Origin of the sequence: Mycobacterium palustre (assembly GCF_002101785.1) — a bacterium.
GTDB classification, from domain to species: domain Bacteria; phylum Actinomycetota; class Actinomycetes; order Mycobacteriales; family Mycobacteriaceae; genus Mycobacterium; species Mycobacterium palustre.
In genome coordinates this window covers 57,672-115,023 of record NZ_LQPJ01000127.1, presented here as the reverse complement: position 1 = coordinate 115,023, position 57,352 = coordinate 57,672, and the positions used below count along the sequence as shown (strand labels likewise).

The following is a 57,352-nucleotide window of genomic DNA, read 5'->3' as shown; positions in this document are numbered from 1 at the left end:
CCGCCGGAAACACAGCGCTGCAAAGCTATTTCGACGAAATGTTTTTGGGCCGCGGCGACGTCGCGGCGCTGCTGAAGCAGGCCCAGGCGGCGGCCAACGCCGCCGCTCAGCGCTGATCAGCCGAAACTACCGGGTTTCTTCGCGCTCCTGCGCGGTGTTCAGGGCGCTGTGGTGGCGGCCCCACACGAGGTAGAAAATCAGCGCCAGCACGATCCATCCGCTGAACGCGATCCAGGTGTACCAGCGCAGGCTGAACAGGATGTAGCCGCACGCCAGCATCGAAAGCGCCGGCGTGACAGGGTAACCCGGGACCTTGAACGCCCGCGGCAGGTCGGGCTGGCGCACTCGCAGAATGATCACGCCGACCGACACGACGATGAACGCGGTGAGCGTGCCGATGGACACCATGTCCGCGAGCTTGTCGAGCGGTATCACGGCGGCCAACGCGCCGACGGCGACCGCGACGATCACGGTGTTGTTCACCGGGGTCGCCGTGTTCGCGCTGACCGCGGCGAACCACGACGGCATCAGGCCGTCGCGCCCCATGGCGAACAGGATGCGGGTCTGGCCGTACATGGTGATCAGCGTGACGGTGAAGATCGAGATCACCGCGCCCGCACACAAGATCGTGCCGGCCCAGCTGCCGCGCATGACGTGGTCGAGGATGGTGGCCAACCCCGCCTCCTGCTGCCCGGCGAACTCTTGCCACGGTTGGGTGCCCAGCGCCGACAGCGCGACGAGCACGTAGACGCCGGTGACGATCACCAGCGCCGCGATCAGCGCGCGCGGCATCGTCTTTTGGGGGTCCTTCACCTCGTCGCCGGCCGTCGACACCGCGTCCAGGCCGATGAACGAGAAGAACACGGTGCCCGCCGCCGAGCCGATGCCCGCCACGCCGAACGGGGCGAAGTCCTTCAAGTGGCCGGTGTCGAAGGCGGTGAACGCGATGATCACGAACATGGTCAGCACGCACAGCTTGAGCAGCACCATGGCCGCGTTGACCCGCGCCGATTCGCCGGCGCCGCGGATAAGCAGCGCCGCGCACATCGCGATCAGGACGACGGCCGGCAGGTTCACATAGCCCGGCTGCGAGTCCCACGGCGCCGCCGATAAGGAGTGCGGCAGCTGGAACCCGAACACGTTGCCCAGCAGCTTGTTGACGTAGCCGCTCCACCCCACCGCGACCGCGGCGGTGGCCACGCCGTACTCGAGCAGCAGGCACGCGGCTACGCAGATGGCGACCGCCTCGCCCAGCGTGGTGTACGCGTAGGAGTACGACGACCCCGAAATCGGCACGGCCGAGGCCAATTCGGCGTAGCAGATGGCCGCGAGCCCGGCGGCGATGCCGGCGATGACGAAGGAAACGATCACCCCCGGGCCGGCTTCCGGCACCGCCTGCGACAGCACGAAGAAGATGCCGGTGCCGATCGTCGAGCCGACCCCGAACATGGTCAGCTCAAACGTGCCGATGCTGCGTTTCAGGTGTCCGGCGGCCCCGTGCGCGACGGGTGCGCCGACGACCGGGCGGCGCCGCAGCATCTGGTCGATCAGGCCGATCGAGGTGGTTGGCAAGCGCGCCCCCTTTTGCTGGATCAGCTGATTATGCGGCCTCCCGCAAGACCCGCGCGAACTGGTCGGTAGCCCAGTCGATCTCCGGCGCGGTGATCACCAGCGGCGGCGCGAAGCGCAGCGTCGACCCGTGGGTGTCTTTGACCAGCACGCCGCGGGTGGCCAGCCGCCGGCTGATCTCCTTGCCGGTCCCCAGCGCCGGGTCGATGTCGACGCCGGCCCACAGGCCGAGGCCGCGCAGCGCCACCACGCCGGCACCGACGAGCTCTGCCAGGCGACGATGCAGCTGAGCGCCGAGTTCGGCCGCGCGGGCCTGGAACTCGCCGCGGGCCAACATGGCGACCACCGTGGTGCCGATCGCCGCGGCCAGCGGGTTGCCGCCGAAGGTCGACCCGTGTTCGCCGGGGTGCAGCACACCCAAGACCTCGCTGTCGGCCACCACCGCCGACAGCGGGACCACGCCGCCGCCCAGCGCCTTGCCCAGCAGGTAGACGTCGGGCACGACGCCCCAGTGGTCGCAGGCGAACGTGTAGCCGGTGCGGGCCAGGCCCGACTGGATCTCGTCGACGATCAACAGCGCGTTGCGCTGGGTGCACAGCGCGCGGGCGGCCGGCAGGTAGTCGTCGGGCGGGACGACGATGCCGGCCTCGCCCTGGATCGGCTCCAGCAGGACGGCCACGGTGTCGTCGTCGATCGCGCGGTCCAGCGCCGCGGCGTCGCCGAACGGCACGGAACGGAATCCCGGGGTGAACGGGCCGAAGCCGTCGCGGGCGGCCGGGTCCGAGGAGAAGCTGACGATGCTGATGGTGCGGCCATGAAAGTTGTTGTCGGCCACGACGATGTTGGCCCGCCCAGGCGGAACGCCCTTGACGTCGGCGCCCCACTTGCGGGCGACCTTCAGGCCGCTCTCCACGGCTTCGGCGCCCGAGTTCATCGGCAGCACCATGTCTTTGCCGCACAGCCGCGCCAGGGCGGCGCAGAACGGGCCGAGCTTGTCCGCATGAAAGGCCCGGCTGACCAGCGTGAGGGTGTCGAGCTGCGCGTGGGCCGCGGCGGTGATCTCGGGGTTGCGATGACCGAAGTTGACCGCGGAGTACGCGGCCAGGCAATCCAGGTAACGCCGACCGTCGACATCGGTGATCCAGGCGCCCTCGGCGCTGGCAGCCACGACCGGTAGCGGCGAATAGTTGTGCGCGACATGCCTTTCCGCCAAAGCGATGGCCTCGTCGGTGACCGTTTCCCGGGCGTCGAGGAGCGTCATGGGAACACCTCCAATGTGCAGCACTTGACGGAACCGCCGCCCTTGAGCAGCTCGGACAGGTCGACACCGACGGGCCGGAAGCCGGCGTCGAGCAACTGCGCCGCGAATCCCGTTGCGGCAGCGGGCATCACCACGTGCAGGCCGTCGGAGACGGCGTTGAGCCCGAACACGTAGGCGTCGGCGCTTCCGACCACAATGGCGTCGGGAAACAGCGCGTGCAGCCGATCCTGGGCTGCCGCGCTGAAGGCGGGCGGATAGAACGCGATCGTGCGGTCGTCGAGAACCGCGAGCGCGGTGTCGAGGTGATAAAAGCGCGGGTCCACCAGCTCCAGCGAGACGACGGGCATGCCCAACGCCGCGGCGATTTCGGGGTGCGCGCGCCGGTCGGTGCGAAAGCCGTAGCCCGCCAACACCACATCGCCAGCCATCAGCAGGTCGCCCTGGCCCTCGTTGACGTGGCGGGTGGACACCGGCCGATAACCCACCGAGGACATCCACTCGGCGTAGGCGCGTGATTCGCCCGCGCGTTCGGCGAACCGGAACCTTGCGACGATGGCGACGTCGCCCGCGATGAACCCGCCGTTGGCGGCGTAGACCATGTCGGGCAGCCCCGGCACCGGCTCGATCACGTCGACGCGGTGGCCCAGCCGCAGGTAGGTCCGATGCAGGTGCTGCCACTGCGCCCGCGCGAGGCGGACGTCGACCGGCGTGCCGACGTCCATCCAGGGGTTGATGGCGTAGTCGACGGCGAAGAAGTCCGGCGGCGTCATCGCGTAGCGAGCGGCCCGGGGCGTTCGCTGGGGCTTCGCGGGCGCGGGTATCGCGACGTAGGAATCCGTCATAAATCAACGGTATTTGCGCTGCACTGGACAAGCAAACGATGATTCTTGCGTGTCTGCGACGGATCCGTTGCGTTAGGATGCATAAGGCGACGATTTGTTGCGCGAAGGAGTGGCGATGGACCGCCTGGACGAGACCGACGAGCGCATCCTGACCGAGCTGACCCAGAACGCGCGGGCCACCTTCGCCGAAATCGGCGAGACGGTGAATCTTTCGGCGCCTGCGGTCAAGCGTCGCGTCGACCGGCTGATCGACAACGGGGTGATCAAGGGCTTCACGACTGTGGTCGACCGTAACGCGCTCGGCTGGAACACCGAGGCATACGTGCAGGTGTTCTGTCACGGGACGATTGCGCCGGACCGGCTGCGGGCGGCCTGGGTGGATATGCCGGAGGTGGTCAGCGCGGCCACCGTCACCGGCACATCGGACGCCATCCTGCACGTGCTGGCCCGCGACATGCGACACCTGGAGGCGGCCCTCGAGCGCATCCGGTCGAGCGCGGACATCGAACGCAGCGAAAGCATCGTCGTCCTGTCGAACCTCATCGACCGGATGCGGACCTAGCGGCCGGCGAACCAGCGCCGCAGCCGCGACGGCGGTGACTGCGGCGGGCGGCGAGAGGCATAGGGCCACGGGCGGTTTCGCTCGGGGACGCAACTGGCCCGGGCCTCCTTGAGCTGCGTGTGCAGGTGCTGGCGCAGCTCGTGCAGGCCGGGATCCGCCCAGCGGTTGTCGGCTTCGATCGGGTCGGCGGTCAGGTCGTAGAGCTCCCACTGGTCGTCGAGCGGGGACGTCCGATAGGCCTCGCCGCCGAGGCCGTTGGCCGCCAGGTGGCGCACGCCGGGTTCGGTCCAGGTGGCCGGGTCGTCGAAGGTGCGGACCAGCTTCCACAGGTGCCCGGCTCCCCCGGCGGCCGTCGCGTCGTCGACGCGGACGACCAGCCCCTCGAAGTTCGACCCGACATGGGCGGGGACCCGGATACGCAGCGGCGCAGGGGGATTGACCGTCCGCTTCAGGCGGCGCGCCAGGCCCGACGCACCGGTGTCGCCCTCGAGCATGTTGTCGCGGGTCATCAGGTAGACGGCCCGCGCCTCGTCGGCCGGTGCCCCGTCGACGATTGGCATCAGGTCGCGCCCGGGCAGCTCGTGCACCTCGGAGAACGACTCGGCCAGCGTCGCGGCGGCCGCCGCGACATCGACCCCTGCCGCGGAAAGCAGCGTGGGCACCAAATCGACGTGCGACGTGGGCGCGGTGACCACCCGGGGCCGCGTGGCCGCCGGGCCGATGCGGGCGATGACGAAGGGAACTCGGGTGGCCTCGTCGTAGAGGTTGAACCATTTCTGGTGCAGCCCGCCGTGGGCGCCCAGCAGGTCGCCGTGGTCGGCCGTGCGCACCAGCACCGCGTGGGCCGAGCCGCCGTCGGTGACGGCGCGCCGGACCCGGTCGATCGGCCCGTCGACCTCGGCGTGCAGGCGGTAGTAGAGGTCGCGGTAGCGCTGGGCGTTGCGCTCGTAGGTGCGGCTGATCGCGGGCGCCGGGCCGTAGCCGGAGTAGTAGGCCTCGCGAAACGCGATCTGCGCGGCCGGTTTTGCGGCCAGGTCCTCGTCCGCGGTGGGCGCCGGCGGCACCGGCGGCGGGTCCAGGGGTGACGGCGGTACCGGGCTGCGGCGTGACCACGCCGGGAACAGCACGATGTCGTGGGGGTTGACGAAGCTGGCAACCAGCAGGAACGGGCGCAGCGCGGCCGGGTCGCCCGCGCGCCGGCCCGCGTAGCGGTCGCCGAGCCAGGCGACGACGCGGTCGGCGATCAGCCGGTCGCGGCGGACGCCCGCGTTGGCCAGCAGCGCACCGTGCGGCTCCGGGCCCACCCACCCCGAAAAGCCGTATGGCTCAAGGGGATCGGCCTCCAAATAGCGGCGCACCGCGGCGTGATCGACGACGCCGTCGTCGTCATTGGTAGCCAACGGGCCGCCGGTCGCCGGGTCGACGAGGTCGGCGTGGGAGATGTGCCACTTGCCGTCGTAGTGCGTGTCGTAGCCCGCCGCGCGAAACCAGTTGCCCAGCGTGGGTACCTCGCCGCGGCGCAGCCAGCGCATGCGCGAATCGTCGGCGGTCTTGCCGATGCCGTCGGTCTGGGTGACCCCGTGCAGGTCGGGGTAGTGCCCGGTGAAGATTGTCGGGCGGCTGGGCACGCAGGCAAGCGAGCCGGTGTAATGGCGGGCGAAGCTGACGCCGTGATCGTCGAACCACTTGCGGCCCACCAACGTTCGGTCGCGCCACGCCAGCACGTCGGGCGCCTCGTACGGCGGCACCGCGCGTTCCTCGTCGGTCATGATGACGATGACATCGGGGCGGTCAGACACGGGCCTTCTCCAATCGGTGCGCGAGCCCGGCGAGCATGACGTCGGACTGACGCGCGAGGAAGCGACAGAGCACGTGTTCGGCCAGCCGCTGGGTGGGGCTGGGCCCGATCTCGACCGTGCTGGTCAGCGTGACGGCCGCGGCATCACCGGGCGCCGGTGCCAGGCTCCACCGATTGCTCACCCTGCGCAGGCGCCGGGGCAGCCCTTCGATGTGGTAGGCGAGGGCGCGCGGCGGGTCGAATTCGGTGATGCGCTCGACCAGGGCGTCGCGCTTGACCTGTACCCGGCGGGCGGTGCCGACCGGCCCGCCGCCCGGCCCGGAAGACAGGATGCACGAGTGGTCGACGTTGTCGGCCCAGGAACTGATCGAGCCGAAGTCGGCCAGGACGTCCCAGACGTCGCCGACGCGAGTCGCGACGGTGCGGGTGCGGTGAATGTCGGTCACCCGCTCAAGCTACGCCCGAAGCCGGCGGCGCTGTCCTGCTTCCGCGCCTACGGGGTGGTGTGCAATATCGGCCACAGCGTCTCGAGTGTCACCGCCGCGGCGCTGAGCGCCAGGGTGATTGCGATCGTCACCCAGTCGGCCAGTTTCGGGCGCGCCGGGTTGGCCGAGAGCTGACCCGTGCCGCCGCGGGCGGTGATCGCGTCGCCCATCTCGTCGGCGCGCCGCAGCGTGACGGTGATGGCGGCGGCCAGCATGTCGATGACCTCCAGGGCGTGCCGGCGCCGGTGGGCCTTGCGGGTGCGCGGGATCCGTTTGGGCCGCAGCCGGCGAGCCGCGTAGAGCACCTGGAACTCGTCGATCAGCATCGGGAAGGCCCGCAGCGCGAGCGCCAAGGCCACCGCCCACTCGTCGACCGGGATCCGCAACAGGCGCAGCGGCCGGCCCAATGTCGCGACGGCGGGCCCGATTTCGGCGACGTTGGTGGTCCACGACACCATCGCGCCGAGGGCGAGCAACACGACCGACAGGGCGGTGATCCGCAGGAAGTTCAGCCCGCCGCCAAGCCCGATCTCGAGCCCGGCCACCGAGACCTTCGGGCGACCGCCGGCCAGCGCGGCCGTGATGCCGCCCAGCGCGATCAGCACCCACAGCCACCGCGGGACCGACGGCAGCGCGCCACGCGGAACGCGTGCGATCCTGGCCGCCGTCAGCACCAGGGCCGCCACCAACCCGATCGCCCACCAGCCCGGGTAGAACGTCAGCAGCACCGAAACACCAAGGACCACAAGCAGTTTGGTGCCCGCCCATAGGTCGTGGATGGCCGAGGTGCCGGGTATCGGAACCAGCAGCACGACCGGGCGCGGGGTGCGCCGCGCCGAGCCGCGCGCGGGTGCCGAGGTGGTGCTCATGCCATGCCTCCCGCCGCCGCCGACACCGGTTCCAGCGTGCCGTTGCGCAGGTGCAGGGTCCGCGGGCACACGTCCTCGAGGCCGACGAAGTCGTGCGAGATGACCACGACGGTCAGGCCCCGCTCGCGGCGCAGGTCCTCCAGCAGCCGCAGCAGGCCGCGCTGGCTGGCGGCGTCCAACCCCGCGAGCGGCTCGTCGAGGATCAACGCGCGCGGCGAGCGGGCCAGCAGCCCCGCCAGCACCACCCGGCGCATCTGGCCACCGCTGAGCTGGTCGATCCGCCGCTTGGCCAGGGTGGAATCGAGCCCCACCACGCTCAGGGCGGCCGCGACGCGATCCGTCTCGCGCGGCGAAAAGCCCGCTGCCGACGCCACTTCCAGGTCGACGCGGCTGCGCATCAGCTGCAGCCGTGCCGCCTGGAACGACAACGCCACCGCGCCGACCTGCTCGTGGGTGGGCCGGCCGTTGAGCAGGCAGCTGCCGCTCGTGGGAACCGTCAGCCCGGCCATGATCCATGCCAGCGTCGACTTACCCGAGCCGTTGCCGCCGTGGATCAACACGCCCTCGCCTTGCCCGACGGTGAAGGTCACGTCGTGTAGCGCGGTCTTGGCCCACGGGGTGCCGCTGCCGTATTCGTGGCCGACCCCCAGAAGTTCCATGAGCGGCGCGTGCGAGCCGTCGTCGACCGCGGTGGTTCCCGTGGTCCGGGCCGGCGCCGCCGCGGTCTCGACCATGCTCGTGTTGTCCGGTGAATCGCTGAGATCGACGGTGCGGTCGGCGCAGTCGGCCTCGTTGTTGTAGTGCGTAATGTGCACCAGCGCGGTCCGGTGCCGCTTGGTGAGACCGGACAGCACGCCCAGCAACGCGTCGCGGCCCTGCTGGTCGACCATGGTGGTGACCTCGTCGGCGATGAGCAGCGACGGCTCGCGGGCCAGCGCCGCCGCAAGCGCGAGGCGCTGCAGCTCACCCCCGGACAGGCTTCCGGTGTCGCGCTCGGCCAGGCCCCCCAGGCCGACCTCGTCGAGCAGCCGGTTCACGTCGATGTGGGTGCCCGGCGGCAAGCCCCACACCACGTCGTCACCGACGCGGGTGCCAAGCACCTGGCTTTCGGGGTGCTGAAGCACCACGGCCGTGCCGCCGAGCTTGCCCAACCCGACCGCGCCGGGACGTTCGACCGCGCCGGACGTCGGTTCCCGGCCGGCCAGGATCAGCATCAGCGTGGTCTTGCCCGAACCGTTGGGTCCGGTCACCGCGACGTGCTCGCCGACCCGCACGTCCAGGGTGACTTCGCGCAGGGCGTCCCGGCGGGCGCCCGGATACCGGAACCGCACCTTGTCCAGCCGCACGGGGACCGGTCCGATCTCGCCTTCCTCGCCCTCGCGTCCGTCCCAGGCGTCGAGCTTGTGCACGTCGGGGATGCCGCGCATCCGGTCCAGCAGCCGGGACAGGGCCCACCAGCCGATCAGCGACACCAAAGTGACGCCGACGACGTAGTAGGCCAGCACCAGCCACGGCCAGTACTGGACTCCGATGGCGAAATACCGCTTCAAGGCGTCCCCGGCGCCCTGCAGGCGCACCCGAATCAGGAACGCGGCGAACCCGTCGGCGTCCGCGGTCAGCACGTCGAAGATCAGGTGCCGCAGCCGGGTCATCACCATCAGCGCGCCGACGTTTGCGGCGCCGAACACCAGCCCCGCGACCAGAGACGAGACGATCACCGTCGGCGTGCCGCGGCGCTTGCGCTTGATGAAGCCGGTCAGCCCGCCGATGTAGACGCAATGCACGACGGTCATCAGGCCGCCCAGCCCGGCGATCAAAAACGCGATCACCGCGGACGCAACGGTGGCGGCCGCCAGCACCCGCGGCCGGTACCGGTAGGCCAGCAGCCCGGTGGGCACGGTGCCCAGCAAGGCCAGCCCCGCGGCGAACGGGACGACGACGGAGATGATCGCGATGACCGCGCACAGCGCACCCATGACCGAGGCCTGCGCCAGCTCGACCGGTCGCAGCGGTCCGCCCCGGCGGCGCGCACGGGATTGTCTGGGGGCGGTCACTTTACCGATTCTGCCAGGCCGCGGCATCTACGCCCCGCAGCGCGCCAGGCGCCTCGGGTTTTGCCGGCGGGGCGTGTGGCGAACGCCTCGCTTAGCAAAGCTATGCAACCATGGAGGCATGAACGCATCCGCCGCCAACAACAACGATGTCGTTGACGCCGCAAACACCGACCCGCAGCCAGGGCTGGGGGCAGACCTGCTCGCCGTCGTCGCGCGACTCAACCGGCTGGCAACCCAGCGCATCCAGATGCCCCTGCCGGCCGCGCAGGCACGGCTGCTGGCCACCATCGAAGCCCACGGCGAGGCCCGCATCGGCGACCTGGCCCATGTCGATCATTGCTCGCAACCGACGATGACGACCCAGGTGCGCCGCCTCGAGGAAGCCGGCCTGGTCACCCGCACCGTCGATCCCGGCGACGCCCGGGCGGTGCGCATCCGCATCACCGACGACGGGCGACGGACCCTCGACGCGGTCCGCGCCGACCGCGCCGCCGTGATCGAGCCGCAGCTGGCGCTGCTGGAACCGGCGGATCGCCAGGTGCTCAAGGAGGCGGTCGGGGTGCTGCGCCAGCTGCTAGAGAATGCCGCCGCGTCGGGGCGACGCAATACCCTGTAATTCGTGTCGCCGTGGCGGCTGGCCGCTTGGTGACTTGGTGAAGAGACCGGTGCCCGAACGGGTAGACACTGGAATCGATGTCCGATGGCCGGGACAACTTCTGATCGGTGACGAAAGGTAGCGGTGATGCGGCCCGACGCTTCCGCCACTCCGGCCTCCCCGTTGACCGTGTGGTTCGGCCCGACGCGGTACGTCTTCGGGCCCGGCCGCGACGTGCTGGTGGGGTACGGCCACGGCGTCGACATTCCCCTGGGGCGCCCGGGACACGCGGCCCGGCAGCCGCCGGCGGCCGGCCCGGATGTGGTGCTGCGGTTCGCCGGTGGCCGCTGGATCGCCATCAACAGCAGCCCACACGGCATGTTCGTCAACGGCAACCGCGTGCCGGCGGTCGACATCCACTCCGGGCAGGCGATCACCATCGGCGACCCGCAGCGTGGTCCTCGGTTGGTCTTCCAGGTCGGCCCGCCGGTGGGACCGCCGCCGCGACCGGTCGGGCCGCCGCCGCAAGGGCCGCCGCCGCAAGGGCCGCCGCCGCAAGGCCCGCCCGGGCCGCGCCCGCCGCGATTCCGCCCCGCGCCGCAACCCGCCCCGCGGACCGCGGTCCCGCCGCCGCCCGCGGTCCCGCCGCCACCGCCGCCTGCGCCGCCCGTGGCGGCGCAGCCGCCGCGCCGCGACGACCCCAACTTGCAGGCCCCCTCGCAGCGGGCCACCCAGCGGATACGGATCGCGCCCCCGCAACCGCCCGCGGCCGAGCCGCCGAGCCCGCCCGAGCCGTCGGAACCGGCAGCGCCGGCCGTCGTCGTCCCGCCGCCACCCGAGGCGCCGCCCGCGCCGCCCCCGCCGCCGGCCGCGCAAGACGACGCGCCGCAAGGCGGCGACCTGATCCAGCAGATGGCCACGCGCAAGTTGCCCGCGGCGCGGCCGTCCTTTCGCACCAACGAACCCAGCACCACCTATCGGCTGCCGCTACGACCCGACGCCCGCACCCTCGGGGTGGCCGCGTACCGGCTCGGCCTGGCCGTCGACGGGCACGAAATGCTCACCGACATCTCCTTTACGGCGCGTCCCGGGACCTTGACCGCGGTCGTCGGGCCGTCGCCGGCACGCAATTCCGCGGTGCTTCAGCTGCTCGCCGGCACCCGGGAAGCCAGCTCGGGGCACGCCACCGTGGACGGCCACGACGTGCGCGCCGAGCCGGAGTCGATGCGCAGCCGCATCGGGATCGTGCAGCGCGACGAGCGCGTGCACGCGCGGCTGACCGTCGAACGCGAACTGCGGTACGCCGCCGAGCTGCGCCTGCCGCCGGACACCCCCGCCGAGCACCGCCAGCCGGTGGTCGACCAAATCATCGAAGAGCTGGATCTGGCGCCCTACCGCGCGACCCGGATCGCCAAGCTGCCACCGGCCGAGCGCCGTTGCGCGTCGCTGGCGGTCGAGCTGCTCACCAGGCCGACGCTGCTGGTGGTCGACGAGCCGACCGCGGGGCTGGACGCCGCGCAACAGGAGCACGTGATGGCGATGCTGCGGCGCCAGGCCGACGTCGGCTGCGTCGTGGTGGTGGCCATGTCGTCACGGGAATCCCTGACACACCTCAACATGTGCGACCAGGTGCTGGTCGTGACGGCGACCGGCGCCATGGCGTTCCGGGGCACTCCCCTGCAGGTCGAGTCGGCGATGGGCACCCGCGACTGGACCAGCGTCGTCGAGCAGGTGCGCGCGGACCCCGACGGTGCCCACCGCGCGTTCCTGGCGCGCGACCACGCGGTGCCGCCGCCCGAGGTCGCCGCGCCGTGGCCGCCGCCGCCCGCGCTGCCGGTCAAGCGGCAGATCCGGCTGGTCGCCCGGCGCCAGCTTCGGCTACTGCTCGGCGAGCGCCTCTACCTGCTGTTCTTGGTGGTCCTGCCCTTCGTGCTGGCGGCGCTGACGCTGCTCATCCCCGGCGACTCCGGCCTGGAGCGGCCCGATCCGAGCAGCTCGAATGCCCACGAAGCGATCGAGATCCTGGCCGCGCTCAACCTCGCCGCGGTGATCGTGGGGATCGCGTTGACCGTCCGCGCCCTGGTCGAGGAGCGCCGCGGCTTCCGGCGCGAGCAGGCCATCGGGCTGTCGGCGCCGGCGTACCTGGCCGCCAAAGTCGTCGTCTTCGGCCTGGCCGCGGCCGCGCTGACCGCCGTCGTGTTCGGCATCGTCGTGGCCGTCAAGGGCGGGCCGGTGCACGGCGCCGTCCTGTTGCACAACGGGACGGCCGAGCTTTACGTGAGCGTGGCCGCCACGGCGGTGGTCTCGGCGGTCGTCGGGCTGGCCCTGTCCGCGGTGGGCAACCGGATGCGGGAGGTCCTGCCGCTGGTGGTGCCGGTGATCCTGGTCTCGCTGCTGTTCAACGGCAGCCTGGTGCAGCTGGTCAGCAAGTGGGGCTTCCAGCAGGTCTCGTGGTTCGTGCCCGCCCAGTGGGGATTCGCCGCGTCGGCGTCGACCGTCGACCTGCGCCGGGTCGACGCGCTGGCCGCCAACGCCGAGATGTGGACCCACTATTCGGGCTGGTGGGTGTTCGATATGACGATGCTGCTGGTCTTCGGCGCGGTGGCGGCGGGGTTCACCCTGTATCGGCTGCGGGCGCCCAAGCGCGAACCGCGCCCGGTGCCGCATGGCGATCTGGCATCGGAATCGGCGAGCGTGCACTGAGCGCGACAACGCGCCGGCGGTGAACTCGCGCCGAATGCACGTCGGGCCCGGCACAACCTGTTTCAAGCGCCTGATCCGCGGGTTAACGTCACCCTATGGCGCCAGACACTAAAACCACTGCCCAACATTTGCGCGATGCCTTGGACGGGCGGTGGCGCGACGTGAAGAACCGGATGCGGGCCACGATGACCGAGGACCTGTTCCGCCCGCACTACACGCCCAACACCGTGATCGCGCGCGCCAAGGTGGCCGAGCAAATGCGGATCATGGCGGCGTTCGGCGCGGCCGCCGACAACTTCCGCAAGGAGCACGGCGGTACCGGCGACGTGGGTGCGGCGATCACGATGATCGAGATGCTGGCGATGTCGGACCTGTCGCTGATGGTGAAGGCCGGAGTGCAATGGGGGTTGTTCGGCGGCGCCGTCGAGAACCTCGGCACCGAGCGCCACCACGAGGCCTACGTAAAGACGATCATCAGCCTCGAGTTGCGCGGCTGCTTCGCGATGACCGAGACCGGACACGGCAGCGACGTTCAGTCGCTGGAGACGACCGCGACGTACGACCCGGAGACCGAGGAGTTCGTCGTCAACTCCCCCACGCCGACCGCCCGCAAGGACTACATCGGCGGCGCGGCCGAGACCGCAACCATGGCAGCGGTTTTCGCACAACTGATCACCACCGAGAACGGCGAGCCGGTCAACCACGGAGTGCACTGCGTTTTGGTCCCGATCCGCGACGCGGACGGCAACGACCTTCCCGGGGTGACAACGTCGGACTGCGAGTACAAGGGCGGGCTGCCCGGCGTCGACAACGGCCGCATCGTGTTCGACAACGTCCGCGTGCCGCGGGTGAACCTGCTCAACAAGTACGGCGACGTCGCACCCGACGGCACCTACAGCTCGCCGATCGAGAACCCCAACCGCAGGTTTTTCACGATGCTGGGCACGCTCATTCGCGGCCGGATCACCGTGGGCGGCAGCGCGGCCGCCGCCGGCCGGGTCGCGTTGGACATCGCGACGCGATACGCGTTGCAGCGCAGGCAATTCAGCGCGCCCGACGAGGACACCGAAGTGCTGATCATGGACTACCTGGTGCACCAGCGCCGGCTGTTCCCGTTGATCGCGCGGTCGTACGCGCTGCAGTTCGCGCAGAACGAGCTGGTGAGCAAATGCCACGACCTGCAGACCGCCGACTCCCCGGACGCCGACGAGCAGCGCGAGCTGGAGGCCCGCGCCGCCGGGCTCAAGGCGGCCAACACCTGGCACGCGACGCGCGCCATCCAGGAGGCCCGCGAGGCGTGCGGCGGAGCGGGTTACATGGCCGAGAACCGGCTGATCGGGCTGCGCGGCGATACCGACGTGTTCACCACCTTCGAGGGCGACAACCACGTGCTCACGCAATTGGTGGCCAAGGAGCTGCTGACGGCGTACGCCGACGACATCCGCAGCATGAGCCCGGTCGAGTGGGTTCGCTTCGCCGCCAACACCGTTGGCGAACGCGTCCTGAAACGCACCGCGGCGGAGACGATCATCCAGACGATCGTCGACACCCGCCAGGACAGCGAGGAAGAGGGCAGCCTGTTCAACCGCGGCACCCAGATCAAGATGTTCGAGGACCGCGAAGAGTACCTGCTGGCGTCGGTGGCACGCCGGCTCCAGGCCAAGTCCAAGGAGATGCCGCAATTCGACGCGTTCAACGCGGTGCAGGATCACGTGCTGCACGCGGCGAGCGCCCACATCGACCGGATTGTGTTGGAAGCCTTCGTCGCCGGGATCGACGCGTGCGAGGACGAGCAGGCCCGCGAGGTGCTGGGGATCGTCTGCGACCTGTATGCGCTGTCGGTGATCGAGGACGACAAGGCCTGGTACATCGAGCACCGCTACCTGTCCACCGAACGGGCCAAGGCCGTCACCCGCGGCATCAACGACCGCTGCCGGGCCCTGCGCCCATACGCCGAGACGCTGATCGACGGGTTCGGTATCCCCGAGCCGCTGCGCTACGCCGAGATGCTGCACCCCGAGAACCTGCCGGCCTGAGATCCCGCCGGGGCATCGACATTGGCTGTGCCCCAGCGCTATTGGTGAGGGATCTTGCCCAGCGGTTGCAGCTTGCCGTCTGAACCGATGCGGAACTTCACCGTGCCGATGCCCTTGGGGCAACAGGGCTCTTCGTTGCCGACCCGCCACTGGTACTGGACGGTCACGGTGTCGTCGCCGCCGGGCAGCACGGTGATGTAGGGCTTCGGGTTCGGCGTGGCCGGGCCCAGCCGCCTGTCATGGTCGAAGAACAACAACTGCTGGGGCGTCGACTCGCTGGCGATGGTGGGGATGATCTGCACCCAATACAGGCGGCAGTTTTTGGTGTGCCCGCGGGCGATCTCGACCCAACTCGATCGCGGCACCTCCACCGGCACCGACGCGATGGCCCGGCGCACCGTGTCGGACGTCGGCCCGTCGGATTGCTTGCAGGTATCGGCTTGCGAGGCAGGTGGCGTCGTCGATTTGCCGCCGCAGGCGGGGGCCAACAAAATCAGCACAATCACAAACAAGCGACGCACATTGTGAGCTTAACGAAAACTGTGAATGTGCCATTTGTTTCGTCGGAAGGCCATTTTCGAGCGGCGAATCGGCAGACCCCGCCGGTAACGTGGACGAGGTCGCGGATCGGCGTTGACCTGCGATTACCCGTTTTGGCTTACGCACCCTCGGGACGCTCACACAGCGCTTAGCGGCCGGTGAGAGCAAGCCGTAAAACGGCGGAAACATCGGACGCCCGGTGCCGAAACATCCCGGTCGCACCATTTGGTGTCGTGGGCCCGTGCGCGCTGGAGGGAGGTAAGCAGGCGTGGCCAAGACGCCTCATGGCGCCCGCGAGGGAACCGTGAATAGCCTGTGCGCCTACTGCGGCGTCGGTTGTGGCATGGTGCTGCAGATCACAAGGGCCCCGGAGAGCGATCGCGATCACGTCGCGAAAACCGTTGGAGATAAAAGCCACCCGGCCAACTTCGGCCGGCTGTGCACCAAGGGCGCGACCACCGCGGACCTGCTGGCCGCGCCCGGGCGGATGGATTCGGCGTATCTGCGCGCCGACCGGGGCGAGGAGCCCGAGCCGATCGACATGGACGACGCCATCGCCCGGTGCGCCCAGCGGTTGCGAGCCATCGTCGACGAACACGGCCCGGACGCGTTCGCGATGTACGTGTCCGGCCAGCTGTCGCTCGAGGCCCAGTACCTGGCCAACAAGCTGACCAAAGGGTTCATCGGAACCAACCAGATCGAGGCGAACTCGCGACTGTGCATGGCCAGCGCCGGTTCCGGCTACAAACTTTCGCTGGGCGCCGACGGACCACCCGGGTCGTACCAGGACTTCGACCACGCCGACGTCTTCTTCGTCATCGGCGCCAACATGGCCGACTGCCACCCGATCCTGTATCTGCGCATGATGGATCGCGTCAAGGCGGGCGCCAAGCTCATCGTCGTCGACCCGCGCCGCACCGCGACCGCGGAGAAGGCGGACCTGTTCCTGCAGATCGCACCCGGCACGGATCTGGCCCTGCTGAACGGGCTGCTGCACCTGATCGTCGAAAATGGCCACACCGACGACGAATTCATCGCCCAGTTCACCGAGGGCTGGGAGGCCATGCCCGGCTTTTTGAAGCAGTTCACCCCCGACAAGGTCGGCGAAATCACCGGCCTTGCAGCCGAAGACATCCGCACCACCGCCCGCTGGATCGGCGAAGCCGCGAACTGGATGAGCTGCTGGACGATGGGGCTCAACCAGAGCACCCACGGCACCTGGAACACCAACGCGATCTGCAACCTGCACCTGGCGACCGGCGCCATCTGCAGGCCCGGCAGCGGCCCCTTCTCGCTGACCGGCCAACCCAATGCGATGGGCGGTCGCGAAATGGGTTACATGGGACCGGGTCTGCCCGGCCAGCGCTCGCTGACGTCGGCCGCCGACCGCGAGTTCGTCGAAGACCACTGGGGCATCCCCCGCGGGTCGCTGCGCACCGAGGTCGGGACCGGCACCATCGACATGTTCTCCCGGATGGCCGCGGGGCAGATCAAGGCGTGCTGGATCGTCTGCACCAATCCCATTGCCACCGTGGCCAATCGGAAGACCGTGCTGGCCGGACTGGAGAAGGCCGAGCTGGTGATCAGCCAGGACGCCTTCACCGAGACCGAGACCAACGAATACGCCGACGTGTTGCTGCCCGCCGCCTTGTGGACCGAGTCCGAAGGGGTGATGGTCAACTCCGAGCGCAACCTGACGCTGTTCCAGCCCGCCGTCGAGGCGCCCGGACAGGCGCTGCCCGACTGGCAGATCATCGCCCGGATCGCCTGCGCGATGGGCTATTCGGACGCCTTCAGCTACGAATCCGCCGAGGAGGTCTTCGAGGAGATCAAGCGGTTCTGGAACCCCGACACCGGCTACGACCTGCGCGGGGCCAGCTACGACCGGCTGCGCCGGACTCCGCTGCAGTGGCCGTGCCCGCCCGAAGGCGGCTGCGACCGCAACCCGATTCGGTATTTGAACGACGGCGTCAGCCAGCGGCGGCTGGTCCGCGAGGACGGTACCGTGCCGCGGCTGGCCTTCCCGACGCCGAGCGGCCGTGCGATGTTCTTCGCGCGCCCGCACCTGCTGCCCGAGGAAATGCCCGACGACGACTACCCGTTCCTGCTCAACACCGGGCGTGTGCCGCACCAATGGCACACGATGACCAAGACGGGCAAGGTGGCCAAGCTCAACAAGCTCAACCCCGGGCCCTTCGTCGAAATCCACCCCGACGACGCGGCGCGGCTGCAGATCTCCGACGACGATCCGGTGGAGATCGCGTCCCGCCGCGGCCGCGCGGTGCTGCCGGCGGTGGTCACCGACCGGGTGCGCCCCGGTGACTGCTTCGCGCCGTTCCACTGGAACGACGTCTTCGGCGAGTACCTGTCGATCAACGCCGTCACCAACGACGCCGTCGACCCGATCTCGTATCAAGTGGAATTCAAGGCGTGCGCGGTCACCCTGACGAAGGTCGGTGTGGGCAAAGCGGATTCGACGCCCGACGAGCCGGAGCACCAACACCGCGGGGACGGCGAGGCGATCAGCCTCGCGCCCGTCGACGCCTTCGCCCGGCTCGTCGGCATCGGCAACGAGCCGGCGCCCGAAATCGGCCCGCTGGGCCGCTCGTATTTGTCCGGGTTGATCACCGGGCTGCGGTCCGAGGCGGGCCGACGCGCGGCCGGCGTGCCCACGCTGCCCCAGAACGCCCCGTTCGACTCGGCCACCCGGCTGTGGGTCGACGGCCTGCTGGCGGGATTGTTCTCGCGCGTCGACGCGCCCGCGTCGACGGCCGCCGCGGAGGAGGCCGCGTCCACGACACCGGACGCCAGCCAGGCGCCCGAGCGGGCGCCGGTCGTGGTGCTGTGGGCCTCGCAGACCGGCAACGCCGAAGAGCTGGCCGCCGCCATCGCCGCGCGGCTGGGCGAGAACGGCGTGCCGGTCGCGCTGCACGCGATGGACGACTTCCCGCCGGCCGAGCTGACCACCACGCGGGAGCTGCTGCTGATCACCAGCACCACCGGCGACGGCGAGCCGCCGGACAACGGAGCCAGGCTCTGGCGCGCGCTGACCTCCGACGGCGCACCGCGTTTCACCGAAACCCGCTACGCCGTCCTGGCGCTGGGCGATTCGAACTACGACGACTTCTGCGGCCACGGGCGCAAACTCGACGAACGCCTGGCGCAGCTGGGGGCGACCCGCATCGTCGACCGCGTCGACTGCGAACCGGACTACGACGACGCGGCGGACGCCTGGTTGCGGGGCGTCATGCGGGCGCTGGCCCGCGAGTCGGCGCCGGCGGGCCGGGACCGCGGGGCGCCTTCGGCTACTTCCGCGGTTGCCGCGCCGTCCCGGCGGCCCAGCGAACCCGCGGCGGTGGGCTACACCAAGAAGCATCCGCTGATCACCGACATGGCCCGCAACATCAAGCTGGGCCGACCGCAGTCGGCAAAGGACGTGCGGCAGTTGGTCTTCCGGCTGCCGCAGGACACGATCAACTACGAGGCCGGTGACGCGCTGGGGGTGTGGCCCCGCAACAGCGACCGGCTGGTCGACGAGTGGCTGGCGGTGACCGGCCTGGACGGGCAGACCCCGGTCGAGGTCGGCGAACACGGGCTGATGTCGCTGCGCTCGGCGCTCACCGAACGCATCGAGATCGCCCACATCAGCCGGGACCTGGTGCGGTTCGTGCAGGAGCGCACCGGCGATCCGGAACTCGCCGAGCTGCTGAAGCCGGAAAACAGGACCGCCCTTAGTGATTGGGCGTGGGGGCGCCAGTCCATCGACCTGCTGGCCCAGCTGCCCGTCCACGCGTCGGCCCACGAGTGGCTGCGGGTCCTCAAACGCCTTCAGCCGCGGCTCTACTCGATATCGTCGAGCCCCAAGGTGTGCCCGGGGGAGGTTCACCTGACCGTCTCGCCGGTGCGCTACAACTTCCAGGGCGTGCCACGGCGCGGGGTGTGCTCGACCTACCTTGCCGACCGCTCCCCCGGCGATCGCGTCGCCGTCTATCTGCAGGCGTCGAGCAACTTCCGTCCCCCCAGCGATCCGGACACCCCGATGATCATGGTCGGGCCCGGCACCGGCATCGCGCCCTTCCGGGGCTTTCTGCAGGAGCGCCGCGCGCTCGGCCACACCGGCCCCAACTGGCTGTTCTTCGGCGAGCAGCACGCCGAGACCGACTACTACTACCGCGACGAGCTCGAGCAGATGCGCAGCGACGGGTTCCTCACCGAGCTGGACCTGGCGTTCTCCCGCGACCAGCGCGAGAAGGTCTACGTGCAGCACCTGATGCGCAAACGCGGCGCCGAGCTGTGGCGCTGGCTGCAGGACGGCGCACAGCTGTATGTCTGCGGCAACGCCAACCCCATGGCCAAGGACGTCGACCGCGCGCTCTGCGACATCGCGGCCGAACACGGCAACCTCGATCCGGACGAGGCGAAGGCCTACGTCCAGTCGCTCAGCGCCGACAAGCGGTATCACCGCGACGTCTACTAGGCACTTTCGCGGGCGGCGGGGCACGCCGTAATGCGGCCGAAACATCGCACACCCGCAGCCGAAACATCGCTGCCGCACCATTCACTCATCAGGTCGCGCATCCGAAGGAGTGACGTGGGCGTGGCTCGCGAGTGTGAGGGAACCGACGGGCTCATGAAGACGGTCTGCCCCCGGCGTTGCCGGCGGCGGTACGCCGACGCCCAGGGCCCCGGGCACGTCGATTGGGCGGGGCTACCCGTCAACCTGGACCTGGCGTTCTCCTCGGAAAAGCGCGACAAGGTCTACCTGCAGCACCTGATCCGCAAACAGGGCAGCCAGTTAGCGCGATTGCTGCAGGGCGCGGCGCAGGTGTGCGCCTGCGAGGGCGCGGCGGACGAGGAACGCGTCGACACCGACGCGGCCCGATCCGTGGCCAGCCACTAGCGACGGCGCTGTCCAAGTTGCCTTAGAACCGCGGCTCGGCACCGGGCGCCCACGCGGTGTTGTCTCGGCTGGGGTGACGCCACGGCGAGCCGGGCTTCGGCAGCTCTTCAAGGTGCGTTCACCGGCATCGGCGTTACGGTTGCTCTATGACCGATCCCCACGCGCCGCGGATCCCGGCGGCGTTGGCCGTGCCGAGCCTGAACCGCGGAGTCGGATTCACTCACGAACAGCGGCGGCGGCTCGGGTTGACCGGCCGGCTTCCCCCGGCGGTGCTCACCCTCGATCAGCAGGCCGACCGGGTGTGGCATCAATTGCAAAGCCTGGCAACCGATCTGGGCCGCAACCTGCTCCTCGAGCAGCTGCATTACCGCCATGAGCTGCTGTACTTCAAAGTTTTGGAAGACCACCTGCCCGAGCTGATGCCGGTCGTCTACACGCCCACCGTGGGTGAGGCCATTCAACGCTTCTCCGACGAATACCGTGGGCAGCGGGGGCTGTTCTTAAGCATCGACGAGCCCGACGAGATCGCCGAGGCGTTCGAAACCTTCGCCCTCGAACCGGACGACGTGGACCTGATCGTGTGCACCGACGCCGAAGCGATCCTCGGCATCGGCGACTGGGGTGTCGGCGGCATCCAGATCGCCGTGGGCAAGTTGGCCCTCTACCGCCGGCGGCGGCATCGATCCCCGGCGGTGCATCGCGGTGGTGCTGGACGTCGGCACCGACAACGAACAACTGCTGCAGGATCCGTTCTACCTGGGCAACCGCCACGCCCGGCGCCGCGGTGCCGAGTACGACGCCTTCATCAAGCGCTACATCGAGACCGCCCACCGGCTATTCCCGCGAGCCATCTTGCATTTCGAGGACTTCGGGGCCGTCAACGCCCGGAACATCCTGCGGACCTACGGCGACGATTACTGCATCTTCAACGACGACATCCAGGGCACCGGCGCGGTGGTGGTGGCCGCCGTGTACGGCGGGTGCCATGTCACCGGCGTCCCGCTGCGCGACCAAAAGCTGATCGTCTTCGGCGCCGGCACCGCCGGCATCGGGATCGCCGACCAAATCTGCGACGCGATGGTGGCCGACGGTGCCACCGACGAGCAAGCCCGGTCGCAGATCTGGCCGATCGACAAGCAGGGGCTGCTGTTCGACGACATGGACGACCTGCGTGAGTTCCAGGTGCCGTACGCGAAAAACCGCCACCAGCTCGGTGTGGCCGCCGGGGATCGGGTGGGGCTGGTGGACGCGATCAAGCTCGCGTCACCCACGATCCTGCTGGGCTCCTCAGCGGTGTTCGGCGCGTTCACCCAAGAGGTCGTGCAGGCGATGGTCGCGTCCTGCGAACGGCCGATGATCTTCCCGCTGTCCAATCCGACCTCCCGCATGGAGGCCATGCCGGCCGACGTGCTGCAGTGGTCCGGCGGCAAGGCGCTCATCACGACCGGCACCCCGGTCGCGCCCGTCGAATACGACGGCACCCTCTTCACCATCGGCCAGGCCAACAACGTGCTCGTTTTCCCCGGGATCGGGCTGGGCGTCATCGCCGCCCGGGCCCGTACGATCACCCCCGGCATGCTGCAAGGGGCGGCGAAAGCCATTGTCGCCCAGGCTAGTCCGGCCAGCCCCGGGGATTCGCTGCTGCCCGACGTGCAGAACCTGCGGGAGATCTCGACGGCGGTCGCCGAGGCCGTCTATCACGCGGCCGTCGAAGACGGGGTGGCCACCACGACGCACGACGACGTCGCCCAGGCCGTGGCCGACACCATGTGGGCGCCGGTCTACGACTGACGTGCTACCGCGTGGGCGGGTCCGGCTGCCCGTAGACGGCGACCACGACGGTGCGGTCCAGGCTGTTGTTCGACCAGACCCCTATCGCGGTGTTGGCGCAGTCGCGGATGATCGCCATGTCGTCGGGGTTGTAATACCACTGGTTGACCAGCTCTAGGCTGCTGATCGATACCGCGGGGTTGATCGCCACCGTCTCGGCGGCCTTGCCGCGGAAGCCGGCGGCGTTGGCACGGTCCTGCGGCGTCGATCCGTCGGATCCGATGTCGTCGTTGACGTTTCGGTTGTTGATCATGTCCTCGGCGTGCCACTCGGCGGCCAGCGTCAGCGCGTTGTTCCTGACGACGTCGTTCGTGCAGCCCGCCTGGTGCTGCAGCGTGTAGACGGCGGAGACGACCGCGCTGTTGAGCCGCTTGTTGTCGGCATGCGCGGCCGGCGCCGGCGACGACCCCGCCGCCGCCGCAGCGATCGCCGCCGCGGCGGCCACCCGGGTGCTGCGGCGTCGCATCACACCGGGTCGAAACGCGAGACCAGCCAGCGCCCGTTGACCTTGTCCAAGGTCACCCGGACGACGGGCTGGGTGTCGGTGGGCGCGCCGTCGCCGACGGTCACGGTCTGGTCGACGAACAACATGACGACGGCGTGGTTGGTGGTCGCCGAAACCGGTGCGGCGGCATTCACTTTGGCCGATGCCGAGATGTGCTTTTCCTTCGCGCCGGGGATGACGACCTGGCGGGTCAGCTCGGTGTAGGCGTCCTTGAAATCACCGGTCAGCCTTTCGCGCGCGGCGGCGAGGTCCTTGTCCACCGAGTCGGCCTTGTAGGACAACAGCACGACCGTGTCCTCCCCGGCGACCCGCACGGATTCGGACCGCGCACGGTCAACCTCGCCGGCCGAGCCGGCCGCCCACTTGAAGTAGCCGGCCGCCAGCGCCAGCAACAACGCGATCGCCGGCAACACCCCGTAGGCAAGCGCCCGCGACCACGCGATCGGTCGCCGCCTTGTGGCTTCGGGCGCGGCGTGGGGCGCCGGGTCGGCCTCGGCGGCGTCCGAGTCGTGTTGTGCCACCGCATTTTCGGCCTCGGCCGCCGCTTCCGCGTCGGCGTCGACGGCCGTTTCGGTGTCGTCCCTGAGTGTCGTCATGGCACGAACACCACGTTCGACACCTTGGCGTCCGCGCCGACCGACCGGACCTCGATCCGCATCCGCCATTCCCGCGGCGCCTCCTCCCCACCGGCGGTGCGGGACTTGACGGCGACCGCCACCAGCACCTGCGCCGAGTCACCGCGCTGCGATTCCAGGCCCGCGTCGGTGACGGTGCCTTCGGATTTGGACTGCGCAGCCTTGACGACGTCGACGAACGGCTTGGACCGTTGCGCGAAGTCGTCGCGGAAGGCGCCGGTCGACAAATCGAGGATCCGTTGGACGTCGGAGTCGGCCTCGGTGTAGTTGATGGTGGTGAGGTTCACCGCGCCCTGGCGGGCGACCTGAACGAACAGGTCCCGCTTGGCGTTTGCGACGTGCTCTTGGTAGGCGCGGTAGCCCAGCCAGCCCGCCAGTCCGGCCAGGCTGGCGACGACCACGGCGCTGGCGACCAGCGGCCGTGCCGCGCGCGGGAGCCGAGGGGTCACCCGGCGCCGCCAGCGTGCCGGCCGGTTTTCGGATCCGCTTTCGGCCGTGTCGGGGGTTTGGGCGTCTTCAGCCTGTTCGGCCATCGTGCTCCTTCGGGTTTTACTGCGGCGGAACCAGCAGGGACTGCCAGTTTTTGGCGCGCGGGTGCGCCAGGTCCGCCTCGGTGTAGCGGTGTCCATCGGGACCGATGTAGTCGCCGGTGGCGGGATCGTAGGTCGCGACCGCAAGAGGGGGCGGGCCCGCCGGCGCGGTGCCCCGCGGGGGCGGCAGCCGCGGGTCTTGGCCCGGCGGATACATCGGCACGCCCTGGCCGCTGTAGGTGGCGTTGGGATCTCCCTTCCAGTTGTAGCCGTCGTTGAGCGGCACGTACTCCTCGTCGCTTTCGCACAGCTCGACCGTCGGCGCCCGCTTCCACGGTTTTGCCTCGCACGGAATGTTGCGCACGCCACGGACATTGAACTCCGAATCTTGCGGCACCCGGCAGTACAAGTCCGCGGCGGGACGGTCCGGGGCGTCCACGCTGGCCGGCGAGCGGCGCTGGGTGGGCGGCAGGTATCCCGTGGTGCAGGGGGGCGGCAGGTTGACGTTGAGGTTGAAGTCCAGTTGGGCGCCCCGGTACTCCTGCTTGGCGTTGGAGCTGGGCACGACGATGGCCGCCATGGCGGCGATGCCCTGCGGAAGCAGCACCAGCAGCTGTTCGATGTCGTGCCGGTAGACCACGGCGATGTCACCCAGGCTCACCAAATTGGCGAACAACACCGGGAGCGCCGGCGCGACCCGGTCCAACAGCGCGCGCCCCTCCGCCACCCCGGATGTGCCCTGCGTCAACAACTCTCGCAGAGCCGCGTCTTGCGCCTTGAACTGGGCGGTGATGGCCGCGGCCCGATTGGCCCACGTGGCGATGGCGTCGGACGTCCGCACCTGGGAGTCGAGCACCGCGGGCGCCTGGTCGATCAAGGTGGCGAGCGGGTCGACGGTGCGGCCCCCGGCACTCGCGAGGGCGGTCGACCCGTCGACGATTCGCGACAGCTCCGGCCCGAGGCCGCTGACGGCGCGGTCGGACTCGTCGATCACCGTGCGCAGGTTGTCACGCGGAATCGCTTGCAGGGCACGGTTGGTCAGGTCCAGCAAGCGGCCGATGTCGACGGGCACGTCGACGCGGCCCGCGGGGATGACGTCGCCGGCGCGCAGCGAGCGCGCATGCTCCCCGTCCTGGCCGGGCCGCGGCGTGAGCTCGATGTACTGTTCGCCGATCGCCGAGCGGCTGTGCACGGAGGCCTGGACGTCGGAGGGCACCTCGACCCCGGAGCGCAGGGCCAGCACCGCGCGCACCCCGGTCGCGGTGACTTCGACCGACTTGACCTGCCCCACGTCGGTGCCGCGATACGTGACAACGGACGTCGGGTAGAGCCCGCCCGACTGCGGAAGGTCGACCGTCACCCGGTACTCCCCGATGCCGAACACGGTCGCCGGCAGCTTCATGAAGTTGAATGCCATTGCGCCACAAGACACCACGGTCACCAGCGTCAAGACCGACAACTGGATCCACGTGCGGCGGTTCAGGCGCAGCATCAGTACCCCCCGAAATGGTACGGATAGGTCAGCGGGTTGCCGGCCGTCGCCGGGCTGGGCTGCATGCCGATCGTGCGGCCCCACTGCAACTCCAGCTGGGTGAGGTTGCCTTCCCAGCGTGACCCGGTGAAGAGCCCCTGGTCGATGCGGCTCAACGTCAGGTCGACGACGAGGGTGAGGTTGGCGTAGTCGCCGCGGAACCAGTTCCGCACCGTCGACGCCGGCCACGGGTAGGTCACCAAACCGTCCAGGCCCTTGGTGAGCGCCGGTCCGGCGTCGGCGAGCGACCGCAACACCGGCGCGATGTTGCGCAGGTTGTTGACCAGGGATTCCCTGCTCTGGTGGATGGTGTCGGCCGCGATCGCGCTGAACTTGCCCAGCTGATCGATGGCCTCGGCGATCTTGGTCCGCTCGTCGGCCAGTACGGCAAGCGCTTTCGGCACCGTCGTCAGCGCCCGGTCGACGACGTGGTCTTGGGCGGCGACCTGGCCCGCCAGCGAGTTGAGGTTTTCGGAGGCCGCGATGATGTCGTCGGTCTGGGCGTTGGTGCCGGCGATGAATTGGTCGAGCTGGGAAAGCAGGCTGCGCATGTCGTTTTCGCGGCCGGCGAACGCCTTGGCGATCGCCTGGGTGATCTCCTGCAGCTGGCCCAGCCCGCCGCCGTTGAGCAGTATCGACACCGACGCCAGGGTCTGCTCGGTGGTCGGGTACATGCTCGCATGCGACAACGGGATCACCGAGCCGTCTTTGAGTTGCCCGACCGGCGGCTCGTCCTTGGGGGGCGCGAGTTCGATGTGCATCGAGCCCAGCAGGCTGGTCTGCCCGAGCTTGGCGGTCGCGTTGGCGGGTAGGCGGACGTCGCCGTTGATCCGCATGGTGACCAGGGCGTGCCAGTCCTGCAGCTCGATCTTCGTGACGTTGCCGACGTTGACGTCGTCGACGCGGACGCGGGTGTTCTCCTGAATGGTGACCACGTCGGGCAGCTGCGCCTGGATCGTGTAGGAGCCCGGGCCGCCGCCGGCGGTGCCGGGCAGCGTGAACGAGTTCAGCCCCTTCCATCCGCAGGCCGGCAGCGCGGCGATGCCGGCAAGGCAGAGCGCCGAAAGCACCGCGCGCCTCACGACGTTCCCGTCGGCAGCATCAGGTCGCGCAGCACCTGCGTCGAGTCGACCGTGCCGTGCGGCGCCGGCGGCGCCTCGGCGGGCGCCGGCGGCTGCGGAGGGGCAACGTCGGGCGGGGGCGCTTCGGGCGGCGTGTAGCCGGGCCGCAGCCGGTCCTCGCTGTAAGTGATCTCGTTCGGCCGGGCCTGCGTCCCGACGAACGGGTTGAGGCCGAACGGAAGATAGTTGTAGATGCGGTTTTTGATGATCGGGTTGACGTATTGCAGGCACAGCTTGGACACCCGGTCCAGGCGCGCCCGGGAGGCGGCCTCGATCGAGCTGCAGATCCATTGCGGGATGTCGGCGAAGTTGTTGAGCGCCATGATGCCGGTCATTGCGCTCTGCGCCGGCTGGTAGATGTTGAGGAAGTTCTGGAACACGGTCGGGGCGATGTGCAGGATCTGCTTGATATCGCCGCGGCTGTCGTTGAGCGCGGTGGTGATGGAACCCAACCGGTCGAACGTGACGCCGATCGATTCCCGGTTTTCGGCCAGGAAGTCGCGCAGGTCGGTGAGCGCCCCGTCGAGGCCCTTCACCGCGTTGGCAACCTCGTTGGGGGTGTTGCTCAGCACCGTCGTCACGCCGGCCAGGTTTTCGTTGAACGAGGCCAGCAGGTCGCTGCTGGAGTGCAGCGCCGACACCAGCAGCTGCAGGTTGCGCACGGTGCTGAAGATGTCGTCGGCGTGGTCGCCGAGCGCCGAAATGGCCTCGGAGAGCTTGAGCACCGTGTCGCGGGCGGTGTCACCCTCGCCGCGCAGGTTGTCGGCGGCCGAGTTGATGAACTCTCCGACCGAGTTCACCCCGCCGGGAGCGGCGGGCTGCAGGGCGTCGGTCAGCTTTTCGAGCTGCCTGCGGAAGTCGTCCCACTCGACGGGGACCGCGGTGCGGCTCAACGGGATCGAGGCGCCCGGGCTCAGCTTGGGCCCGCCGGAGTAGGCCGGGACGAGCTGGATCGCGCGCGAGGTCACCAGCGACGGCGACAGGATCGCGGCGCGGGCGTCGGCCGGCACCGCGTACTGCTTGTCCACAAAGAACGTCACCTTGGCGCCGGCGGGCTGTGGCTCGATCTTGTCCACCACGCCGACGGCGACGCCGAGGATGCGCACCTCGTCGCCGACGAACAGCCCGTTGGACTCGGCGAAATACGCTGTGTAGCTGTTCATCTGCGCCTTGCTGAACAGCTTGGGGCCGACCAGGACCGAGGCTACGACCAGGGTCGCGGCCAGGCTGATGCCGGTCAGCGCCCGCAGGGTGCGACGGCTTATCACTGGCCGCCCGTTTCCGCGGATGCTGGCTCGGGCGGGGGGCCCGGCGCGGGCCCGGGCGAGGGCGGCTGGGACCAGATCGGGTGGGGTCCGTTCTCGGGCGGCACCGGCGGGGTGCCCGTCGGCGGGTCGACCGACTCCGACGGCAGCCCCTGGTTGGGATCCAAGAACCGGTCATACATGCGCGCGTCGATTGTCGGTCCGCTGATCTGCCCGGGGATCAGGTTGGCCACGTAGGCCTTGAAAAACGGTCCGGAGCCCAGGCATTCGCCGAACGACATCGCGTAGCGTTTGAACTTGGGCAGCGTGGCCTGCAGGTCCTGCTTGCGGTTGTCCAGGATTTCCAGCACCCCGTTGAGCTTGTCGAGGGCCGGCTTGAGCTGAGAGCGGTTGTCGTTGACCAGCCCCGAGATCTGATGCGACACGGCGGTCAGATTGTTCATCAGTGCGTCGAGCGAATCGCGTTCGTCCAGCAGCGCCGCCAGCAGCGCGTTGGAGTCGGCCACCAGGGTGGCGATCTGTTGGCTGCGCCGCCCGAGCACGCCCGAGACCTTGTTGGCGTTACCCAGCAGGCTGCGCAGCTGCGCGTCCCGATGGTTGAGGGTGTCGGAAAACCGCGCCACGCCCTGCAGCGCGGGCTTGAGGTCCGCCGGTGTCTCCTTGAACGTGTCGGCCAATGTCGCCAGCGCCGAGGACAATTGGGCGGTGTCCAGGCCGCTGATCGTGGTGGTGAGGTCGCCCAGCGCGTCGGGAAGGTCGTAGGGCGAGCGCGTGCGTTGCAGCGGGATGGTGCCGCTGAGTTTGCCTTCGCCGCGCGACGTGAGCTCGAGCATCTTGCTGCCCAGCACGGTCTCGGTTTTGATCGCCGCTTCCGTGCGGTCGCCCAGCTCGATGCCCTTGCGCACGGTGAAGCCCACGCGAATTTTGGTGCCCTCCAAGCGGATGTCGGAGACCCTGCCGACCCCCATCCCCGAGACCCGAACCGTGCTGCCGGTTTTGATGCCGCCGGCTTCGGAGAAGTATGCCGAATAGTCGTTGGTGTCCTTGATGAACGGCAGCTTGTCGTATTGGAATGCGGCGATGACCACGCAAGTGACGATCGCGGTGCCCATCACCCCGACCACCAAGGGGCTTCGTGTTCCGAGCGGTTTGATCTTGGGCAGCTTCATCGTGGCGTGCACCGCCCGCTGGGCTGGCCGAACAGTTTGACGAAGATCGGGTTGCCCCCCTTGCCGTTGAGCTTGAGCAGCACCTCGCAGAAGTAGAAGCCGAAGTAGTCGCCGTTGAGGCCCTGCCGGGACAGCACCTGGTAGATGTCGGGCAGCTGCTTGAGCAGGTTGTCGACGTAGTCGCGGTCCGACGTCACCTGTCCCGACATGCGGTCGGTTTCCCGCACGACGTCCTTGATCGGCTGGCGGGCCTGGACGAGCAGGTCGGTGACCGACCCGGTCGCCGCGTTGATGTAGGCCAGCCCGGTGGAGATGTCGTCCTTGCGCTGCGCCAACCCATTCACGAACTCCGACAACTTGTCCAGCCCCTCGGAGAACTCGCGGTCGCGGGCACCGAACGTGTGCAGCACGGTGTTCAGGTTGGCGATCAACTCCCCGATCAGCTCGCCGCGTCCGGCCAGCGTCGAGGTCAGCATCGACGTCTGCGCGAGCACGGAGGCCAGGGTGCCGCCCTGGCCCTGGAAGATCCGCAGCAGCTCGCCGGACAGGGCGTTGACTTGATCGGGATCCAGCGCGCGGAACAGCGGCCGGAAGCCTCCGATCAGCGCATCGATGTCCAGCGCGGGCGCGGTCCGTGCCAGCGGGATCGTGGCGCCCGGTGGCAACCGGCGCGGCGGGCCGGGGCCCTCTTCGAGGGCGAGATAGCGGTCGCCGATCAGGTTTTCGTAGCGCACAACGGCTTTGGTGCCCTCGGTGAGCCGCACCCCCTTGTCCACCGAGAAGCCCACGGTGACCGTGCCGTCGCGATGCAGGGTGAGGTCGCCGACCTTGCCGACCTCGACCCCGGCGATGCGCACGAAGTTGCCCGACTTCAGGCCGGAGATGTTGGTGAACACCGCCTGATACCCGGTGCGGTCCTCGAAGCGCAGCTGGCCGAACACGGCGATCAGCGAGAACGTGAACACCACGCAGATCGCCGTGAAGATCCCGACGCGCAGGATGATGGCGAACGTCGTTTGTCGTTTCATGGCGGCGGCTGCCCCCCGCGGTACCAGTAGTGCGGCGGTTCCGGCGGGTTCTTCGTGACGGGGAACCAGTTGGCCCACCACGGATTGCCGACGCCGACGTTGGTGCGGATCTCGTTCGGGGCTGCGCCCCAGCCGGTGTCGGTGACCAGCGCGCGTACCGGGAAGTTGGCGCTCGGGTCGGGCAGTGAACCGCAGCTGGGCTTGCCGCCCGGGCCGCCGGTGGCGTTGACCTTGGGGAGGTGCTTGGGATACCGGTACGGGTCGTCGCCGAACAGCAGCGCCGCGTCGAGGATCACCGAATAGCCGTTGCCTCCCAACGCGTCTCGGCCGCCGTGGTCGACATACCATTGCGCGCCCTGGAACAGGCACGCATACGTCGGCGAGTACTTGTTCAGCAGGACGGTGGTCGGATCGAGGAGGTTGAAGGATCGCACGATGTCGGCCTCGTTTCGGCCGATGACGTTGATGCCGGCTTGGCTGAAGCCCGCCGCCGACAACAGCAGCGTGTCGAGCGAGCGCTGGTTTTCGGTGAGCGTGTTGCTGATGGTGGTCGCCGAGTCGAGGACCGACAGGATGTCTTGCGCGGCATCGGCATACGTGGCGGCGGTCTTGCCGAACAATCGCCAGTCCCGGTGGATCGTTTCCATGCGGGGGTTGACGCTCAGCAACAGGTTGTTGGAATCGGTGATGGCGTGGCCGATCCGCTCACCCTTGCCGCGCACCGCTTCGGCGAACGCCGACAGGACCGCGTTCAGCTTGGCCGGGTCGAGGGCCGTGACGACCGCCTGCAGGTTTTCGAAAACCGTGTTGACTTCGACGGTGACGTTGCGGGAGTGCAACACCGCGCCCGGCTTCAGGGGTGTGTGGCTGGGTTGGTCCGGCACGATCAAGTCGACGTACTTGGATCCGAACGCGGTGGTGGACTTGATTTCGGCTTCGAGGTTGCTCGGCAGGTATTTGAACGGACCCGGGTCGATCTTTAGTCGCAGCTGGGCCGCGTTGACGTCCGTACCGATCGACGCGACCTGGCCCACCTGCACTCCGCGCAGCTTGACCTTCGCGCCTTGTTCCATCACCAGGCCGGCCCGGTCGGACACCAGTGTGAGCGGGACGAATTCGTTGAACTTGCCTGAAAACGACGCGGCGGTCAGCGCGATCAGCACGCCGACGACGATGAACAGCGTGGGCGCCCACCAGATCGGGTCGATCCTGCTGCGGCGGAGTCTGTTCCGCGTGCCCGGGCCACCGTCTCGATGAATGCTCACGCGGTCATCCCGACAGGTTGAAGTTGCCGGACTGCCCGTAGATGGACAGCGAAATCATCAGGCACACAAACGCCGTCACGATCATCGAAGACCGCACCGACCGGCCGACCGCCTCCCCCACACCCGCGGGGCCACCCGTCGCCGTGAAGCCGTAGTAGGTGTGCACGACCATCACGCCCGCGGCCATCGTCAGCGCCGCCAGGAAAGACCAGAACAAGTCGGTGGGGCGCAAAAAGGTGGAGAAGTAATGCTCGTAGACGCCGCGGGATTGGCCGTAGATGTAAATGGTGCCGAACTTGGCCGCGAAGAACGACATCAGCACGGCGACGGCGTAAAGCGGGATGACGACCAGGATCCCGGCGATGATCCGGGTCGACGACAGGTAGGTGATCGAGCGGATGCCCATGACCTCCAGCGCGTCGATCTCCTCGTTGATGCGCATCGCGCCGAGTTGAGCGGTGGTGCCCGCACCGATCGTGGCGGCCAGCGCCACCCCCGCGGTGCAGGGTGCGATCATGCGGACGTTGAAGAACGCCGACAGGAACCCGGTGAGCGCCTCGACGCCGATGTTGGACAAGGTGTCGTAGCCCTGCACCGCGACCAGCGCGCCGGTGGTCAGCGTCAAAAAGCCGATGATGCCGACGGTGCCCCCGATCACCGCCAGCGCGCCGGTGCCCATGCCCATCTCCGCGATCAGCCGCAGCACCTCACCCGGGTAGCGCCGCACCGCGTCGGCGGTGGCGGCCAACGATTTTCCGTAGAACTCGGTCTGCTCGCCCAGCCTGCGCGCGGCGGTAACCAAGCGAGGGGCAAGCGCGACAAACCACAGCGGCTCGCGTGCGGCTTCGGTCATTTGGCGGTCACCTTCACCCCGAGCGCGGTGACCACGATGTTGATGAAGAACAGCGCCATGAAGGAGAACACCACGGTCTCGTTGACCGCGTTGCCGACACCGGTCGGGCCGCCGCCCACCGAAAGGCCCTTGTAGCAAGCGATCAGGCCGGCGGACATTCCGAAAAGCGTTGCCTTGATGAGCGAGATCACCACCTGGGGCAGTCCCGTGACCAGCGTCATCCCCGCGATGAAGGCGCCCGGCGTGACGTGCTGAACGAAGACCACGAAGATGTAGCTGCCCGTCAGCCCGGTGACCGCGACCACCGAGTACAGCAGCAACGCGACGAAGGTCGCGGCGATGATGCGCGGAACGACAAGCGCCTGAATCGGATTGACGCCGATCACCTTCATGGCGTCGATTTCCTCGCGAATGGTGCGCGCGCCGAGGTCGGCACACATTGCGGTCGATCCGGCGCCCGCCACGGCCATTGCCGTGACGACCGGCCCGACCTGGGTCACCGACGCCAGCGCGGCGCCGGCGCCAGAGAGGTCACCGGCGCCGATCTCGACGAGCAGGATGTTGAGGACGAAGACGATGAGCACGGTGTATGGGATCGACAGCATGATCGTCGGGAAGATCGAAACCCGTGCGACAAACCAGATCTGCTCGAGCAGCTCCCGCCATGCCCACGGCTCCCGCACCACGGCAACCAGTGATTCGATGCTGAGCAAGAAGAACTGGCCGACCGCGTTCATCGGCTTCGCGATGGCCGCGCCGGCCGTCATGGGGCCTGCTCAGCCCGCCGTCGGTGCAACTGGCTCAATCCGGTCCCCCGATTCGGTAATACATTCAATCCGCATGCAATTCGCCGGCCCAAAGGCATCAGCCTCGTTTGCACGCCGACAGCGGCGTCACTTTTAGCGCATAGACCACGCGAAGAATCTAGGGACAAAGCATGCCCGGCGTGAGATTTGCAATCAACCAGAAGAAATGTGGTCGCAAGTCGGTGGCGCCCTGGCTACTCCGGTGCTGCAGTGGCCGTGGCAAAAGTATCGGTGACGCGGCCCGGGAGCGCGCACCGCACCGCCCCGTCGAGCCAACGCCATCTAACGACACTGTTCGTAAGTCGTTGCCAGAGAAAGGGTTTTGCTCAGTCTGAGCGCCTTGCGCTGTCGGGTGCGGGCCTTCAGCCGACGTTGGTGCCGCCCTCAGCGATTCGGCGCACCGCCCGCAGGAAGACGTCGATCTCCTCGATTGTGTTGTAGAACGCGAACGACGGGCGCACGGTGGCCTCCAGCCCGAGGCGCCGCAGGACCGGCTGCGCGCAGTGATGACCCGCGCGCACCGCGATGCCTTCGGCGTTGAGCGCCTTGCCCACTTCCAGCGGCTCGTGGCCCGCCAACACGAAGGACAACACGCTGGCCTTCTCGGTCGCCGTGCCCACCAGGCGGACACCGGGGATGTCGGCCAGCCGCGGCGTCGCGTAGTCCAACAGGTTGTGCTCATAGGCAGCGATGCGCTCGACACCCAACCGCTCCACGTAGCGCAACGCCTCCGCCAGCCCGATGGCGTCGGCGATGTTGCCGGTGCCTGCCTCGAACTTGCTTGGAATCCCTTGATACAGCGAGCGTTCCAGTGTGACATCTGCGATCATGTGGCCACCGCCCTGCCACGGCGGTGTCTCGGTCAGGGCTTCCTCGGTGCCGTAGAGGACGCCGATCCCGGTGGGGCCGTAGATCTTGTGCCCGGAGAACACCAGGAAGTCGGCGCCGAGCTCCGAAACGTTGACGGGTAGATGCTGGATCGACTGGGCGGCGTCGATCAGGACCCGCGCACCGTAGCGGTGGCCCAATTCAACGACCTTGTCCACCGGGACTACGGTGCCCAGGGCGTTGGACACCTGGCTGGCCGCCACCAGCTTCGTCCGCGGACCAAGCAGCTCCTCGAATTCGCTCAACAACAGGTTGCCGGCGTCGTCCACCGGCGCCACCTTGAGAATAGCGCCCGTCTTCTGTGAAATCAGTTGCCAGGGAACGATGTTGGCGTGGTGCTCGAGGTGGGTGATGACGATCTCGTCGCCGGGTTGCAGATGCTTGCCGCCCCATGCATGAGCCACCAGGTTGATCGCTTCGGTGGTGCCGCGCACGAACACGATCTCTTCGTCCCTGGCGGCGCCGATGAACCGACGGACCGTGTCGCGCGCTTCCTCGTAGGCATCGGTGGCCCGAGCCGCCAATTCGTGTGCGGCGCGGTGGATGTTGGAGTTCTCGTGGACGTAGAAATACGCTAGCCGGTCGATGACCGCCTGCGGCTTCTGCGTGGTCGCGGCGTTGTCGAACCAGATCAGCGGCTTTCCGTTGACGGTCTCATTGAGGATCGGGAAATCCGCCCGGATCGCGTTGACATCGAACACCTCGTGCTCGTCCGGCAAGGACGGCACCGGCTCGGCCGCGGTCAGGAAGTAGTAGTTGTGCTCATCGCCGGCGGGTGCATGCGGGCTGGCGGGCGCGGCGGCCGACCACCCCAGATCGCTCACCGACGGTGCCTGGGGTGGCCAGCCCGGCACGGTGGGGACAATGCCGTGGGTGGGCACCGCGAACGCGCTCACATCATCAGGCCGGAGGTAGGGATCGGTGAGGCCGTCGACCGACGGCGCCGCCGTCGCGTCGGGCACACTGCCGCGCGGGGCGACGGGCACCGTCTGCGGCGGCGCTTCGGGCCCGGGCGACGTCGGCGCCTGAACGTAAATGTCCGTGACGTCGAGCGCCGGGACCGGCGACGGATACACGTCGGCCGCGCCGGCGGCCGCCCGCCCGGCCGAAGTCCCGGCGGTGACGTCGGGCACACCGCCGCGCGGGGCCACGGGCACCGTCTGCGGCGGCGCTTCGGGCCCGGGCGACGTCGGCGCCGGAACGTAGATGTCGGTGACGCCGAGGGGCGGGAGCGGAGCCGGGTACACGTCGGCGGTGCCCGCCGCAGTCTGGCCCGCCGAGGTCACCGCCGTCGTGTCCGGCACGCCGCCGCGTGGGGCCACCGGCGCCGTCTGCGGTGGGCTGTCGGGACCCGGCCGGATGCTGGCCGCGTACAGCTGGCTGGCCAGCGCCGCGAGTTCGGCGGCGCTGATCGGCAGGTCGCTTTCGGCGTCTACCGCTCGGTACTCACTTGTACTCATGGAACTGGTCCACGGCGACACCGTCGAGCACGGCCAGCGCGTCGTCGGTGAGCACGGCCAGGGACGTGTACAGCGTGACCAGGTAGGTCGCGATGGCCGACTGGTTGATGCCGGTGAACCGCACCGACAGGCCCGGTGCCTGCTCGCCAACTAAGCCCGGCTGGAACAGGCCCACGACGCCCTGGCGTTCCTCGCCGGTGCGCACCAGGACGAACTTGGTCTTGCCGTCTTCCACCGGCACCTTGTCAGACGGGATCAGTGGGATGCCGCGCCAGGTGATGAACTGCGCACCGAACAGGCTGACGACGGGCGGTGGCACGCCCCGGTAGGTGGCCTCGCGGCCAAACGCGGCGATGCCGAGCGGGTGGGTGAGGAAAAAGCTGGGCGTCTTCCAGACCTTGGTGATCAGCGCGTCCAGGTCGTCGGGCGTTGGGGCCCCGGCCAGCGTCTCGATCGTCTGCTCGGGCGTCGCCTGCGCGAGCAGCCCGTATTCGGGGCTGTTGACCAGTTCGAACTCCTGGCGCTCCTTGATCGTCTCGATGGTCAGCCGCAATTGCTGGGCGATCTGGTCGTGCGGGCTGGAGTACAGGTCGGAGACCCGGGTATGGATGTCGACCAGGGTGGAAATGCTGCGCAGCGTGTATTCGCGCGGGCTCGTCTCGTAGTCGACGTAGGTTTCAGGGAGCGGTTCCTCGGTGCCCGCACCGGCTTCGGCCTTGATCGCGACCCGCTCCGGATTGATTACGCGGTTCACCCGGTACAACCCCGCTTCCACCGGCACCCAGCTGAGCAGATGCAGCAACCACCGCGGCGTGATGGTCGACAGCTGCGGGACGGTCTTGGTGGCGTTGGCGAGTTGCCGGGCGCCGAGGTCGCCGAGGGCCTGGGACTCGTTTTGAGCCGACGTCATCCTGATCCTTCCGTTGCTTGGCCGAACACGGCAGCGGGTGCGGTGGGTCCATGATCGCCCACTGTGGCTGCGTCCGCGCGCCGAGCCTAGGTGATGGCAGGCGAGGGGCGAACGGTTTACCACGGCGGTGAGCCGAAGGGGGTAGAACCGCCCAAATGCGGACCTGCCCTATAGTGGGGCGCATGCAACAAGCCGCACTGCCGCGCTTCATTCCTTCGCGCCGCGTCGTCCTGGGCTGTTGTTGTTGCTGTCGTTGATTTCCTAATGCTGCTGACGCTGTAGAAATCCACGCGCTTTACCCGTAATCGGATTGGGCATTGGCCCGTCCGGCCGGCTGTGAGCGCCCCGTCAAATTTTGGCCAGTTTCCAGGAAGATCGACCAGCCATGACCGTATTGTCCCTGCCCACCCGTGCCCCGGCGGGGGTGGCGACCCGTCGCCGCGTACTGGTGCGGCCGGCCACCGAAGTCACCCACATGACGCGCTTTCGGGGAGGCACCTACTCCCACACCGTGGACACGATCGTCTTCACCGACGGCAGCACCGCCCGCACCGACCTGATCAGGGTCAACCCCAACCTGCGCGCCTACTCGCTGGACTTCACCGGCATCGCCCCGCAGCACCCGTCGCGCTACCGCCTGGGGAGCTGGTCTACCCAGCCTCACCTGCGCGCGCGCGGCTCGGAAGCCCAGGTCGACTGGATCCTGCGCAACTCCTTTCCCCTCCGCTCGACCGCCGAGCTGAGCCAGCACCTCCGCCAAGCCGGTTACCCCATGGGATCGGCCAACATCAGCGAACACGAGGCAATCGCCGCGACCCAGGCGGCGATCTGGCATTTCACCAACGGCCTGGCGCTCGACACCCGACCGCTGAACGTCCCCGTCGCCGAAAAACGGGGACCTGGCCCGGTGATCACCTTCGAATTCGACGGGCAACCACAGCTGGGCGGCTACTCGGTGTCGACGGCCGCCGGCGCGGCCGGTGTCATCAATCTGCAGAAGTCCATCGATGGCCTTGTGTGGCAGGATGTTTCGGGTTCGAGCCTGACCCTCGATGCCGGTACCACTCACTATCGCCGCACGCTTGGCGTCGGCAGCACGCTTTCGGCCAGCAGCCACAGCGGCGGCGGCCGCGGCTACCGCTATTACCGGTTGGTCGCGACAACCGAGCTCGCGACAACCGAGCGCGCCGGCACGACGATCTGCGACGTCCACTTCTGGCTGACCGGCGCGCGCCACTATCGCAATGCCGACCGGATCGTGCACCTCTACAATTACCTACTCACCGGGGCGACAAAGGCTGTGCGCAGCCCCGACGAGACGCGACTGGTCGATACCCATGCAACCGCCTACCCCGAACTCATAGGACCGTTCCAGGTGCGAATCCCATTGAGGCTCAGCGTCCCCGACGGGCACGCGCTCGTCGGCGCCGACGGTTTGAGCCTCGACGACCTCGTTGAGCCGGGAACGGACTTTTATCTGCGTCCCGCACCGGGCGCGTCCGCAGCGACGGTGACCGCGACGACACCGCATGACCTCACCGGGCGGGTATTGACCGGCGAGGCGCTTGCGGAGGCAGGACACCGATTCACGCCGATCGCCCTGACCGTGCCCACCGATGTCGCGATCGAATTCGACATCGCCTGGCAAACCGACGACGCTTGTACCAACATCGCCTGAGGGGAGTTTCATGAGCATCGCCGAGGACGTCACACAGCTAATTGGGAACACGCCGCTGGTCCGGCTGCGCCGGGTCACCGACGGCGCCGCCGCCGACGTCGTGGCCAAGCTGGAATTCTTCAACCCGGCAAACAGCGTCAAGGACCGCATCGGGGTCGCGATGTTGGACGCCGCGGAGCAGGCCGGCCTGATCAAGCCGGACACCATCATCCTGGAGCCCACAAGCGGAAACACCGGCATCGCGCTGGCGATGGTGTGCGCGGCGCGGGGGTACCGCATCGTGCTGACCATGCCCGAGACGATGAGCATCGAGCGGCGGATGCTGCTGCGCGCCTACGGGGCGGAACTGGTGCTGACCCCCGGTGCCGACGGGATGCCGGGCGCCATCGCCAAGGCCGAAGAATTGGCCAAGAGCGACCAGCGCTACTTCGTGCCCCAGCAGTTCGAGAACCCGGCCAACCCGGCGATCCACCGCGCGACGACCGCCGAGGAAGTGTGGCGCGACACCGACGGCAAGGTCGACATCTTCGTCTCCGGGGTCGGCACCGGCGGCACCATCACCGGGGTGGCCCAGGTGATCAAGGAACGCAAGCCCTCGGTGCAATTCATCGCCGTGGAGCCGGCCGCGTCGCCGGTGCTGTCGGGCGGCCAGAAGGGGCCGCACCCCATCCAGGGCATCGGCGCGGGGTTCGTCCCGCCGGTCCTCGACCTCGACCTGGTCGACGAGGTCATCACGGTCGGCAACGAGGACTCGCTGAACCTGGCCCGGCGCCTGGCCGCCGAGGAGGGGCTGCTGGTCGGCATCTCCTCGGGCGCGGCGGCGGTGGCCGCGCTGCAGGTGGCGCGCCGGCCCGAGAACGCCGGCAAGCTGATCGTGGTCGTGCTGCCCGACTTCGGCGAGCGGTACCTGAGCACCCCGCTCTTCGCCGACCTGGCGGATTGACCATGCTCGCGGCCATGCGGCGGGACATCCGGGCGGCCCGGGAGCGGGACCCCGCCCGGCCGACCACGCTGCAGGTCATCGTCGCGTACCCGGGCGTGCACGCCATCTGGGGCCACCGGATCAGCCATCGGCTGTGGAACCGCGGATTCCGGCTCGCCGCCCGGGCGTTCGCGGAGCTCACCCGCGTCCTGACCGGGGTCGACATCCATCCGGGCGCCGTCCTCGGCCCGGGTCTGTTCATCGACCATGCGACCGGCGTGGTGATCGGCGAGACGGCCGAGGTCGGCGAGGACGTCACGCTGTACCACGGCGTCACCCTCGGCGGCAGCGGCACGGACACTGGAAAGCGCCACCCCACCGTCGGCGACCGCGTGACCATCGGCGCCGGGGCCAAGGTCCTCGGCGCGATCAAGATCGGCGACGACAGCCGGATCGGCGCCAACGCCGTAGTGGTCAAGCCGGTGCCGTCCAGTTCCGTGGTGGTGGGGGTCCCTGGCCAGGTGATCAGCCGGGCCGGCCGGGGCAGCCCGGACGACTCGATGATGCCCGACCTGGTCGGTGTGAGCCTGCAGTCCCTGCTGACCAGGGTGGCCCGGCTGGAGGCGTTGAACGACGGCACGCAGACCGGCCGCGTGATCCGCCCACCGGAGGCCGGGGTGTGGCACGGCGAGGACTTCTCCATCTGACGATCAAGGTTTAAATCCCTTGTGAGCCAAACAATTTGGTGATAGCCACCCGGCCCCGATGCCCTATAGTGGTGCCATGCCACAGGCCCGAGGGCGTTTCGCCGCGACGCGCCGCTGCGCCGGGCGCTGTTGTCGGTCTTGCTGACGGCTTTCGACGTTCGAGCGTCGATTCCCACCGGGGGTGCGATGAGCATCCGATGCGCTATCGCGTTGCGTCACAATATAATTCACAAAAGGGGTGGTCCGCAATGATGGAAAGTCTTGCCAGCCGGCAACAGTTGGACGTGAGCCGTCAGCAAACCAGTCGAGCTCTCGATACGGCGGTAGGGATACTCGTCGGCTGGCGCAGGTGCAGTACCCAGGCCGCGTTTCGGGAGCTGCTGGCCGCCAGCGAGCGGCAGCACGTGCCGCTGTTCAGGCTCGCCGCGGCGTTGGTGGCCCTGGCCAGCGGCGAGGCCGAAACGGAGATCGGCGTCACCGAGGCGCGCCTTGCCGCGGAAAAGGAGTGGGGTCTGACCTACTTGCTGTGACCGACATGGCTCGGCCGAAGCTTTGCTCCCCCGCCTGGACTCGAACCAGGAACCTATCGGTTAACAGCCGAACGCTCTGCCAATTGAGCTACAGGGGACTAACCCGATCGCGGGACGACTCTAGCGTACTGGCTCGCCCGAACCCAAGTAGAGGGAAGGGGCCACCTCCATCCCGGATCGACGCGCAAGCACCCGCCCGCGTGAGGCAGGATGGAGCCATCGATCGTCGGGAGGAACGCTTTGATCCGATATGTCGTGGTGCTTGGACTGGGTTACGTGCTGGGCGCGAAGGCCGGCCGGCGCCGATACGAGCAGCTCGTCGGCACCTATCGCGCGCTGACCAGCAGCCCCCTGGCCAAGTCGGTGATCGAACGCGGCCGCCGCAAGATCGCGAACTCGATCTCCCCGGACACCGGTTTTGTCACCGTGGCCGCTATCGACGACGGGACGGCCGTGATGGATCGCGGCGAGCAGACCCTTGCCGAGCGGCCGGCCGACGCGGCACTCACACCGTCAGATCGTCGCCGCTAGCCTGCTCCAGCAGGCTGCGCCGATACGCCTCCATCGCGACCAGGTCACCGAACAGCGCGTGATACTCGTCGCCCTGCTCGATCGGCGACATCCGCTGCAGCTTGGACTTCACCTCGGCGATCTGGCGGCCCATCCACACTTCCTGCAGGCGAGCCAGCACGCCGGAGATGTAGCGCGGCAGCTTGTCGTCGTCGACCGCCACCGCCTCCACCCCTAGCTCGCTGATCAGGCTCGCGGTCAGGGCCGACGTGGTCTGCTGGCGCACCGCCTCGATCCACTCCGCCCCGGTGAGGCCGCTCGAGGTTCCCCCGGCCGCCTCGATGGCCGCGCGCACGGCCCCGTAGCCGGGGTGGGTGAAGCTTTCGACGGTCAGCGTGTCGAACACCGGCCCGGCCAGCGCCGGGTACTGCAGCGCCGACTTGAGCGCCTCCCGCTGGGGCCACAGGGTCGGGTCGCGCGGATCGGGGCGCGTGGCGGCGGGCCGGGCCGGCGCCGCCGCGGCCGAAGCCCTCCCGCCCCCGCCGACGTTGCCCGAGACCCGGACCGGCGCCTTGGATTTCTTGGCCTCGGAGCGCACCCGGCCGATGACCTGTGCGACGTCGTCCCATCCGACCCAGCCGGCGAGCTGGCGGGCGTACTCGTCGCGCAGCGTGGGGTCCTTGATCCGGCCCACCATGGGCACGCAGCGACGCAGCGCGGCGACCCTGCCCTCGGCGCTTTCCAGGTCCATCTCGGCGAGCGTGGTGCGAATGGCGAACTCGAACAACGGGGTTCGCCGGGCGACCAGGTCGCGCAGCGCCGCGTCGCCCGACTTCAGCCGCAGGTCGCAGGGGTCCATGCCGTCCGGGGCGACGGCGACGAACGACTGGCCGGCCAGGTTCTGCTCGCCGTCGAAGGCCTTGATCGCCGCGGCGCGGCCGGCGGCGTCGCCGTCGAACACGTAGATCAGCTCGCCGCGAAAGAAGCTGTCGTCCATCATGAGGCGGCGCAGCATGGCCAGGTGCTCGTCGCCGAACGCGGTGCCGCAGGAGGCGACGGCGGTGGTGACCCCGGCCAGGTGCATCGCCATCACGTCGGTGTAGCCCTCGACGACGACGGCCTGGTGCCCCTTGGCGATGTCGCGCTTGGCCAGGTCGATCCCGAACATCACCGACGACTTCTTGTACAGCAGCGTCTCGGGCGTGTTGAGGTACTTGGCCTCCATCGGGTCGTCGTCGAACAGCCGCCGGGCGCCGAACCCGATCACCTCGCCCGCCGGCGAGCGGATCGGCCACAGCAGGCGACGGTGGAAGCGGTCCATCGGGCCGCGCCGTCCCTCCCGCGACAGCCCCGCGGCCTCGAGTTCCTTGTATTCGAAGCCCTTGCGCTGCAGATGTTTCGTCAGCGAGTCCCAGCCGGACGGCGCGAACCCGCAGCCGAAACGGCGGGCCGCCTCGGCGTCGAAGTTGCGCTCGGTCAGGTACTGGCGGGCCGGTGCCGCCTCGTCGGACTGCAGCGCCGCGGCGTAGAACTCGGCGGCGGCCGCGTTGGCCGCGACGAGCCTGCTGCGGCTGCCGCGGTCGCGCTGCACGCTGGTGGCCGGGCCGGTGTAGCTGATCGTGTGGCCGATCCGGTCGGCGAGCAGCTCCACCGCCTCGACGAAGCTGACATGCTCGATCTTCTGGACGAACGCGTAGACGTCGCCGCCCTCGCCGCAGCCGAAGCAGTGAAAGTGGCCGTGGTTGGGGCGCACATGGAACGACGGCGACTTCTCGTTGTGGAACGGGCACAGCCCCTTCAGCGAGTCGGCCCCGGCGCGCCGCAATTGCACGTAGTCGCCGACGACTTCCTCGATGCGGACCCGTTCGCGGATCGCCGCGATGTCACGATCGGGGATCCGGCCAGCCATCGGCCCAGTGTAAGACGACCGCGGCGGCTAGCCCGTCCCGATCACCCCACACGCGATGCGGTCCGCCGCGCCCGGGGTGTCCTCGGCGCCGTGAATCATCAGCGCGGTCTTCTCGCCGGCCAGCAGCTGGTCCCTGGTGAACGCGTCGGACGTCGTCACCAGGTAGCCGGAGCCGTCCTGACGCACCTCGAGCGACGTCAGGTCGCCGCTTTCGGGCATCCCGGTGTGTCCGGGCGCCTGGAAGTGGCCGCCGGCCGACAGGAAGTTGCCGGGCGGGCCCCCGGTGGGTGCCACCGAGTTGGGCTCGCATTTGCCGACGGCGTGGATGTGCATCGCGTGCAGACCCGGCGTCAGGATGCCGGCCGCGGTCGTCTTGACGGTGATGGTCGCGTAGCCGTTGGCGAAATCGAAGGTGGCCGTGGCCACTTCGCGGCCGTCGGCCGTTTTCAGCTGCGCCGACAGCGCGCCCGGGCCGGGGGCTGCGGCGCTCGATGTCGCCGACGAGGCGGGGGAATCGCTGTGGATCCCGGGTGTGGTGCCCGGCTGGGTGCTCGCATGCTGGGGCGAGCTGCACGCGCTCACGGCCACGACGGGAAGCGACAGCAACAGGGTGGCAACGCCGGTGAGTTTGGTCATGACGGGAGCGTAGCGCTAACCGCTTGCCTGCCGGACGTCGATGCGCTCCAGCCGGCCCTCGGTATAGCACGCGATCTGGTCGACGATGACCCGCAGCCGGGCGCGGTCGTCGGCAGCGGCGTTGAACGCCGCAGCAAATACCGGATCGAGCGTGCGGGGGGCCCCGGCGTGCAGCCAGTGCGCCACCCGGTGGATGCGTTCGCGTTGCCGCGCTTGGGTTTCCAGGTGCCGCGGGTCCGACATGATGAACTGCAACGCCAGAATTTTCAGCAGGGCGACCTCGGCGCGCACCAGGTCGGGGACCTGCAGGTCGGCGCGGTAGCGCACCAGGGGCCCGGCACCGGCGGCCGCCCGCGTGGTCGCGATGGCGGCCGAGGCGAACCTGCCGACCAGTTCACTGGTCAGGCGCTTGAGCGCGACCGACGCCGCCAGCGTGGCGTCGTACTTGCCGACGGCGGCGACCACCGGCAGCCCCGACAGCCGGCGCGCGGCCGCCATCAGGTCGCCTGCGCTGACCCGCGGGAATTCGTTTTCGCCCAGCCTGGCCAGCGCGGCCACCTCGTCGTCGTCGGCCAGCACGCGCAGGTCGATGCGCTGGGAGACGACGCCGTCCTCGACGTCGTGGACCGAATACGCCACGTCGTCGGCCCAGTCCATCACCTGGGCCTCCAGGCAGGTCCGGTCCGCCGGCGCCCCCTGGCGCACCCAGGCCGCCGGCTGGCGATCCTCCTCGTAGAAGCCGAACTTCGCCCTGCCTTCCGCGAGCCCCTCGTCACGGGTCCACGGATATTTGGTGACCGCGTCCAGGGACGCCCGGGTCAGGTTCAAGCCCGCGCTGTTGCCTTGTGCGTCAAGCACTTTGGGCTCCAGGCTGGTCAGGATGCGAAAGTTTTGCGCGTTGCCTTCGAAGCCGCCGTGCGCCGCCGCGAACTCGTCGAGCGCGCGCTCGCCGTTGTGGCCGTACGGCGGGTGCCCGATGTCGTGGGCCAGGCCGGCCAGCTCCACCAGGTCGAGGTCGCAGCCCAACCCCACCGCCATTCCGCGCCCGATCTGGGCGACCTCCAGCGAGTGCGTCAAGCGGGTGCGCGGGGTGTCCCCCTGGCGCGGGCCGACCACCTGCGTCTTGTCGGCCAGCCGGCGTAGCGCCGCGCTGTGCAACACCCGGGCCCGGTCGCGCGCGAAGTCGGTGCGGTGCTGGCCCTCGGTCCCGGGCAGACCCGCCGTCTTCGGCGCTTCGGGTACCAGCCGCTGACGGTCGAAGTCGTCATAGGCGTCGTGCTGAGTAGTGGTCACTTTTTAATCACCGCCGCACAGTCTGCCAGGGTTCGACGGAACGGGGCCGGGCTAAATTGACCTATGCGCACAGGCCGGCTGACCGGCGTTCTCCTGACGGTCGTCATCGCGGCGCTGCTGCTGGCGCCGGCGGCCGCCGCGCAGCCGCCGCTACGGCTTTCGGATCAGGTCACCGACAACGCTAACGCCCTGTCGGGGTCCGGGCGCAGCGCCGTCACGTCGGCCGTCGACAAGCTCTACTCCGATCGTCACATCCGGCTGTGGGTGGTCTACGTCGACGACTTCGGCGGCCGGGGCGCGTTGGACTGGGCGAAGGCCACGCGAGGCGCCAGCGACCTGGGCGACTACGACGCGCTGCTCGCCGTGGCCACCACCGGCCGCGCATACGCGTTCTTGGTGCCGTCGGCGATCAAGAGCGTCACCGCCAGGCAGGTCGAGGCGCTTCGGCGCGACGAGATCGAGCCGGCGCTGCACGACGGCGACTGGAGCGGCGCCGCGGTCGCGGCGGCCGACGGCCTCGACGCGCCGCCCCGTTCCTCGGCCCGGGTGACGCTTCTGGTCGCGCTGGGCGTCGTCGCCGTCACCCTGGGCGTCCTGTTGGCGGTGATGCGCTATCGGCGCAACCGACGCCGAGCCGCGGCCCTGGCCGCGGCGCGGCACGTCGACCCCACCGACGCGACCGCGCTGGCCGCCGTCCCTTTGGAGGCGCTCGACGACCTGTCGCGGGAGAAGGTGGTGGCGGTCGACAACGCGGTGCGCACCAGCGCCAACGAGCTCGCGCTGGCGGTCGACGAGTTCGGCGAGGAACGGACCCGGCCCTTCACCGACGCGGTCACCAACGCCAAAGCGGCGCTGGCGCAAGCGTTTACGGTCCGTCATCAGCTCGACGACAGCGTGCCCGAGACCCCCGCGCAGCGGCGCGAGATGCTGACCCGGGCGATCGTGTCGGCGGCGCGCGCAGACCGCGAACTCGAGTCGCAGGCCGAGGCGTTCGAGAAGCTGCGGGACCTGGTCATCAACGCCCCGTCGCGTCTGGACGCGCTGACCAAGCGGTATGTCGAACTCACGGCCCGCATCGAACCGGCCGAGCGGCGGCTGGTCGAGCTGCACGACGAATTCGGCGCCGCGGCGCTGGCGTCGGTGGCCGGCAACATCGCCGGCGCCAAGGAGCGGCTCGCGTGCGCCGACCGCAACATCGGCACGGCGCGCCAGTTGGACTCCGTGGAGCGCGGACAGCAGGGCCCGCTGGTGGACGCCGTCCGCGCCGCCGAGTCGGCGCTCGGGCAAGCGAGGACGCTGCTGGATGGGATCGACAACGCGGCCGGCGACATCAACCACGCCGTGGCCGCGCTGCCCTCGCTCGTCGCCGACACCCGGGCAGGGGTGAACCGGGCCGACGAGCAGCTGCGCCGGGCGCCGAAATCCGCGCACGCCGCCGAGTTGGCCGCCGCGCGCGACGCCGCGGCGGGCGCTGTGGAGCACTGGCGCAGCGCCGCCGGCTCCGCCGATCCGCTCGGCGCGTTCGCCCGGCTGACCAAGGCCGACGCCGACCTCGACCGGGTCCTGGCCGCCGTCGCCCAGGAGCAGGCGAACGCCGAGCGGATGAGCCGCCGGTTCGAGCAGGCGCTGTTCACCGCCCAGGCGCGCGTGCGCGGCGTCTCCGAATACGTCGACACCCGCCGGGGCAGCATCGGGGCCGAGGCCCGCACGCGGCTCGCCGAGGCCGAGCGCCACCTCGAGGCCGCGCAGGCTGGCCGATCGGCCGACCTGACCGACGCGATCGCCCACGCCGACGCGGCGTCCACGCTCGCCGCGCAGGCGCAGGCCCTCGCCAACGCCGACGTGCAACAGGCCCAGCGCCGCTACGCGCGCCGGGGAGGCAGCGACGCCGGCGCGATGATCGGCGGCATCATCATCGGCGACCTGCTCGGCGCGGGGATGCGCGGCGGGTTCGGCGGCTGGAGCCCGACGTCGTTCGGGTCGTCGGGCTGGTCCGGCGGCTCCTCAGGCGGCGGCTTGATGGGTGGCGGTGGCCGATTCTGAGCCGCTTTGGAGCCCTCCGAAAGCAACCACCCCCCGGGCGGCGCCCGGGGGGTGGTTGTTCACTGCTTGTCGGTTTGGGGCGGGCGCACCGGCTGGATGCCGGCGCGCCGCCGCTAACCGGTGTTTGTCAGGCCCAGCTCGAGCCGACGGCGCTGTCGGTGCTGGCCATGTTGCTGCCGGCCGTCTGCACCTTCTGGCCGTGGGCGTTGGCCTGCTCGTAGATCACCTGGAAGTTGCGACCCAACTGGGTGATGAACTCCTGGCAGGCCACCGAACCGGCGCCACCCCAGAAGTCACCAGCGGCCAGCACATCGCGAACGATGGCCTGGTGCTCGGCCTCCAGCGCCGCAGCCTGAGCGCGAATCGTGGCGCCATGGGCGTCCACATCGCCAAAGGAGTAATTGATGGTCATCGTGATGTCCTTTCGAATCGAAAGCGTTGCGTCGGCTAGCTGCCGAGGATCTGCTGGGAAGCCTGCTCTTGCTGCTCGTAGTTGTTGGCGTCGCGGATCAGCCCGTCACGCACCCCGTGCAGCATGTTCACGATGTTGCGGAACGCCTGATTCATCTGACCCATGGTGTCGTAGGAGGTCGCCTGCGCCTGGCCGCTCCAGCCCGCACCGGCAATGTTCATCGACGACGCCCACATCTTGCGGGCCTCGTCCTCAACAGTCTGAGCGTGGACCTCAAAACGGCCCGCCATCGCCCGCATCTCGTGCGGGTCAGTCATAAAGCGTGTTGCCATGTTGCCTTTCTCCTTCTGGATGAATTTTGTGTTCAGTTGTCCGTACGCGAAGCCGTCGCAGCTGGCTGCTACGCGGCGTAGAAGCTATTGCGTGCCCTCTCTCAACCGGCCGCCGGAGAATTCGGTATCACGCTGGTTGTGCGCGGCATGTCGAAGCGGGGCTCGGCTTCGCCTTGCCACTCGCTCCACTCGCCCCATTCGTTCCACTCGTCCATGCCGGGCTCGGTCGCCTCCGGGCCCAGCCCGTCGGCCGCCGTTCCAACGGCGTCGGAGCCGTCTTCCGGCTCCGGTGCCCAGTGGTCATAGTCATCCGGCGGAACGGCCACGCCCCATTTGAGCGGGACCGATAGGCCGCCGAGCATCCCCGACTCACCCCGCTTCGCCGACACCGCGTCATCCGGCAGCGGCGAACCAAGAGGCAATAACACACTGCCTCCTTCCACAGCCGTTTCTCGTACCGTCGAGCCCGGTGGTGAAGTCATTCACCGCCAAGCACTGAAGAATCGTAAGTCAATCCTGAAGACAATATCCGCGATTGACCGATTTCGCTTGATGAGAAGATTTGCGACCCTCGACCCGACGGACGGGCACCGAACGCGGGCTTGTGAGCGAGGGGGCCGGGCGAAGCGGATCGCCGGCCGGTAAACGCGCCGAGGGCGCGGGCGGCACCGCTGTCCCCCCGCGATGTCGCCCGCGCCCTCGGCGGCTTATGAGATCCGACCAGATCGCCTGACGGCGCCGGTGGTGCCATCATTTCGACCTATCCGACCCCGGTGCGCGGCACCACGCTGGGCCGGGATTGCACCACATGGTTCGGGCTCGCCCCGCCGCGTCCAAGCATTCCGCCCGGCATGCCGCCGCCGCCCATGCCACCCATCGGCATCGGCATCATCGGCATGCCGCCCATCGGCGCGGCGGCCGCCGCCGGCGCGGCGTTGGCCATCTCGGCACCCATGCCCGACATCGCCGAACTGACCATCCGCGCGGGCGTGGACCCCTGCCACGTCGGGGGCACCGACATGGCCCCGACGAGGCGGGCCTTGCCCAGGCCGGCCGAGGCGCCACCCAGGCCGCCCAGCCCGGCGCCGCCGCCCAGCCCCTTCATCGGGGCGGCGTCGCCGACGAACTTCGGCACGTCGGCGGCGGCATTCGCACCGGCCAGCGCGGCGGCGGGGTTTGCGCTCATGCCCGCCTGGGCCGCCATCATGATCGGCGACATCATCATGCTCACCGGCATCATCCCGACCTGGGCGACCGTGGAAATGGGTGACGCCAGCGCCGACACCTGGCTGGCCGACGAGCCAACCGCCGCGCTGACTGCCGTCCCGACCGCACTCAAGGGGGTAGCGGCAAGCGCGCTGCTTGCTTCCGTCGCCACGCTTGTCGCTACGCCGGCCAGCGGCGCCACCAGCTGCGAGAGGCCGGCCAGGCTCACCGGCGGCACGCTGAACGCCGGCAGGGCCGCCGCGACCGATGCCGCGCTGGCGTGGTAGCCGAGCATCGCGGCCACGTCCTGGGCCCACATCTCCATGTACTCGAACTCGGTCATGAAGATGGCCGGCGTGTTCTGGCCGAGGATGTTCGTGGCGATCAACGCCATCAGCTGAGCGCGGTTCGCGGTCACCGCCGCCGTCGGCACGGTCGCCGCCAGCGCGGACTCGAACGCCGTCGCCGCCGAGCGCGCCTGGGCGGCCGCCGTCTCGGCCTGCCCGGCGGCCGCGCTCAACCATCCCACGTACGGCGTCGCCGCCGCCGCCATCGAGGCGGACGACGGGCCGGCCCACGGCCCGCTGGTCAACCCGGTGATCACCGAGGAGAACGACGACGCCGCGCCCGCCAGGTCGGCGGCCAGGCCGTCCCAGGCCGACGCGGCCATGAACAGCGGCCCCGAACCGGCACCGGCAAACATCAGCGCCGAGTTGATCTCGGGCGGGAAGAACGTAAAAGCAGGAAGCATCACAACCCCAACACGTCCAGCCGCCTCAGCGGCTCCGTCAACCACATAGCCAATGTCTACCTGAGGCGAACAGGCGAATGCCTACCGCCACCGCTGGATCGTATGTCAACTCCGTTCCAAAAATCCCTGGTTTCGCCAAATCCGGATCCTGTCGACAACGTGGAAGTTCCCGGCGGTCCACCGGCCCCGCGAGTAGCCCAGACGGCCGGTGAGCGGCGGGGCCGAGCCGCCCGTCCGAAACGTGAACAAGTGCGCGGTCCCGAACGTCTTTTCGTTCGGCCCTAACAGCCCTTCAGCCGGGCGGCCAGATAGTCGGCGACGGCGCCGATGGCCACGCGGTCCTGGGTCATGGCGTCGCGCTCGCGCACGGTGACGGCGTCGTCGTCGAGCGAGTCGAAATCCACCGTCACGCAGAACGGCGTGCCCACCTCGTCCTGGCGGCGGTAACGCCGCCCGATGGCGCCGGCGTCGTCGAACTCGATGTTCCAGCATTTGCGCAATTCGGCGGCCAGGTCGCGGGCCTTGGGGCTCAGATCGGCGTGCCGCGACAGCGGCAGCACCGCGGCCTTGACGGGCGCCAGGCGCGGGTCGAGCCGAAGCACCGTGCGCTTTTCCATGCCGCCCTTGGCGTTGGGCGCCTCGTCCTCGGCGTAGGCGTCGATCAGAAACGCCATGAACGACCGGGTCAGACCGGCCGCCGGTTCGATCACGTAGGGCGTGTACCGGGTGTCGTTGACCTGGTCGTAGAACGACAGGTCGACGCCGGAATGCTTTGCGTGCGTTGACAAGTCGAAGTCCGTCCGGTTGGCGACGCCCTCCAGCTCACCCCACGGATTGCCCGCGAAGCCGAACTTGTACTCGATGTCGACGGTGCGGTCGGAGTAGTGCGACAACTTGTCCTTGGGGTGCTCGTAGAGCCGCATGTTCTCCGGGTTGATGCCGAGGTCGACATACCACTGCAGCCGGGTGTCGATCCAATACTGATGCCACTCCTTAGCGGTGGAGGGCTCGACGAAAAACTCCATCTCCATCTGCTCGAACTCGCGGGTGCGGAAGATGAAGTTGCCGGGAGTGATTTCGTTGCGGAAGCTCTTGCCGATCTGGCCGATCCCGAAGGGCGGCTTCTTGCGGGCGGTGGTCACCACGTTGGCGAAGTTCACGAAGATGCCCTGCGCGGTTTCCGGCCGCAGGTAATGCAGCCCCTCCTCGGTCTCGATCGGTCCGAGGTAGGTCTTGAGCATCATGTTGAACTCGCGCGGCTCGGTCCACTGCCCCTTCGTGCCGCAGTCGGGGCAGACGATCTCGGTCATCGGCACCGAATCGGGATCGGCGATGCCCCGCTTGGCCGCGTACGCCTCCTGCATGTGGTCCTGGCGGTGGCGGTGGTGACAGTTCAGGCACTCGACCAGCGGGTCGTGGAACACCTCGACGTGGCCGGAGGCCACCCAGACCTCGCGCGGCAGGATGATCGACGAGTCCAGGCCAACGACGTCGTCGCGCCCGGTGACCACCGCGCGCCACCACTGCCGCTTGATGTTCTCCTTGAGCTCCACGCCCAGCGGGCCGTAGTCCCACGCCGATTTGGTGCCCCCGTAGATCTCGCCCGAGGGGTAGACGAAGCCCCGCCGTTTGGCCAGGTTCACTACGGTGTCGATGACGGACGCCACGGGGCGGTGCACTCCCTTTCGAGATCGGGTAGCCGGGTGCGGCGGCGGACCGCCGCTCGCAAAGCATCCGCCATGGTATCGACCTGCGTCGCGGTCTTTGACATGCGTCATCATGCATGTGACAGTGGAAGGCGATCGTCTTTCATTGGCGGGCACTCCCCTATCCCGCCTATCCCGGCACTTCTCGAGGTGATGACTCTCCCATGGCGATGTCCCCCTCGACGTCCCCGACACCCGCCGCCGACGGCGCCATCGGAGCGGGCCTGACGGTCTTGGCCCACGAACATGGCGAGGCCGGGCCCGCTGAGCGCTCCCTGTTCCCCGACTATCCGGTGCCACCGCCGCGGGAGATTCTCGACGCCGCCGGGGAGCTGCTGCGCGCGCTGGCCGCGCCGGTGCGCATCGCCATCGTGTTACAGCTGCGCGAGTCGCACCGCTGCGTCCACGAACTCGTCGACGCGCTCGGGGTGCCGCAGCCGCTGGTCAGCCAGCATTTGAAGATCCTGAAGGCGGCGGGCGTGGTCGCCGGCGAACGGTCCGGTCGCGAGGTGCTTTATCGGCTCGCCGACCATCACCTCGCGCACATCGTCGTCGACGCGGTGGCGCACGCCGGCGAGGACACCCCATGACTGGCGCGAGTGTCCGCAGCACCCGGCAGCGGGCGGCGATATCGACGCTGCTGGAGACGCTCGACGACTTCCGTTCGGCCCAGGAGATGCACGACGAGCTGCGGCGCCGCGGCGAGAACATCGGCCTGACCACCGTCTACCGGACGCTGCAGTCGATGGCGGCGGCGGGACTGGTCGACACGCTGCGCACCGACACGGGCGAGTCGGTCTACCGCAGGTGCTCGGAGCACCATCACCACCATCTGGTGTGCCGCAGCTGCGGTTCCACCGTCGAGGTGGGTGACCGCGAGGTCGAGGAGTGGGCGGCCCAGGTGGCCGCCAACCACGGGTTCTCCGACGTCAGCCACACCATCGAGATCTTCGGAACGTGCTCGGGGTGCGGCTCCTAGACTGAACCGATCCGGCCGCCGCGGCGTCTCCTTGGTGACCCGAGAAAAAAGTTCTGAAAAAAGCGTCCGATACGCGCACGCCGCGTGCTCCTACCCATGAGCGGCCCACGGCCGAGGCAACCAGGACTCAAGGGAAGCGAGAACACGATGCGGAACCACGCCCTACCTTTTGCGGGGCCACACCTGCGGCCGGTGCGGGACGTCGAAACGCCGTCACTGCAGTTCCGCACCATCCACGGCTACCGCCGCGCCTTTCGGATCGCCGGTTCCGGGCCGGCTCTGTTGCTGATCCACGGCGTCGGTGACAACTCCACGGCGTGGGAGCCGGTGCACGCCAAGCTCGCGCAACGGTTCACGGTGATCGCGCCCGACCTGCTGGGCCACGGCGAATCCGACAAGCCGCGCGCCGACTACTCGTTGCCGGCCTTCGCCAACGGCATGCGGGACCTGCTCGCCGTGCTCGGCGTCGACCGCGTCACGGTCGTCGGCCATTCCTTCGGGGGCGGCGTGGCGATGCAGTTCGCCTATCAGTACCCCGAACTGGTCGAGCGGATCGTGCTGGTGAGCGCCGGCGGCGTCGACGAGGAGGTGGGCATCGCGCTGCGGTTGGCGGCGATGCCGATGGGCGCCGAGGCCCTGGCCGCCCTGCGCACCCCCGGCGTGATGCCCGCGATCCGGCTGTTTGGCCGCGCGATCGGAAAGACGTTGGGCTCCACCAAGTTCGGGCGCGACGCCACCGACGTTGTGGCTCTGCTCGAGGGCTTCCTGGAGCCGCGGGCGCTGTCGGCGTTTGCGCGCACCCTGCGGTCGGTGGTGGACGCGCGCGGCCAATACGTCACCATGCTGGACCGGGTCCACCTGATGCAACACGTTCCGGTGCAGGTGATCTGGGGCCAAGACGACCCGATCATCCCGGTCGAACACGCCCGGACCGCCCACGCGGCGATTCCCGGGTCGTGCCTGGAGATCTTTGAAGACTCCGGGCACATGCCGTTCAGCGATCACCCGGATCGCTTCGTCGAGGTGCTCGCACGGTTCGTCGACTCCACCGGCCCCGCCTACCACGACCGGGAGCTTCTGCGCGAGCTGCTGCGGGCCGGGGCCGGCGAGGACGTCGCCGCCGCGGCGACGGTGTCGGCGGTGTCTTAGGCAATCAGCGCGCGGCGGATCTCGACGCCGGTGTCGAGCACCAACAGGATCATGGTGCGCAGCGCGTCGTCGGTGAGGCCGCCGCCCGGAAAGTTGTAGCGCAGCATCACGTCGGCGACCTTGGCCGCGCCCTTGCCCGAATTGCGTTGCACGGCCTCGTCGCTGACCTTCTCGACCGTCGTCACGCTGCCGAAGTTGCTGTCGCGGGCCTGCCTGGCGAGCTGGTCGCTGACCTTCTTGGTCAGGGGCAGATCCCAGGCCAAGATCTGGGTCAGCGATATCAGGTCGAGGTCGTCGGCGATGGTCACCACGCGCAGCGACGCCAGCGTCCCGCTATGGCGCACCGTCAGCGCGCCGTCGGATTCCTCCTCGACGGGAAGGACGTCGCGGAGTATTGAGGTCAACCGCTCCTGCAGTGACGGCACTATGCGGTCCCGAACCTTCGATTGCGCGCGGCGTATTCCTCGCAGGCCGCCCACAGGTCGCGGCGGTCGTAGTCGGGCCACAACTTGTTCTGAAAGATGTACTCGGCGTAGGCGGACTGCCACAGCATGAAATTGCTGGACCGCTGCTCCCCGGACGTCCGCAGGAACAGGTCGACGTCGGGGATGTCGGGCCGCTGCATGTGACGCGCGATCGTCGACTCGGTGATCCGGTCCGGGTTGAGTTTGCCGGCCGCGGCGAGCCGGGCGATTTCCCTTGCCGCATCGGCGATCTCGGCGCGACCGCCGTAGTTGACACAGTAATTGACCGTGATGACGTCGTTGCCCCGCGTCATCGCCTCGGCGATCGCCAATTCGTTGATCACACTGCGCCACAGGCGGGGCCGCGATCCCACCCAGCGGATCCGCACCCCGATCGTGTTGAGGTTCACGCGGCGCATGCGCACCACGTCGCGGTTGAACCCCATCAGGAACCGGACCTCCTCGGGCGACCGCTTCCAGTTCTCGGTGGAAAACGCGTACAGGCTCAGCCACTTGATGCCCACCTCGATTGCCCCGCAGACGACGTCGATCACGACTGCCTCACCGGCCCGGTGTCCTTCGGTACGGTTGAGCCCTCGCTGGGTGGCCCAACGGCCGTTGCCGTCCATCACGATGGCGACGTGGCCGGGCAATCGGTCGGCCGGGATCCGCGGCGCGGCCGCCTTGGAGATGTGCTGCGGCGGCCGGCGCGGGCCACCGTCGGCGGACGGCGGCAGCTCGGGGAAGGCGACCGGCCACGTCGACTTGTCGGGGAAGACCGGGTAATCGTCGGGCGCCGGGGGTAGCTGCGGGAAGTCGGGCGACTTCGGCCTGCGCTCCGCTTTAGCCACAGGCCGTATCCTGCCTGAGCAGCGCCGCGCGCCGGTCGGCGATCGCGCGGTCGGGCTGATACGCCCGCTCTACCAGCGGCAACGTCTTGAGCTGCCGTTCGGTGTGCCATTGCAGGTGCGCGGCCACCAGGCCGCTGACGTAGTTGCGGTGCGACTGCGGTGCCTGCTCGGCGAACTCCCAATCCCCGTCGTGCAGCGCCGACATCAGGTCCAGCACCCCCGGCGGCGGCGTCGTCGAGCCGGCCGGGCGGCAGCGCGAACAGACGCTGCCGCCGGCGGCGACGTGGAACGCCCGATGCGGACCGGGGGTGGCGCACCGGGCGCACTCGGTCAGCGCCGGCGCCCATCCGGCGATGCCCATCGCCCGCAACAGGTAGGCGTCCAGCAGCAGGTCGCGGGGGCGGCGGCCGTCGGCCACCGCCCGCAGCGCGCTCACCGTGAGCCGGTGCAGGGCCGGGGCCGGCGCCCGCTCCTCGCCGGCGAGGCGTTCGGCGGTCTCCAGCATCGCGCACCCGCACGTGTACCGGCCGTAGTCGCTGACGATGTCGGTGGCGAACGCGTCGATGGAAACGACCTGGGTGACGATGTCGAGGTTGCGGCCGGGATGCAGCTGCGCGTCGATGTGAGCAAACGGCTCCAGCCGCGCGCCGAATTTGCTGCGTGTGCGGCGAACCCCCTTGGCCACCGCGCGCACCAGCCCGTGGTCGCGGGTCAGCAGGGTGACGATCCGGTCGGCTTCGCCGAGCTTGTGCTGGCGCAACACCACAGCCCGGTCTCGATATAGCCGCATCACAATAGTTTTGCACCCCGCCGCGACATTGCCGGTATCCGCGCCGTTAGTCTCGTACCCCGTGATTGGCGCTACCGGGTCCGTTACCGGGTCCACCTCGGGCTCCGGCAGCCAGCGCCTGCCCACCCTCACCGACCTGCTCTATCAGCTGGCCAACCGCTCGGTGACGTCGCTCACCCTGGTCCGTCGCTCGCTGCACGCCATCCACGAAAGCCAGCCGACCCTCAACGCCTTCCGGGTGGTGCTGACCGAGTCGGCGGTGGCCGACGCGGCCGAGGCCGATCGCCGGCGGGCGGCCGGCGACACCGCCCCGCTGCTGGGCATCCCGATCGCGGTCAAGGACGACGTCGACATCGCCGGGGTGCCGACGGCATTCGGCACGGAAGGATATGTGCCGCCGGCCACCCACGACTCCGAGGTGGTGCGCCGCCTGAAGGCCGCCGGGGCGGTCATCGTCGGCAAGACGAACACCTGCGAACTGGGCCAGTGGCCGTTCACCAGCGGCCCCGGCTTCGGGCACACCCGAAACCCCTGGTCGCGCCGGCACACCCCGGGCGGATCGTCGGGCGGCAGCGCGGCGGCGGTGGCCGCGGGCCTGGTGACCGCGGCGATCGGCTCCGACGGCGCCGGCAGCGTTCGGATCCCGGCGGCGTGGACGCACCTGGTGGGCATCAAGCCGCAGCGCGGCCGGATCTCCACCTGGCCGCTGCCCGAAGCGTTCAACGGCATCACGGTCAACGGGGTGCTGGCCCGCACGGTCGCCGATGCCGCGCTGGTGCTCGACGCCGCAAGCGGCAACGTCGACGGTGACCGGCACAAACCGCCGCCGATCAGGGCGTCCGACTACGTCGGGATCGCGCCCGGTCCGCTCAACATCGCGCTGTCCACGCGGTTTCCGTACACCGGCTTCCGCGCCAAGCTGCACCCGGAGATCCTCGCCGCGACCCAGGCGGTGGGCCGGCAGCTCGAGCTGCTCGGCCACACCGTGGTGCCCGGCAACCCCGACTACGGCGTCCGGCTGTCCTGGGACTTCCTTGCCCGATCCACCGCGGGCCTCCGGGACTGGGAGGAGCGTCTCGGCGACGGCGTCGTCCTGGACCCCCGCACCCAGGCCAACCTGCGCATCGGCCACGTGATGGGCGAGGCGATCTTGCGCAGCGCGCGCCGCCACGAGGCCGCCGCCCAGCGGCGGGTGGGCTCGATCTTCGACATCGTCGATGTGGTGCTGGCGCCCACCACCGCCCAGCCGCCGCCGCTGGCGCGCGCCTTCGACCGGTTGGGCGGGATCGGCACCGACCGCGCCATGATCGGCGCGTGCCCGCTGACGTGGCCGTGGAACGTGCTGGGCTGGCCGTCGATCAACGTGCCGGCCGGATTTACCTCCGACGGTTTGCCGATCGGGGTGCAATTGATGGGTCCGGCAAACAGCGAAGGCATGCTCATCTCGCTGGCCGCCGAGCTCGAGGCCGTGTGCGGCTGGTCGACCAAGCAACCGCCGGTGTGGTGGACCGCCGGCAACGAGGCGCCCCCGGCCGGCGCGCCCCCGCCCGGGCGGTAGGCGGCGGTCCGCCTGCGGCCGTCGTTTGGCGTCTCCGACACCGGGCAGTTGACCGCAATGCAAACACCGGCTGGCGACAGCCTCGACGCCGTCGCGCGCCGCCAATTCGGCTGGCAGCAGCTGACCGATGACCAGCGCGAAGCGATGCAGGCGGTGCTGCGCGGCCGAGACCTGCTCGCGGTGATGCCCACCGGGTCGGGCAAGTCGGCGATCCACCAGGTCCCGTCCGCGCTGACCGGCGGGATGCCCGAACAGCTGGCCAGCGACGAGGTGGTCGACAGGCTGCGCAGCGCCGAGCTGTCGCTGATCGTCGTGGACGAGGCGCACTGCGTCTGGGCGTGGGGACACGATTTCCGGCCGGACTATCGACGGCTCGCCGACGTTTTTCGCCGGCGCGGGGAGGCGATCCCGATCGTCGCGTCGACCCCGACCGCGTCGGTGGTGGTGCGCCGCGATATCGTGGACCGCCTCGGGCTGCGCGATCCCGCTATCGTCGTCGCCGGTTTCGACCGGCCGAACCTGCGCCTGAGGGTAGAACGCCACCTCGACACCGACGAGAAGCGGCGGGCGGTGCTCGATACGCTGCCCGGCTTGCCCGGGCCGGGACTGCTGTACGTGGCCACCCGCAAGGACGCCGAGGCGTACGCGGAAGGCTTGCGCGCCAAGGGACTTGGCGTTGGCCTTGCTGTTCTACCGCCCCGAAGACCTGGGACTGGCACGGTTTTTCACCGCGGGCCACCCCGACGAGGCGCTGCTGCGCGCCGTCCACGGGGCCCTGGACGGGGCCGGTCCGCTGCGACCGAAGGAGCTGCGCGAGCGGCTGGACGTTCGCCCACGCACGCTGACCAACGCGATCAACATACTCGACGAGGCCGGGGCGGTCCGCTCCACGCGCAAGGGCTTCGTGACCACGATA

The 57,352-nt window shown here is 69.3% G+C and carries 49 protein-coding genes, 1 tRNA gene and 2 pseudogenes (1 of these 52 running past the window's edge); 19 read left to right on the top strand and 33 right to left on the bottom strand.

Annotation, left to right across the window (positions count from 1 at the left end):
• Positions 1-116, top strand: the end of a protein-coding gene (locus AWC19_RS21540) for an ABC transporter substrate-binding protein (RefSeq protein WP_085080058.1). It extends 1,222 nt beyond the left edge of the window; the window shows 116 of its 1,338 coding nt (coding positions 1,223-1,338); the start codon falls outside the window, past its left edge; the stop codon is at positions 114-116.
• A 10-nt stretch (positions 117-126) separates the two neighbouring features.
• Here AWC19_RS21540 and AWC19_RS21535 read toward each other — a convergent pair whose 3' ends face one another.
• The 3 genes from AWC19_RS21535 to ddaH are packed head-to-tail and all read right to left on the bottom strand — an operon-like array spanning position 127 to position 3,672.
• Entirely contained in the window at positions 127-1,572 is a 1,446-nt protein-coding gene (locus AWC19_RS21535; RefSeq protein WP_142281334.1) for an amino acid permease, read from the bottom strand.
• Positions 1,573-1,600: 28 nt separating this feature from the next.
• Positions 1,601-2,830 carry an ornithine--oxo-acid transaminase gene (rocD, locus tag AWC19_RS21530; protein ID WP_085080057.1) on the bottom strand — a complete coding sequence of 410 codons (1,230 nt, stop codon included), beginning with the start codon at positions 2,828-2,830 and terminating at the stop codon, positions 1,601-1,603.
• On the bottom strand, positions 2,827-3,672 hold the full coding sequence (gene ddaH, locus AWC19_RS21525; protein WP_085080055.1) for a dimethylargininase: 846 nt from the start codon (positions 3,670-3,672) through the stop codon (positions 2,827-2,829). The genes rocD and ddaH overlap by 4 nt, the downstream gene beginning before the upstream one ends.
• A 115-nt stretch (positions 3,673-3,787) precedes the next feature.
• Here ddaH and AWC19_RS21520 point away from each other — a divergent pair, with 115 nt between their 5' ends.
• The gene (locus tag AWC19_RS21520; RefSeq protein WP_085080054.1) at positions 3,788-4,234 is read left to right on the top strand and encodes an Rv2324 family transcriptional regulator; all 447 of its coding nucleotides are present in this window, start codon (positions 3,788-3,790) and stop codon (positions 4,232-4,234) included.
• Here AWC19_RS21520 and AWC19_RS21515 read toward each other — a convergent pair.
• Genes AWC19_RS21515 through AWC19_RS21500 form a run of 4 tightly spaced genes read right to left on the bottom strand, consistent with a single transcriptional unit; the run spans position 4,231 to position 9,467 of the window.
• The gene (locus tag AWC19_RS21515) at positions 4,231-6,033 is read right to left on the bottom strand and encodes a sulfatase-like hydrolase/transferase (RefSeq protein ID WP_085080052.1); all 1,803 of its coding nucleotides are present in this window, start codon (positions 6,031-6,033) and stop codon (positions 4,231-4,233) included. The two genes, AWC19_RS21520 and AWC19_RS21515, sit on opposite strands and share 4 nt — an antisense overlap.
• Complete coding sequence (locus tag AWC19_RS21510) at positions 6,026-6,478, bottom strand: SRPBCC family protein (RefSeq protein WP_085080050.1); 453 nt, start codon at positions 6,476-6,478, stop codon at positions 6,026-6,028. The genes AWC19_RS21515 and AWC19_RS21510 overlap by 8 nt, the downstream gene beginning before the upstream one ends.
• A 47-nt stretch (positions 6,479-6,525) precedes the next feature.
• Positions 6,526-7,386: a CbiQ family ECF transporter T component gene (locus AWC19_RS21505; protein ID WP_085080049.1), complete on the bottom strand. Its 861-nt coding sequence runs from the start codon at positions 7,384-7,386 to the stop codon at positions 6,526-6,528.
• On the bottom strand, positions 7,383-9,467 hold the full coding sequence (locus tag AWC19_RS21500) for an ATP-binding cassette domain-containing protein (protein WP_085080047.1): 2,085 nt from the start codon (positions 9,465-9,467) through the stop codon (positions 7,383-7,385). The genes AWC19_RS21505 and AWC19_RS21500 overlap by 4 nt, the downstream gene beginning before the upstream one ends.
• Before the next feature lie 91 nt (positions 9,468-9,558).
• Between AWC19_RS21500 and AWC19_RS21495 the strand changes: the two genes are divergently transcribed.
• The 3 genes from AWC19_RS21495 (at position 9,559) to AWC19_RS21485 (ending at position 14,774) form a co-directional block, all read left to right on the top strand.
• Complete coding sequence (locus tag AWC19_RS21495; RefSeq protein ID WP_085080046.1) at positions 9,559-10,056, top strand: MarR family winged helix-turn-helix transcriptional regulator; 498 nt, start codon at positions 9,559-9,561, stop codon at positions 10,054-10,056.
• 126 nt (positions 10,057-10,182) lie between these two features.
• A complete protein-coding gene (locus AWC19_RS21490) occupies positions 10,183-12,738 on the top strand; it encodes an ATP-binding cassette domain-containing protein (protein WP_085080044.1) in 2,556 nt (851 codons plus the stop codon).
• Positions 12,739-12,833: 95 nt separating this feature from the next.
• Positions 12,834-14,774 carry an acyl-CoA dehydrogenase family protein gene (locus tag AWC19_RS21485; protein ID WP_085080042.1) on the top strand — a complete coding sequence of 647 codons (1,941 nt, stop codon included), beginning with the start codon at positions 12,834-12,836 and terminating at the stop codon, positions 14,772-14,774.
• Positions 14,775-14,812: 38 nt separating this feature from the next.
• On the opposite strand, the gene AWC19_RS21480 is transcribed toward AWC19_RS21485, so the two are convergent.
• Complete coding sequence (locus AWC19_RS21480) at positions 14,813-15,280, bottom strand: LppP/LprE family lipoprotein (RefSeq protein WP_085080096.1); 468 nt, start codon at positions 15,278-15,280, stop codon at positions 14,813-14,815.
• A gap of 377 nt (positions 15,281-15,657) precedes the next feature.
• On the opposite strand from AWC19_RS21480, the gene AWC19_RS21475 reads away from it, so the two are divergent.
• The 3 genes and pseudogenes from AWC19_RS21475 to AWC19_RS21465 all read left to right on the top strand — a co-directional run bounded on the left by AWC19_RS21475 (position 15,658) and on the right by AWC19_RS21465 (position 22,005).
• Positions 15,658-19,791, top strand: coding sequence for a bifunctional nitrate reductase/sulfite reductase flavoprotein subunit alpha (locus tag AWC19_RS21475; RefSeq protein ID WP_245849217.1), 4,134 nt, complete (start codon positions 15,658-15,660; stop codon positions 19,789-19,791).
• A 120-nt stretch (positions 19,792-19,911) separates the two neighbouring features.
• The gene (locus AWC19_RS21470) at positions 19,912-20,214 is read left to right on the top strand and encodes a hypothetical protein (RefSeq protein WP_245849214.1); all 303 of its coding nucleotides are present in this window, start codon (positions 19,912-19,914) and stop codon (positions 20,212-20,214) included.
• A gap of 146 nt (positions 20,215-20,360) precedes the next feature.
• Positions 20,361-22,005, top strand: a pseudogene (locus AWC19_RS21465) (NAD-dependent malic enzyme).
• A gap of 4 nt (positions 22,006-22,009) precedes the next feature.
• On the opposite strand, the gene AWC19_RS21460 reads toward AWC19_RS21465, so the two are convergent.
• The 13 genes from AWC19_RS21460 to AWC19_RS21400 form a co-directional block, all read right to left on the bottom strand.
• Positions 22,010-22,510 (bottom strand): CAP domain-containing protein, encoded by a 501-nt coding sequence (locus tag AWC19_RS21460; protein WP_085080040.1) that lies wholly within the window; start codon positions 22,508-22,510, stop codon positions 22,010-22,012.
• Complete coding sequence (locus AWC19_RS21455; protein ID WP_142281333.1) at positions 22,510-23,145, bottom strand: hypothetical protein; 636 nt, start codon at positions 23,143-23,145, stop codon at positions 22,510-22,512. The genes AWC19_RS21460 and AWC19_RS21455 overlap by 1 nt, the downstream gene beginning before the upstream one ends.
• Positions 23,142-23,717, bottom strand: coding sequence for an Mce protein (locus tag AWC19_RS21450; protein ID WP_085080039.1), 576 nt, complete (start codon positions 23,715-23,717; stop codon positions 23,142-23,144). The genes AWC19_RS21455 and AWC19_RS21450 overlap by 4 nt, the downstream gene beginning before the upstream one ends.
• A gap of 16 nt (positions 23,718-23,733) precedes the next feature.
• Positions 23,734-25,206, bottom strand: a complete 1,473-nt coding sequence (locus tag AWC19_RS21445) for an MCE family protein (protein ID WP_085080037.1) — start codon at positions 25,204-25,206, stop codon at positions 23,734-23,736.
• Positions 25,206-26,327: an MCE family protein gene (locus tag AWC19_RS21440; RefSeq protein ID WP_085080035.1), complete on the bottom strand. Its 1,122-nt coding sequence runs from the start codon at positions 26,325-26,327 to the stop codon at positions 25,206-25,208. Before AWC19_RS21440 ends, AWC19_RS21445 begins: the two co-directional genes overlap by 1 nt.
• Entirely contained in the window at positions 26,324-27,631 is a 1,308-nt protein-coding gene (locus AWC19_RS21435; RefSeq protein ID WP_372508647.1) for a virulence factor Mce family protein, read from the bottom strand. Before AWC19_RS21435 ends, AWC19_RS21440 begins: the two co-directional genes overlap by 4 nt.
• Positions 27,631-28,800, bottom strand: a complete 1,170-nt coding sequence (locus AWC19_RS21430) for an MCE family protein (protein WP_142281332.1) — start codon at positions 28,798-28,800, stop codon at positions 27,631-27,633. The genes AWC19_RS21435 and AWC19_RS21430 overlap by 1 nt, the downstream gene beginning before the upstream one ends.
• On the bottom strand, positions 28,797-29,828 hold the full coding sequence (locus AWC19_RS21425; protein WP_085080032.1) for an MCE family protein: 1,032 nt from the start codon (positions 29,826-29,828) through the stop codon (positions 28,797-28,799). Before AWC19_RS21425 ends, AWC19_RS21430 begins: the two co-directional genes overlap by 4 nt.
• Entirely contained in the window at positions 29,825-31,093 is a 1,269-nt protein-coding gene (locus tag AWC19_RS21420; RefSeq protein WP_085080030.1) for an MCE family protein, read from the bottom strand. The genes AWC19_RS21425 and AWC19_RS21420 overlap by 4 nt, the downstream gene beginning before the upstream one ends.
• A gap of 4 nt (positions 31,094-31,097) precedes the next feature.
• Positions 31,098-31,946, bottom strand: a complete 849-nt coding sequence (locus AWC19_RS21415; RefSeq protein ID WP_085080028.1) for an ABC transporter permease — start codon at positions 31,944-31,946, stop codon at positions 31,098-31,100.
• Positions 31,943-32,713, bottom strand: a complete 771-nt coding sequence (locus AWC19_RS21410; protein ID WP_085080026.1) for an MlaE family ABC transporter permease — start codon at positions 32,711-32,713, stop codon at positions 31,943-31,945. The genes AWC19_RS21415 and AWC19_RS21410 overlap by 4 nt, the downstream gene beginning before the upstream one ends.
• 401 nt (positions 32,714-33,114) lie before the next feature.
• On the bottom strand, positions 33,115-35,100 hold the full coding sequence (locus tag AWC19_RS21405; protein WP_085080025.1) for a family 2A encapsulin nanocompartment cargo protein cysteine desulfurase: 1,986 nt from the start codon (positions 35,098-35,100) through the stop codon (positions 33,115-33,117).
• A complete protein-coding gene (locus AWC19_RS21400; protein ID WP_085080023.1) occupies positions 35,087-36,010 on the bottom strand; it encodes a family 2A encapsulin nanocompartment shell protein in 924 nt (307 codons plus the stop codon). The genes AWC19_RS21405 and AWC19_RS21400 overlap by 14 nt, the downstream gene beginning before the upstream one ends.
• A 385-nt stretch (positions 36,011-36,395) precedes the next feature.
• Here AWC19_RS21400 and AWC19_RS21395 point away from each other — a divergent pair, with 385 nt between their 5' ends.
• The 4 genes from AWC19_RS21395 to AWC19_RS21380 all read left to right on the top strand — a co-directional run bounded on the left by AWC19_RS21395 (position 36,396) and on the right by AWC19_RS21380 (position 39,847).
• On the top strand, positions 36,396-37,688 hold the full coding sequence (locus tag AWC19_RS21395; protein ID WP_085080022.1) for a thioester domain-containing protein: 1,293 nt from the start codon (positions 36,396-36,398) through the stop codon (positions 37,686-37,688).
• A gap of 10 nt (positions 37,689-37,698) precedes the next feature.
• Positions 37,699-38,631, top strand: a complete 933-nt coding sequence (cysK, locus tag AWC19_RS21390) for a cysteine synthase A (protein ID WP_085080020.1) — start codon at positions 37,699-37,701, stop codon at positions 38,629-38,631.
• Positions 38,632-38,633: 2 nt separating this feature from the next.
• Entirely contained in the window at positions 38,634-39,317 is a 684-nt protein-coding gene (gene cysE / locus AWC19_RS21385) for a serine O-acetyltransferase (RefSeq protein ID WP_085080019.1), read from the top strand.
• 284 nt (positions 39,318-39,601) lie between these two features.
• Entirely contained in the window at positions 39,602-39,847 is a 246-nt protein-coding gene (locus tag AWC19_RS21380) for an ANTAR domain-containing protein (protein ID WP_245849211.1), read from the top strand.
• 25 nt (positions 39,848-39,872) lie between these two features.
• Here the strand turns inward: AWC19_RS21380 and AWC19_RS21375 are convergent.
• Positions 39,873-39,945, bottom strand: a tRNA-Asn gene (locus AWC19_RS21375).
• Positions 39,946-40,087: 142 nt separating this feature from the next.
• Here AWC19_RS21375 and AWC19_RS21370 point away from each other — a divergent pair.
• Positions 40,088-40,378: a hypothetical protein gene (locus tag AWC19_RS21370; RefSeq protein WP_085080086.1), complete on the top strand. Its 291-nt coding sequence runs from the start codon at positions 40,088-40,090 to the stop codon at positions 40,376-40,378.
• On the opposite strand, the gene dnaG is transcribed toward AWC19_RS21370, so the two are convergent.
• The 3 genes from dnaG to AWC19_RS21355 are packed head-to-tail and all read right to left on the bottom strand — an operon-like array spanning position 40,353 to position 44,195.
• Positions 40,353-42,266 carry a DNA primase gene (dnaG, locus tag AWC19_RS21365; RefSeq protein WP_085080017.1) on the bottom strand — a complete coding sequence of 638 codons (1,914 nt, stop codon included), beginning with the start codon at positions 42,264-42,266 and terminating at the stop codon, positions 40,353-40,355. The two genes, AWC19_RS21370 and dnaG, sit on opposite strands and share 26 nt — an antisense overlap.
• Before the next feature lie 27 nt (positions 42,267-42,293).
• A complete protein-coding gene (gene sodC, locus AWC19_RS21360) occupies positions 42,294-42,902 on the bottom strand; it encodes a superoxide dismutase[Cu-Zn] (protein WP_085080016.1) in 609 nt (202 codons plus the stop codon).
• 15 nt (positions 42,903-42,917) lie between these two features.
• Positions 42,918-44,195 (bottom strand): deoxyguanosinetriphosphate triphosphohydrolase, encoded by a 1,278-nt coding sequence (locus AWC19_RS21355; RefSeq protein ID WP_085080015.1) that lies wholly within the window; start codon positions 44,193-44,195, stop codon positions 42,918-42,920.
• A gap of 63 nt (positions 44,196-44,258) precedes the next feature.
• Here AWC19_RS21355 and AWC19_RS21350 point away from each other — a divergent pair, with 63 nt between their 5' ends.
• Positions 44,259-46,238: a TPM domain-containing protein gene (locus AWC19_RS21350; protein ID WP_085080013.1), complete on the top strand. Its 1,980-nt coding sequence runs from the start codon at positions 44,259-44,261 to the stop codon at positions 46,236-46,238.
• Positions 46,239-46,365: 127 nt separating this feature from the next.
• Here AWC19_RS21350 and AWC19_RS21345 read toward each other — a convergent pair whose 3' ends face one another.
• The 5 genes from AWC19_RS21345 to AWC19_RS21325 form a co-directional block, all read right to left on the bottom strand.
• Positions 46,366-46,650 (bottom strand): WXG100 family type VII secretion target, encoded by a 285-nt coding sequence (locus tag AWC19_RS21345; RefSeq protein ID WP_085080012.1) that lies wholly within the window; start codon positions 46,648-46,650, stop codon positions 46,366-46,368.
• Positions 46,651-46,685: 35 nt separating this feature from the next.
• Positions 46,686-46,982: a WXG100 family type VII secretion target gene (locus AWC19_RS21340; RefSeq protein WP_066914021.1), complete on the bottom strand. Its 297-nt coding sequence runs from the start codon at positions 46,980-46,982 to the stop codon at positions 46,686-46,688.
• 101 nt (positions 46,983-47,083) lie between these two features.
• Positions 47,084-47,410, bottom strand: coding sequence for a hypothetical protein (locus tag AWC19_RS21335; RefSeq protein WP_245849209.1), 327 nt, complete (start codon positions 47,408-47,410; stop codon positions 47,084-47,086).
• Positions 47,411-47,742: 332 nt separating this feature from the next.
• Entirely contained in the window at positions 47,743-48,939 is a 1,197-nt protein-coding gene (locus AWC19_RS21330; protein WP_085080085.1) for a PPE family protein, read from the bottom strand.
• Between the two features lie 281 nt (positions 48,940-49,220).
• A complete protein-coding gene (locus AWC19_RS21325) occupies positions 49,221-50,618 on the bottom strand; it encodes a glycine--tRNA ligase (protein ID WP_169718138.1) in 1,398 nt (465 codons plus the stop codon).
• 191 nt (positions 50,619-50,809) lie between these two features.
• On the opposite strand from AWC19_RS21325, the gene AWC19_RS21320 reads away from it, so the two are divergent.
• From AWC19_RS21320 to AWC19_RS21310, 3 genes are all read left to right on the top strand, one after another.
• Positions 50,810-51,235 (top strand): ArsR/SmtB family transcription factor, encoded by a 426-nt coding sequence (locus AWC19_RS21320; RefSeq protein ID WP_085080008.1) that lies wholly within the window; start codon positions 50,810-50,812, stop codon positions 51,233-51,235.
• Positions 51,232-51,624, top strand: coding sequence for a Fur family transcriptional regulator (locus tag AWC19_RS21315; protein WP_085080006.1), 393 nt, complete (start codon positions 51,232-51,234; stop codon positions 51,622-51,624). Before AWC19_RS21320 ends, AWC19_RS21315 begins: the two co-directional genes overlap by 4 nt.
• A gap of 147 nt (positions 51,625-51,771) precedes the next feature.
• Positions 51,772-52,773: an alpha/beta fold hydrolase gene (locus AWC19_RS21310; RefSeq protein ID WP_085080005.1), complete on the top strand. Its 1,002-nt coding sequence runs from the start codon at positions 51,772-51,774 to the stop codon at positions 52,771-52,773.
• Here the strand turns inward: AWC19_RS21310 and AWC19_RS21305 are convergent.
• The 3 genes from AWC19_RS21305 to recO are packed head-to-tail and all read right to left on the bottom strand — an operon-like array spanning position 52,770 to position 54,878.
• Positions 52,770-53,198, bottom strand: coding sequence for a hypothetical protein (locus AWC19_RS21305; RefSeq protein WP_085080003.1), 429 nt, complete (start codon positions 53,196-53,198; stop codon positions 52,770-52,772). The two genes, AWC19_RS21310 and AWC19_RS21305, sit on opposite strands and share 4 nt — an antisense overlap.
• Positions 53,198-54,088: a decaprenyl diphosphate synthase gene (locus AWC19_RS21300; RefSeq protein ID WP_085080002.1), complete on the bottom strand. Its 891-nt coding sequence runs from the start codon at positions 54,086-54,088 to the stop codon at positions 53,198-53,200. Before AWC19_RS21300 ends, AWC19_RS21305 begins: the two co-directional genes overlap by 1 nt.
• Entirely contained in the window at positions 54,081-54,878 is a 798-nt protein-coding gene (recO, locus tag AWC19_RS21295; RefSeq protein ID WP_085080000.1) for a DNA repair protein RecO, read from the bottom strand. The genes AWC19_RS21300 and recO overlap by 8 nt, the downstream gene beginning before the upstream one ends.
• Before the next feature lie 61 nt (positions 54,879-54,939).
• On the opposite strand from recO, the gene AWC19_RS21290 reads away from it, so the two are divergent.
• Positions 54,940-56,436 (top strand): amidase, encoded by a 1,497-nt coding sequence (locus tag AWC19_RS21290; protein WP_085079999.1) that lies wholly within the window; start codon positions 54,940-54,942, stop codon positions 56,434-56,436.
• A 57-nt stretch (positions 56,437-56,493) separates the two neighbouring features.
• A pseudogene (locus tag AWC19_RS31440) lies at positions 56,494-56,616 on the top strand (hypothetical protein); the annotation flags it as partial.
• Positions 56,617-57,352: the final 736 nt, after the last annotated feature.

What these genes read in the sequence shown, in the direction of transcription:
- AWC19_RS21350 (WP_085080013.1), top strand. Translation starts at nt 44,259, where the DNA reads ATGCGCACAGGCCGGCTGACCGGCGTTCTCCTGACGGTCGTCATCGCG.
- sodC (WP_085080016.1), bottom strand. Translation starts at nt 42,902, where the DNA reads ATGACCAAACTCACCGGCGTTGCCACCCTGTTGCTGTCGCTTCCCGTC.
- AWC19_RS21495 (WP_085080046.1), top strand. Translation starts at nt 9,559, where the DNA reads ATGAACGCATCCGCCGCCAACAACAACGATGTCGTTGACGCCGCAAAC.
- recO (WP_085080000.1), bottom strand. Translation starts at nt 54,878, where the DNA reads ATGCGGCTATATCGAGACCGGGCTGTGGTGTTGCGCCAGCACAAGCTC.
- AWC19_RS21455 (WP_142281333.1), bottom strand. Translation starts at nt 23,145, where the DNA reads ATGACGACACTCAGGGACGACACCGAAACGGCCGTCGACGCCGACGCG.
- ddaH (WP_085080055.1), bottom strand. Translation starts at nt 3,672, where the DNA reads ATGACGGATTCCTACGTCGCGATACCCGCGCCCGCGAAGCCCCAGCGA.
- cysE (WP_085080019.1), top strand. Translation starts at nt 38,634, where the DNA reads ATGCTCGCGGCCATGCGGCGGGACATCCGGGCGGCCCGGGAGCGGGAC.
- AWC19_RS21460 (WP_085080040.1), bottom strand. Translation starts at nt 22,510, where the DNA reads ATGCGACGCCGCAGCACCCGGGTGGCCGCCGCGGCGGCGATCGCTGCG.
- AWC19_RS21315 (WP_085080006.1), top strand. Translation starts at nt 51,232, where the DNA reads ATGACTGGCGCGAGTGTCCGCAGCACCCGGCAGCGGGCGGCGATATCG.
- AWC19_RS21330 (WP_085080085.1), bottom strand. Translation starts at nt 48,939, where the DNA reads ATGCTTCCTGCTTTTACGTTCTTCCCGCCCGAGATCAACTCGGCGCTG.
- AWC19_RS21445 (WP_085080037.1), bottom strand. Translation starts at nt 25,206, where the DNA reads ATGCTGCGCCTGAACCGCCGCACGTGGATCCAGTTGTCGGTCTTGACG.
- AWC19_RS21310 (WP_085080005.1), top strand. Translation starts at nt 51,772, where the DNA reads ATGCGGAACCACGCCCTACCTTTTGCGGGGCCACACCTGCGGCCGGTG.
- AWC19_RS21425 (WP_085080032.1), bottom strand. Translation starts at nt 29,828, where the DNA reads ATGAAACGACAAACGACGTTCGCCATCATCCTGCGCGTCGGGATCTTC.
- AWC19_RS21475 (WP_245849217.1), top strand. Translation starts at nt 15,658, where the DNA reads ATGGTGCTGCAGATCACAAGGGCCCCGGAGAGCGATCGCGATCACGTC.
- AWC19_RS21320 (WP_085080008.1), top strand. Translation starts at nt 50,810, where the DNA reads ATGGCGATGTCCCCCTCGACGTCCCCGACACCCGCCGCCGACGGCGCC.
- rocD (WP_085080057.1), bottom strand. Translation starts at nt 2,830, where the DNA reads ATGACGCTCCTCGACGCCCGGGAAACGGTCACCGACGAGGCCATCGCT.
- AWC19_RS21430 (WP_142281332.1), bottom strand. Translation starts at nt 28,800, where the DNA reads ATGAAGCTGCCCAAGATCAAACCGCTCGGAACACGAAGCCCCTTGGTG.
- AWC19_RS21500 (WP_085080047.1), bottom strand. Translation starts at nt 9,467, where the DNA reads ATGCCGCGGCCTGGCAGAATCGGTAAAGTGACCGCCCCCAGACAATCC.
- AWC19_RS21490 (WP_085080044.1), top strand. Translation starts at nt 10,183, where the DNA reads ATGCGGCCCGACGCTTCCGCCACTCCGGCCTCCCCGTTGACCGTGTGG.
- AWC19_RS21415 (WP_085080028.1), bottom strand. Translation starts at nt 31,946, where the DNA reads ATGACCGAAGCCGCACGCGAGCCGCTGTGGTTTGTCGCGCTTGCCCCT.
- AWC19_RS21505 (WP_085080049.1), bottom strand. Translation starts at nt 7,386, where the DNA reads ATGAGCACCACCTCGGCACCCGCGCGCGGCTCGGCGCGGCGCACCCCG.
- AWC19_RS21340 (WP_066914021.1), bottom strand. Translation starts at nt 46,982, where the DNA reads ATGGCAACACGCTTTATGACTGACCCGCACGAGATGCGGGCGATGGCG.
- AWC19_RS21450 (WP_085080039.1), bottom strand. Translation starts at nt 23,717, where the DNA reads ATGGCCGAACAGGCTGAAGACGCCCAAACCCCCGACACGGCCGAAAGC.
- AWC19_RS21485 (WP_085080042.1), top strand. Translation starts at nt 12,834, where the DNA reads ATGGCGCCAGACACTAAAACCACTGCCCAACATTTGCGCGATGCCTTG.
- AWC19_RS21405 (WP_085080025.1), bottom strand. Translation starts at nt 35,100, where the DNA reads ATGAGTACAAGTGAGTACCGAGCGGTAGACGCCGAAAGCGACCTGCCG.
- AWC19_RS21400 (WP_085080023.1), bottom strand. Translation starts at nt 36,010, where the DNA reads ATGACGTCGGCTCAAAACGAGTCCCAGGCCCTCGGCGACCTCGGCGCC.
- cysK (WP_085080020.1), top strand. Translation starts at nt 37,699, where the DNA reads ATGAGCATCGCCGAGGACGTCACACAGCTAATTGGGAACACGCCGCTG.
- AWC19_RS21395 (WP_085080022.1), top strand. Translation starts at nt 36,396, where the DNA reads ATGACCGTATTGTCCCTGCCCACCCGTGCCCCGGCGGGGGTGGCGACC.
- AWC19_RS21345 (WP_085080012.1), bottom strand. Translation starts at nt 46,650, where the DNA reads ATGACCATCAATTACTCCTTTGGCGATGTGGACGCCCATGGCGCCACG.
- AWC19_RS21410 (WP_085080026.1), bottom strand. Translation starts at nt 32,713, where the DNA reads ATGACGGCCGGCGCGGCCATCGCGAAGCCGATGAACGCGGTCGGCCAG.
- dnaG (WP_085080017.1), bottom strand. Translation starts at nt 42,266, where the DNA reads ATGGCTGGCCGGATCCCCGATCGTGACATCGCGGCGATCCGCGAACGG.
- AWC19_RS21520 (WP_085080054.1), top strand. Translation starts at nt 3,788, where the DNA reads ATGGACCGCCTGGACGAGACCGACGAGCGCATCCTGACCGAGCTGACC.